Annotated in this window: 51 protein-coding genes and 1 pseudogene; 15 read left to right on the top strand and 37 right to left on the bottom strand. The window is 64.4% G+C overall.

What is annotated here, in order from left to right; all coding sequences use genetic code 11:
* Positions 1–94 precede the first annotated feature (94 nt).
* Positions 95–547 (bottom strand): c-type cytochrome, encoded by a 453-nt coding sequence (locus AB2B41_RS19320; RefSeq protein ID WP_367879464.1) that lies wholly within the window; start codon positions 545–547, stop codon positions 95–97.
* A 176-nt stretch (positions 548–723) separates the two neighbouring features.
* On the opposite strand from AB2B41_RS19320, the gene chlG reads away from it, so the two are divergent.
* The 4 genes from chlG to idi are packed head-to-tail and all read left to right on the top strand — an operon-like array spanning position 724 to position 4,617.
* A complete protein-coding gene (chlG, locus tag AB2B41_RS19315; RefSeq protein ID WP_367879463.1) occupies positions 724–1,623 on the top strand; it encodes a chlorophyll synthase ChlG in 900 nt (299 codons plus the stop codon).
* Complete coding sequence (locus tag AB2B41_RS19310) at positions 1,620–2,891, top strand: BCD family MFS transporter (protein ID WP_367879462.1); 1,272 nt, start codon at positions 1,620–1,622, stop codon at positions 2,889–2,891. The genes chlG and AB2B41_RS19310 overlap by 4 nt, the downstream gene beginning before the upstream one ends.
* Position 2,892: 1 nt before the next feature.
* Positions 2,893–4,071 carry a geranylgeranyl diphosphate reductase gene (locus AB2B41_RS19305; protein WP_367879461.1) on the top strand — a complete coding sequence of 393 codons (1,179 nt, stop codon included), beginning with the start codon at positions 2,893–2,895 and terminating at the stop codon, positions 4,069–4,071.
* A 9-nt stretch (positions 4,072–4,080) separates the two neighbouring features.
* Entirely contained in the window at positions 4,081–4,617 is a 537-nt protein-coding gene (idi, locus tag AB2B41_RS19300) for an isopentenyl-diphosphate Delta-isomerase (RefSeq protein WP_367879460.1), read from the top strand.
* Between the two features lie 93 nt (positions 4,618–4,710).
* Here idi and dxs read toward each other — a convergent pair whose 3' ends face one another.
* The 13 genes from dxs to AB2B41_RS19235 all read right to left on the bottom strand — a co-directional run bounded on the left by dxs (position 4,711) and on the right by AB2B41_RS19235 (position 16,981).
* Positions 4,711–6,630, bottom strand: a complete 1,920-nt coding sequence (gene dxs, locus AB2B41_RS19295; protein ID WP_367879459.1) for a 1-deoxy-D-xylulose-5-phosphate synthase — start codon at positions 6,628–6,630, stop codon at positions 4,711–4,713.
* 209 nt (positions 6,631–6,839) lie between these two features.
* Positions 6,840–7,076: an RC-LH1 core complex protein PufX gene (gene pufX / locus AB2B41_RS19290; protein ID WP_367879458.1), complete on the bottom strand. Its 237-nt coding sequence runs from the start codon at positions 7,074–7,076 to the stop codon at positions 6,840–6,842.
* Between the two features lie 11 nt (positions 7,077–7,087).
* Positions 7,088–8,014: a photosynthetic reaction center subunit M gene (gene pufM / locus AB2B41_RS19285; protein WP_367879457.1), complete on the bottom strand. Its 927-nt coding sequence runs from the start codon at positions 8,012–8,014 to the stop codon at positions 7,088–7,090.
* A gap of 14 nt (positions 8,015–8,028) precedes the next feature.
* Positions 8,029–8,862, bottom strand: coding sequence for a photosynthetic reaction center subunit L (pufL, locus tag AB2B41_RS19280; protein WP_367879456.1), 834 nt, complete (start codon positions 8,860–8,862; stop codon positions 8,029–8,031).
* A gap of 120 nt (positions 8,863–8,982) precedes the next feature.
* Positions 8,983–9,141 (bottom strand): light-harvesting antenna LH1, alpha subunit, encoded by a 159-nt coding sequence (gene pufA, locus AB2B41_RS19275; RefSeq protein WP_164355052.1) that lies wholly within the window; start codon positions 9,139–9,141, stop codon positions 8,983–8,985.
* Positions 9,142–9,159: 18 nt separating this feature from the next.
* Positions 9,160–9,315: a light-harvesting antenna LH1, beta subunit gene (pufB, locus tag AB2B41_RS19270; RefSeq protein ID WP_367879455.1), complete on the bottom strand. Its 156-nt coding sequence runs from the start codon at positions 9,313–9,315 to the stop codon at positions 9,160–9,162.
* Between the two features lie 141 nt (positions 9,316–9,456).
* Positions 9,457–9,690: a cytochrome PufQ gene (gene pufQ, locus AB2B41_RS19265; protein ID WP_367879454.1), complete on the bottom strand. Its 234-nt coding sequence runs from the start codon at positions 9,688–9,690 to the stop codon at positions 9,457–9,459.
* Complete coding sequence (bchZ, locus tag AB2B41_RS19260) at positions 9,687–11,150, bottom strand: chlorophyllide a reductase subunit Z (RefSeq protein ID WP_367879453.1); 1,464 nt, start codon at positions 11,148–11,150, stop codon at positions 9,687–9,689. Before bchZ ends, pufQ begins: the two co-directional genes overlap by 4 nt.
* Positions 11,151–11,241: 91 nt before the next feature.
* Positions 11,242–12,822: a chlorophyllide a reductase subunit Y gene (gene bchY, locus AB2B41_RS19255; RefSeq protein ID WP_367879452.1), complete on the bottom strand. Its 1,581-nt coding sequence runs from the start codon at positions 12,820–12,822 to the stop codon at positions 11,242–11,244.
* Between the two features lie 70 nt (positions 12,823–12,892).
* A complete protein-coding gene (locus AB2B41_RS19250) occupies positions 12,893–13,912 on the bottom strand; it encodes a chlorophyllide a reductase iron protein subunit X (RefSeq protein ID WP_367879451.1) in 1,020 nt (339 codons plus the stop codon).
* The gene (gene bchC / locus AB2B41_RS19245; RefSeq protein ID WP_367879466.1) at positions 13,909–14,850 is read right to left on the bottom strand and encodes a chlorophyll synthesis pathway protein BchC; all 942 of its coding nucleotides are present in this window, start codon (positions 14,848–14,850) and stop codon (positions 13,909–13,911) included. The genes AB2B41_RS19250 and bchC overlap by 4 nt, the downstream gene beginning before the upstream one ends.
* A 104-nt stretch (positions 14,851–14,954) precedes the next feature.
* Complete coding sequence (locus AB2B41_RS19240; RefSeq protein ID WP_367879450.1) at positions 14,955–16,097, bottom strand: methyltransferase; 1,143 nt, start codon at positions 16,095–16,097, stop codon at positions 14,955–14,957.
* Positions 16,097–16,981, bottom strand: coding sequence for a polyprenyl synthetase family protein (locus AB2B41_RS19235; RefSeq protein ID WP_367879449.1), 885 nt, complete (start codon positions 16,979–16,981; stop codon positions 16,097–16,099). Before AB2B41_RS19235 ends, AB2B41_RS19240 begins: the two co-directional genes overlap by 1 nt.
* Before the next feature lie 95 nt (positions 16,982–17,076).
* On the opposite strand from AB2B41_RS19235, the gene crtD reads away from it, so the two are divergent.
* Complete coding sequence (gene crtD / locus AB2B41_RS19230) at positions 17,077–18,651, top strand: 1-hydroxycarotenoid 3,4-desaturase CrtD (protein ID WP_367879448.1); 1,575 nt, start codon at positions 17,077–17,079, stop codon at positions 18,649–18,651.
* Positions 18,597–19,475, top strand: a complete 879-nt coding sequence (gene crtC, locus AB2B41_RS19225; RefSeq protein ID WP_367879465.1) for a carotenoid 1,2-hydratase — start codon at positions 18,597–18,599, stop codon at positions 19,473–19,475. The genes crtD and crtC overlap by 55 nt, the downstream gene beginning before the upstream one ends.
* Before the next feature lie 123 nt (positions 19,476–19,598).
* Here the strand turns inward: crtC and tspO are convergent, their stop codons facing one another.
* The 3 genes from tspO to AB2B41_RS19210 are packed head-to-tail and all read right to left on the bottom strand — an operon-like array spanning position 19,599 to position 22,661.
* Positions 19,599–20,078: a tryptophan-rich sensory protein TspO gene (gene tspO, locus AB2B41_RS19220; RefSeq protein ID WP_367879447.1), complete on the bottom strand. Its 480-nt coding sequence runs from the start codon at positions 20,076–20,078 to the stop codon at positions 19,599–19,601.
* 19 nt (positions 20,079–20,097) lie between these two features.
* Positions 20,098–21,120 (bottom strand): 15-cis-phytoene synthase, encoded by a 1,023-nt coding sequence (crtB, locus tag AB2B41_RS19215; RefSeq protein ID WP_367879446.1) that lies wholly within the window; start codon positions 21,118–21,120, stop codon positions 20,098–20,100.
* On the bottom strand, positions 21,117–22,661 hold the full coding sequence (locus AB2B41_RS19210) for a phytoene desaturase (RefSeq protein ID WP_367879445.1): 1,545 nt from the start codon (positions 22,659–22,661) through the stop codon (positions 21,117–21,119). The genes crtB and AB2B41_RS19210 overlap by 4 nt, the downstream gene beginning before the upstream one ends.
* Positions 22,662–22,789: 128 nt before the next feature.
* Between AB2B41_RS19210 and crtA the strand changes: the two genes are divergently transcribed.
* Genes crtA through bchO form a run of 4 tightly spaced genes read left to right on the top strand, consistent with a single transcriptional unit; the run spans position 22,790 to position 26,996 of the window.
* Positions 22,790–23,491 (top strand): spheroidene monooxygenase, encoded by a 702-nt coding sequence (crtA, locus tag AB2B41_RS19205; RefSeq protein WP_367879444.1) that lies wholly within the window; start codon positions 22,790–22,792, stop codon positions 23,489–23,491.
* Positions 23,488–24,492, top strand: coding sequence for a magnesium chelatase ATPase subunit I (gene bchI / locus AB2B41_RS19200; protein WP_367879443.1), 1,005 nt, complete (start codon positions 23,488–23,490; stop codon positions 24,490–24,492). The genes crtA and bchI overlap by 4 nt, the downstream gene beginning before the upstream one ends.
* Positions 24,489–26,126, top strand: coding sequence for a magnesium chelatase subunit D (locus tag AB2B41_RS19195; protein WP_367879442.1), 1,638 nt, complete (start codon positions 24,489–24,491; stop codon positions 26,124–26,126). Before bchI ends, AB2B41_RS19195 begins: the two co-directional genes overlap by 4 nt.
* The gene (gene bchO / locus AB2B41_RS19190; RefSeq protein WP_367879441.1) at positions 26,127–26,996 is read left to right on the top strand and encodes an alpha/beta fold hydrolase BchO; all 870 of its coding nucleotides are present in this window, start codon (positions 26,127–26,129) and stop codon (positions 26,994–26,996) included.
* A gap of 158 nt (positions 26,997–27,154) precedes the next feature.
* Here the strand turns inward: bchO and AB2B41_RS19185 are convergent, their stop codons facing one another.
* Positions 27,155–28,225, bottom strand: a complete 1,071-nt coding sequence (locus AB2B41_RS19185; RefSeq protein ID WP_367879440.1) for a ParB/RepB/Spo0J family partition protein — start codon at positions 28,223–28,225, stop codon at positions 27,155–27,157.
* A 22-nt stretch (positions 28,226–28,247) separates the two neighbouring features.
* Positions 28,248–29,540 carry an AAA family ATPase gene (locus AB2B41_RS19180; protein ID WP_367879439.1) on the bottom strand — a complete coding sequence of 431 codons (1,293 nt, stop codon included), beginning with the start codon at positions 29,538–29,540 and terminating at the stop codon, positions 28,248–28,250.
* A gap of 512 nt (positions 29,541–30,052) precedes the next feature.
* On the opposite strand from AB2B41_RS19180, the gene AB2B41_RS19175 reads away from it, so the two are divergent.
* Complete coding sequence (locus tag AB2B41_RS19175) at positions 30,053–30,730, top strand: hypothetical protein (protein ID WP_367879438.1); 678 nt, start codon at positions 30,053–30,055, stop codon at positions 30,728–30,730.
* A gap of 63 nt (positions 30,731–30,793) precedes the next feature.
* On the opposite strand, the gene hemE is transcribed toward AB2B41_RS19175, so the two are convergent.
* Positions 30,794–31,828, bottom strand: a complete 1,035-nt coding sequence (hemE, locus tag AB2B41_RS19170; protein WP_367879437.1) for a uroporphyrinogen decarboxylase — start codon at positions 31,826–31,828, stop codon at positions 30,794–30,796.
* A gap of 99 nt (positions 31,829–31,927) precedes the next feature.
* On the opposite strand from hemE, the gene hemC reads away from it, so the two are divergent.
* On the top strand, positions 31,928–32,872 hold the full coding sequence (gene hemC, locus AB2B41_RS19165; protein WP_367879436.1) for a hydroxymethylbilane synthase: 945 nt from the start codon (positions 31,928–31,930) through the stop codon (positions 32,870–32,872).
* Here hemC and AB2B41_RS19160 read toward each other — a convergent pair whose 3' ends face one another.
* From AB2B41_RS19160 to bchF, 17 genes are all read right to left on the bottom strand, one after another.
* Positions 32,873–33,214, bottom strand: coding sequence for a type II toxin-antitoxin system RelE/ParE family toxin (locus tag AB2B41_RS19160; RefSeq protein ID WP_367879435.1), 342 nt, complete (start codon positions 33,212–33,214; stop codon positions 32,873–32,875).
* Entirely contained in the window at positions 33,211–33,474 is a 264-nt protein-coding gene (locus AB2B41_RS19155; protein WP_367879434.1) for a type II toxin-antitoxin system ParD family antitoxin, read from the bottom strand. Before AB2B41_RS19155 ends, AB2B41_RS19160 begins: the two co-directional genes overlap by 4 nt.
* Before the next feature lie 74 nt (positions 33,475–33,548).
* Complete coding sequence (locus AB2B41_RS19150; RefSeq protein ID WP_367879433.1) at positions 33,549–34,118, bottom strand: GNAT family N-acetyltransferase; 570 nt, start codon at positions 34,116–34,118, stop codon at positions 33,549–33,551.
* Positions 34,119–34,175: 57 nt separating this feature from the next.
* Positions 34,176–35,390, bottom strand: coding sequence for a 5-aminolevulinate synthase (gene hemA, locus AB2B41_RS19145; RefSeq protein ID WP_367879432.1), 1,215 nt, complete (start codon positions 35,388–35,390; stop codon positions 34,176–34,178).
* The gene (gene puhE, locus AB2B41_RS19140) at positions 35,380–36,180 is read right to left on the bottom strand and encodes a putative photosynthetic complex assembly protein PuhE (protein ID WP_367879431.1); all 801 of its coding nucleotides are present in this window, start codon (positions 36,178–36,180) and stop codon (positions 35,380–35,382) included. The genes hemA and puhE overlap by 11 nt, the downstream gene beginning before the upstream one ends.
* A 9-nt stretch (positions 36,181–36,189) precedes the next feature.
* Positions 36,190–37,329, bottom strand: a complete 1,140-nt coding sequence (gene acsF, locus AB2B41_RS19135) for a magnesium-protoporphyrin IX monomethyl ester (oxidative) cyclase (RefSeq protein WP_367879430.1) — start codon at positions 37,327–37,329, stop codon at positions 36,190–36,192.
* Positions 37,326–37,622: a hypothetical protein gene (locus AB2B41_RS19130; protein WP_367879429.1), complete on the bottom strand. Its 297-nt coding sequence runs from the start codon at positions 37,620–37,622 to the stop codon at positions 37,326–37,328. The genes acsF and AB2B41_RS19130 overlap by 4 nt, the downstream gene beginning before the upstream one ends.
* A gap of 24 nt (positions 37,623–37,646) precedes the next feature.
* Positions 37,647–38,117, bottom strand: a complete 471-nt coding sequence (gene puhC, locus AB2B41_RS19125; RefSeq protein ID WP_367879428.1) for a photosynthetic complex assembly protein PuhC — start codon at positions 38,115–38,117, stop codon at positions 37,647–37,649.
* A gap of 5 nt (positions 38,118–38,122) precedes the next feature.
* On the bottom strand, positions 38,123–38,758 hold the full coding sequence (puhB, locus tag AB2B41_RS19120; protein WP_367879427.1) for a photosynthetic complex putative assembly protein PuhB: 636 nt from the start codon (positions 38,756–38,758) through the stop codon (positions 38,123–38,125).
* Between the two features lie 56 nt (positions 38,759–38,814).
* Positions 38,815–39,588, bottom strand: coding sequence for a photosynthetic reaction center subunit H (gene puhA, locus AB2B41_RS19115; protein WP_367879426.1), 774 nt, complete (start codon positions 39,586–39,588; stop codon positions 38,815–38,817).
* 55 nt (positions 39,589–39,643) lie between these two features.
* Positions 39,644–41,071, bottom strand: coding sequence for a PucC family protein (locus AB2B41_RS19110; protein ID WP_367879425.1), 1,428 nt, complete (start codon positions 41,069–41,071; stop codon positions 39,644–39,646).
* Positions 41,068–41,736 carry a magnesium protoporphyrin IX methyltransferase gene (bchM, locus tag AB2B41_RS19105; RefSeq protein ID WP_367879424.1) on the bottom strand — a complete coding sequence of 223 codons (669 nt, stop codon included), beginning with the start codon at positions 41,734–41,736 and terminating at the stop codon, positions 41,068–41,070. Before bchM ends, AB2B41_RS19110 begins: the two co-directional genes overlap by 4 nt.
* On the bottom strand, positions 41,737–42,633 hold the full coding sequence (gene bchL, locus AB2B41_RS19100; RefSeq protein WP_367879423.1) for a ferredoxin:protochlorophyllide reductase (ATP-dependent) iron-sulfur ATP-binding protein: 897 nt from the start codon (positions 42,631–42,633) through the stop codon (positions 41,737–41,739).
* Positions 42,634–42,684: 51 nt separating this feature from the next.
* On the bottom strand, positions 42,685–46,245 hold the full coding sequence (locus tag AB2B41_RS19095) for a magnesium chelatase subunit H (RefSeq protein WP_367879422.1): 3,561 nt from the start codon (positions 46,243–46,245) through the stop codon (positions 42,685–42,687).
* Positions 46,217–47,776: a ferredoxin:protochlorophyllide reductase (ATP-dependent) subunit B gene (bchB, locus tag AB2B41_RS19090; protein ID WP_367879421.1), complete on the bottom strand. Its 1,560-nt coding sequence runs from the start codon at positions 47,774–47,776 to the stop codon at positions 46,217–46,219. The genes AB2B41_RS19095 and bchB overlap by 29 nt, the downstream gene beginning before the upstream one ends.
* 88 nt (positions 47,777–47,864) lie before the next feature.
* Positions 47,865–49,160 (bottom strand): ferredoxin:protochlorophyllide reductase (ATP-dependent) subunit N, encoded by a 1,296-nt coding sequence (locus AB2B41_RS19085; RefSeq protein WP_367879420.1) that lies wholly within the window; start codon positions 49,158–49,160, stop codon positions 47,865–47,867.
* Positions 49,157–49,645 (bottom strand): 2-vinyl bacteriochlorophyllide hydratase, encoded by a 489-nt coding sequence (bchF, locus tag AB2B41_RS19080; protein ID WP_367879419.1) that lies wholly within the window; start codon positions 49,643–49,645, stop codon positions 49,157–49,159. The genes AB2B41_RS19085 and bchF overlap by 4 nt, the downstream gene beginning before the upstream one ends.
* A 253-nt stretch (positions 49,646–49,898) precedes the next feature.
* Here bchF and AB2B41_RS19075 point away from each other — a divergent pair, with 253 nt between their 5' ends.
* The 3 genes and pseudogenes from AB2B41_RS19075 to AB2B41_RS19065 form a co-directional block, all read left to right on the top strand.
* Entirely contained in the window at positions 49,899–50,720 is an 822-nt protein-coding gene (locus AB2B41_RS19075) for a cobalamin B12-binding domain-containing protein (protein ID WP_367879418.1), read from the top strand.
* Positions 50,717–52,138 (top strand): transcriptional regulator PpsR, encoded by a 1,422-nt coding sequence (gene ppsR / locus AB2B41_RS19070; protein ID WP_367879417.1) that lies wholly within the window; start codon positions 50,717–50,719, stop codon positions 52,136–52,138. Before AB2B41_RS19075 ends, ppsR begins: the two co-directional genes overlap by 4 nt.
* A 226-nt stretch (positions 52,139–52,364) precedes the next feature.
* Positions 52,365–52,769, top strand: a pseudogene (locus AB2B41_RS19065) (transposase); the annotation flags it as partial.
* Positions 52,770–53,051 lie beyond the last annotated feature (282 nt).

The following is a 53,051-nucleotide window of genomic DNA, read 5'->3' as shown; positions in this document are numbered from 1 at the left end:
GGAGAGATCATCAACGAAGACGCTGAAGCGGACCGGCTGGAAGCCGGTGGTTTATCTCCAATAGATGGAAAATCAATTTCAGATCCGAAAGGGATCAGTTGGTCGCCGCTTCGGGACCAACTGACACCAGGTAAGCCCAGACGTTCTTGGCGTCTGCCTCGTCGCCCAGCTTGAAGGACATCTTGGAACGCGCCTTGCGGTCATCCAGCGTTTCCTGAAGGAACTTGCGCGGGTCCGCCACGTAAGCCACGAAGGTGGCCTCATCCCAGGTCAGCCCTGCCTCGCCCGCTTCAACAAGAGAGTCGCCATACTTGTTGCCGAATTCCTCTTCCGTACCGGCCTGGCGCGTGTAGAGACCATAGAGGTTCGGACCGTTGCGACCGCCCTTAACAATCGCCTCACCCGACGCATCGACGATCGAATGGCACGCCTTGCACTTGGAAAAAACGGTTTCACCCGCTGCTGCATCACCTGTTGCGTGACCATCTGCAAACGCCGGGCCCGCGGCAAGGGCAAGACCGAACGCGGCGGTTTTCAACAGTTTCATTTTTTTGAACTCCTATTTGCTGTGTTCACAAGCCCTGTACGTAGTGCGAATTCGACCAAGGCAAATCTCGGGCGAATTTATTCCGCGCAACCGGTCCGTGCAATTCATATTCGCGCGAGTTGTCCGCACGATATTACACTTGTAGACTCACATACTGTCAGGCTAGGTTTACACTTATGAGCCTCTCCTCGGATATTGCCCCCCGGCGATTGCCCGAACCCGCAGCAATGCTGCGGCTGATCAAGCCGATTACGTGGTTTCCGCCCATGTGGGCCTTCCTCTGCGGTGTCGTCTCGTCGGGTGCGGTTCTGTCTGGTCAATGGCCGATGATCCTGCTGGGCATCCTTTTGGCCGGTCCCATTGTCTGCGGGATGAGCCAGGCGGCGAACGATTGGTGCGACCGCCACGTGGACGCCATCAACGAACCCTACCGCCCGATCCCCTCGGGCCGCATTCCGGGCCGCTGGGGGCTTTGGATCGCCCTTGCCATGTCGCTGCTTGCGCTTTTCGTCGGCTGGCAGCTGGGCCCCTGGGGCTTTGCCGCAACCGTTGTCGGCGTCCTTGCCGCCTGGGCCTATTCGGCAGAGCCGGTGCGCCTGAAGAAATCCGGCTGGTGGGGCCCCGGCCTTGTCGGCCTGTGTTACGAAGGGCTGCCCTGGTTCACCGGTGCGGCAGTTGCCGCTGCCGGTATGCCCTCATGGCCGGTCATCCTCATCGCCGCGCTCTACGCACTCGGCGCGCACGGCATCATGACCCTGAACGATTTCAAGGCGCTCGAGGGCGACACCCAAACCGGGGTCAACTCCCTGCCCGTCACCCTCGGACCCCGCCGCGCGGCACTGGTCGCCTGCTGGGGCATGGCCCTGCCGCAGGCTGGCGTCATCTCGCTGCTGCTGGCCTGGGGTAAACCGCTGCACGCAGGCGCCATCGCCCTGCTCCTGCTCGCACAGATCGCCGCCATGCGCGTCCTGCTGCGCGATCCCGAAGCCCGCGCACCCTGGTATAACGGCACCGGCGTCACCCTCTACGTCAGCGGCATGATGATCGCCGCTTTCGCACTTCGGAGCCTTTCATGACCACGCTTAGCTGGACACAGATCGCACGCATGGGGCTGGTGCAGATGGCCCTCGGAGCCATCTTGGTGCTGACCACCTCGACGCTGAACCGCCTGATGGTCGTCGAATTCGCCCTGCCCGCGATCCTCCCCGGTATGCTGGTGGGCCTCCACTACGGCATCCAGCTCTCCCGCCCCCGCTGGGGCTTCAACTCCGACACGCGCGGCAACCGCACCCGCTGGATCATCGGGGGCATGGTCACTCTTGCCCTGGGCGGCTTCCTCGCCGCCTTTGCCGTCACGCTCTTCACCGCCAGCTTCTGGGGCGCGCTCCTGCTTTCGATTCTCGCCTACACGCTGATCGGCGTGGGCGTCGGTGCCTCCGGCACGTCCCTTCTCGCGCTTCTGGCCACCGCGACCGCGCCCCAGCGCCGCGCCGCCGCCGCAACAATCACCTGGCTGATGATGATCTTCGGCATCGCCATGACCGCCGGTGTGGCGGGCAGCTTCCTCGACCCCTATACGCCAGCGCGCCTTCTCACGGTCGTCGCCGTGGTCGTCACCGCCGCGACCGCCGTCACCATCCTCGCCATCGCGGGGATCGAACACCGTGTCACCGCCACGCGCGACCCTGACGCCATGCCCTTCATGCAGGGCCTGCGCGAGGTCTGGGCGGAACGGAGCACGCGCAACTTCACCATCTTCGTCTTCCTGTCCATGAACGCCTACTTCATGCAGGAACTGATCCTCGAACCCTTCGCGGGCCTCGTCTGGGGCTTCACCCCCGGCCAGTCCACATCGCTTTCAGGCGCACAGAACGGCGGCGTTTTCGTGGGCATGCTCACTGTCGGCATCATGGCCACCGGTCTCAAGATCGGTAGCTTGCGCAGCTGGATCGTCGCGGGCTGCCTCGGCTCCGCCCTCAGCCTGATCGCCATCGCCTCCGCCGCCCTGCCGCTGGTCCCCACCGTCGTCTCCCTCGGCGTCTTCAACGGCATGTTCGCCGTCGCCGCGATCGGTTCCATGATGGCGCTGGCCGCCGAAGGACGCGCTCAGCGCGAAGGCACCCGCATGGGCCTCTGGGGTGCCGCACAGGCCATTGCCGCCGGTTTCGGCGGTCTGACCGGGGCCGCAGCTGTCGACGTGATGCGCGGCTTCCAGCCCGACGCATCTGCCTTCGGCACCGTTTTCGCGGCCGAAGCGGCACTCTTCATCGCGGCCGCCTTCATGGCGCTGCATATCATGGAAAACAGAGCGCCTGCACAGGCCAATATGGTACCGGGGGAATAACATGTACGATGTCGTCGTTATGGGCGGAGGGCCGTCCGGCTCAACCGCCGCCGAAGAACTGGTCCGCTTGGGCCACAAGGTCGCCCTGCTGGACCGCGCGGGGCGCATCAAACCCTGCGGTGGTGCCGTCCCGCCCCGCCTGATCGACGACTTCCGCATTCCCGACGACCAGATCGTCGCTCGGATCAACACCGCCCGGATGATCTCCCCCACCCAGCGGCAGGTCGATATCCCGATCGAGAACGGCTACGTCGGCATGGTCGACCGGGAGCATTTCGACGAATACCTCCGCACCCGCGCGGCCGAGGCCGGCGCGGACCGCTACACCGGCACATTCCTGCGCATCGAACGCGCGGGGGTGAAAACCCACGTCGTCTACCGCGACAAGAAAACCGGTGAGACCCGCCGGTTGCGCACCGCCCTCATCATCGGCGCGGACGGCGCACGCTCGAACGTCGCCAAGGCCGAGGTCCCCGGCGGCGACAAGATCCCTTATGTGATCGCCTATCACGAGATCATCGAGGCTCCGGAGGCCACCGGCACCTACGACCCCAAGCGCTGTGACGTCGTCTATGACGGCACCATCAGCCCCGATTTCTATGGCTGGGTCTTCCCGCACGGCAAATCGGCTTCTGTCGGGATGGGCACTGGCGTGGAAGGTGTCGATCTGAAAAAGGCAACCGCCGAGCTACGCGTGGCCTCAGGCCTGGAAGCATGCCGCACCATTCGCCGCGAGGGCGCGCCCATTCCCCTCAAACCGCTCGACCGCTGGGACAATGGCCGCGACGTGGTGCTGGCGGGCGATGCCGCAGGGGTTGTCGCCCCGTCTTCCGGCGAAGGCATCTACTACGCCATGATCGGCGGACAAGTCGCCGCCGCCGCCGCCTCTGCCTTTCTTGCAACGGGGCGCACCCGCGACTTGCAACTCGCCCGCAAGCTCTTCATGCGCGAGCACAAACAGGTCTTCCGCGCCCTCGGTGCCATGCAGAACGCCTACTACCGCTCCGACGAACGGCGCGAGCGCTTCGTCTCGCTCTGCCACGACATCGACGTGCAGCGCCTGACGTTCGAGGCCTATATGAACAAGAAACTGGTCAAGGCCCGGCCGCTCGCCCACCTCAAGATCGGCCTGAAGAACCTTGCACATCTGACCCGTCTCGTGTCAGAGACCCGCGTCTGAGGAAACCACATGGACGGCCGCATGGTCCCCACCGACATCATGATCCCGGCCTGGGTCGATGGCACCCTGACGCCGGTGGAAAAGCTCTGCGCGCACCAGCGCGGGTTGCGCCACCTTGCGATCTCGGTTTTCGTGATCCGCGATGGCGCGATCCTGATCCAGCGCCGCGCGATGGGCAAATATCACACGCCGGGCCTCTGGGCGAACACCTGCTGCACGCATCCGGCATGGGGGGAAGCGGCGCTCGACTGCGCCCACCGCCGCCTGAGCGAGGAACTGGGGATCACCGGCCTCACCCTCCGGCACCGCGGCCAGGTCGAATACCGCGCCGATGTGGGGAACGGGCTGACCGAACACGAGGTGGTCGAGGTTTTCACCGCCGCGGCTGATCACGGCATGCCCCTCGCTCCCAATCCCGACGAGGTCATGGACACCCGCTGGATCACCCCGGAGGCGCTCGCCGCCGAGATCGCCGAGAAACCTGACCAGTTCACCCCCTGGCTCCGCATCTACATCGAAAAGCACCACAAGATGATCCTGGGCTGACCCTCAGGCTTCATCTTTCCCCTACAATTCCGGGGTTTGGGGCAGAGCCCCAATCAATAGAATGAAAAGCGGGGCTTGCCCCGCTCAATCGGATCAAACCCCCGGCACCCGCGCCGAACGGTGCCCGACCGCTTGCAGGGCCGTCGCCGCGATATCCGTCGCGGTCAGACCGGCATCGGCGTACATCGCATCCGGCGCCGCCTGGTCGATGAACCGGTCGGGCAGCGTCATTGTCCGGATGGCAAGCGACCCATCCAACAGCCCCTCCCCCGCCAGATCATGCAGCACCATCGCGCCAAAGCCGCCCCGCGCGCCCTGTTCCACGGTGATCAGCGCCCGGTGCTTTCGCGCCAGACGGTGGATCAGCCCTCGGTCGAGCGGCTTGGCGAACCGCGCATCGGCCAGTGTCACCGACACGCCTTGCGCCTCCAGCTTCTCCGCCGCCTTCAGGCACTCGCCGAGATGCGCACCGAAGGACAGGATCGCCACGTCCGATCCTTCGAACAAGACGCGCCCCTTCCCGATCTCCAGCACCTCGCCCCGCTCGGGCATCGGCACCCCCTCGCCCTCCCCGCGCGGATAGCGGAAGGCAATCGGCCCGCTGTCGTGCGCGACGGCCGTTGCCACCATATGCACCAGTTCCGCCTCATCGGCGGCGGCCATCACGGTCATGTTGGGCAGCGCCGCCAGATAGCCGATATCGAAGGCCCCCGCATGGGTCGCCCCATCCGCCCCCACCAGCCCCGCGCGGTCGATGGCGAAACGTACCGGCAGATTCTGCAGCGCCACGTCATGCACCACCTGGTCGTACCCACGCTGCAGGAAGGTCGAATAGATCGCACAGAAAGGCTTCAGCCCAGAGGCCGCCATGCCGGCGGCAAAGGTCACCGCATGCTGCTCGGCGATGCCGACGTCGAACATCCGCTTGGGATGCGCCTTTCCGAAGATGTCGAGGCCCGTTCCCCCCGGCATCGCGGCGGTCACCGCAACGATATCCGGATCGCGCGCCGCTTCCTGCGCCAGGGTCTCGCCAAAGACTTTCGTATAGCTGGGCGCATTCGGCTTCTTCTTGGCTTGCGCGCCTGTCGCAACCTCGAAAGACCCCACGCCGTGGTACTTGTCCGCTGAGGTCTCGGCGGGCGCGTACCCCTTGCCCTTGACCGTACAGCAGTGGATCAGCACCGGCCCCGTCGCCCGCGCCCGCGCGGCGCGTAGGACCGTCATCAATTGCTCCATGTCATGCCCGTTGATCGGACCGACGTACTGGAACCCAAGCTCTTCGAACAGCGTGCCCTGCGCGCCCACGGCCCCGGTCACCAGCTGCCGTGCCCGGCGCGCATGATCGCGCAGGGGCCCGGGCAGGGCCGCCTCGAACCCTTCGGCCACCTGTTGCAACCCGCCAAGGGGCGAGCCGTAGAGACCGGAAAGATAAGACGACATCGCCCCCACCGGGGGCGCGATGCTCATCTCGTTGTCATTGAGGATTACGAACATGCGCCGCTTCTCGGCACCCGCGTTGTTCATCGCCTCATAGGCCATGCCCGCGCTGATCGACCCGTCGCCGATCACCGCGATGGCATCCCCCGTGGGCTTGCCCATGTCACGCCCGACAGTGAAACCCAAGGCAGCCGAAATCGAGGTCGAGCTATGCGCCGCGCCAAAGGGGTCGTATGCGCTCTCGCTGCGCTTGGTAAAGCCGCTGATGCCCCCCTCCTGGCGCAGGGTCAGCATCCGGTCACGGCGACCTGTCAGCACCTTATGCGGATAGCACTGGTGGCCCACGTCCCAGATCAGCTTGTCGCGCGGCGTGTCAAAGACCGCATGCAGCGCCACGGTCAGCTCCACCACGCCGAGGGATGACCCAAGGTGTCCGCCGGTACGCGCGACCGCCTCGATCACCTCGCCGCGCAGCTCGTCGGCAAGGCGGCTCAACTCGGGAATGCTCATCCCCTTCAGATCAGACGGTGCCGCAACACGGTCCAGCAGCGGGGTTTCGCGAATGGTATCTGTCATGGCTTTCTCCCTTGGCTACGGAGGTAGGTCCTGTTGGCCGGGATCAGAGGGGACCGCGCCGCAAGCGGTGCTGTCCCCTCTGGTTCCCGTAGCCAACAGGACATGTCGGGAAAGCCTCTTCCCGACGTTTCCAGACCGGCTAAGGGACATAACCGGGCTGGAACTCGTGGGCTGGGCCGCAAAGCAAGGGGCGGCCCGGCCAAACATCTCTAGACGACGGTCGTGTCCTCAACCGTCTCAATGTAGGAAAACGGCGTTGGATCATCTGCTTCCTTGGATTGCTCGGGCAGCAGCAGACCGATGCCGTAGATGGCCCACAGAAGGAACCCCACCGCAACACAGAAGAGCGCGGCATAGCCTGCCCCCTTCAGCATCAGCGCCAGAACATCAGCCCTGAGACGGAAGTCGCCCTCGCCCGTGCGGAGATAGTCGTTGTTGTCACTCATGGTCTCTCTCCTTAATCCACCGGCGCGTAGCCGTGCTCCTGCGCCCAGACGAACCAGTTGTCCACGACCGTGCCGGTCAGCAGGATGCCGATGCCGCCCGTGAGCGTCGTCAGTACCGCAAACCACCAGGCCCAGCGGTGGATACCCTCCATCGTGGCGTTGAACCCCATGGTCCAGCGCCAGAACAGACCCGCACGTTCCGAGGCCGTGCCTCGGTCCACGATCTGTTCGATCTCGCGCTCACCGCCGTAGCGGCTGACCGCGAGGATTGTCGCCCCGTGCATGGCGAACAGCAGGGCCGAGCCATAGAGGAACGCGATCGAAAGTGCGTGGAACGGGTTGTAGAAGAGGTTGCCGTAGGTCAGCGAGAAGAGATTCGTCCAGTCCAGATGCGGGAAGATGCCGTAGGGCACCGCCTCTGACCATGACCCCATCAGGATCGGCCGGAAGAGACCCAGCACCAGGAACAGCCAGATGGCAGAGGCGAAGGCCCAGCTCACATGCTTGCCCATCCCCAGCTCCTCGGCCCTGAGGTACGTTCTGATCCACCATGAGATCACCGAGACCAGCAGGAAGAACGAGGCAATCAGCCACCATCCCCCCTCCATCAGCGGGGCAAAACCCAGACCGTAGTCCGACGACGGCGGCTCAAGCGCGAGCCAGAACAGGTCGCGGAAGAACAGCCCCGGAGAGTAGTCCACCTGCCACCAGAAGTTCATGCCGACGATAAAGAACCAGGCAAACCCCGTGGCCAGCGACACCAGGCCGAAGGGCCCAAGGTAGATCGGCCCCAGCTGCGCGTTGCCGAACCAGCCCAGAAAGGTCGAGATACGGGCCTTGCGGGTCCGTTCGCGGCCCAGCCGACCCTCCGGGTCGACCCCCATTTCCGGGGGTCCGGCCACCTGAACCTGCGTGAAGATATTCTGATATTCAGCCATTTTTCATCCCCTCCTTACAGGTCCGCCCACCAGGGCAGGAAAGTCCACCAATCCCACCAGGCGCTCCACTGGTCGAACCAGATGGTGCCCGAGATCACGATGCAGATCGCCGACCACAGACCGGCGTTCAGCGCCAGCAGCAGGCCCAGACGGTGAATACCGAGCGGCCCGATGGAATAGCCGATCAGGTCCCGGAAGTAGGTGTCCTCGTGATCGGGAGTGACGATGCGGTTCTCCTTGCCGCCGGTGTTGACCGCCGACAGCACCAGCGAGCCATGCAGCGCAAGCGCCAGACAGGTGGTGAAGAAGAAGGTGATCGCCACCATATGCGCCGGGTTGTAGTGGAAGTTTCCGTAGGCGTAGCCGACGTTGTTCACCCAATCGAGGTGGCTGAAGATCCCGTAGGGAAACCCATGCCCCCAGGCACCCATCAGCAACGGCCGGATGATCACCAGTGTCACATAGGCCAGGATCGCCACGCCAAAGGCGACGGGCACGTGGTATCCCATGCCAAGCTTGCGGCATATCTCGACCTCGCGCAGCGCCCAGCTGACAAAAGCCAGCGTCGCGCACATGGTGATGATTTGCCAGAGCCCCCCTTCGGCCAGCGGCGCCATGCCAAGGCCCACCTCAAGCGAGGGCGGATCTATCGAGATCAGCCAGGGGTTCCAGGTGTCGCCAAGGGCGGCACCGTAAAAGATCAGTATCGTGCCGAGTGCGGCGAAAAAGAACGTCGTGACGCCGAAAAACCCGACGTAGAACGGCCCCACCCAGAAGTCGAACAGATCACCGCCAACTAAGGTCCCGCCCCGGACCCGGTATTTTCTTTCGAAGCTGAGCTGTGCCATCTTCTTTCTCCTTTTGCGCCGGCGGTCCTGTCCCTGAAGGGCCATCAAAAAGCGCGTGAATGTGTCTGGTTGCTGCGGGCGGGTGGCTGACCCGCCCGCGGCGTTGTCGTAGGCTAAAGCTTATTCACCCGCGCCGAAGGCGAGGTTGAACCAGTTCGTCTCAGGATTGCTGAGCAGGACGAGGTGAATCATCGCCGCCAGCAAGAAGAGGAACACGCCCTGCGCCACGAAAACGCGGCGCGGGTCGAAGATCAGCCAGATTTTGTAAAACTGTGCCATGTCTTGCGATCCTCTCGATTACCAGGCGAACCAGGGCAGCTTGATGTACGTCAGCACATGCGCGACCAGAGCCACGATCGTGAAGATCGTGAAGCCGCTCATGTAGACCGAGTGCAACTCCTGCGCTTGCTCGTCTGTCAGACCTGTGAAGGACAGGTCGTTCCTATCAGCCATGTTTTTTCTCCTTCGAAAAAAGTGCTGACGCCGCGCCCCCCGCGGCCGGGTTACGACGGGGGCTCATCCCCCGTCCTAATCCACCACCCCGGGGGGGAGTGGCGAATGTCGTCTCCGGGTCTGGCCCCGGAATGTCGTTGGTCACGCGGAAAAGATGCGTGGCGTGATGATGCGGGCCTGGCTCCACGCCGCCTTGATCGGCCCACGCTCGGGCAGCTCCATGCGGCGGGCGGCACTCAGCACCCATGTCAGGATGGTCAGCGGCAGCGTCGCCGCGAAGATGACCGCGAAATAGACGTAATACTCGCGCATCGGCGGCCCGTGCCGCGTGCGGCTCTGCGTCGTGGCGACGGTATCCGTTGTCATGTCAGTCATGTCTTTGCTCCTCCCGAAGCTGGTTGCAGGCCCTCGACGGTCTCCAGCACCACCCGTTCGTCACCGGCGGCAAGCGCGCGCTTTTCAGCGGCGTCGCGCAGGGTTTTGGCGGCGGAGATTCGTGTCAGGATGGGATGGCTGGCGACGATCTCGTCCAGCTTGGCCTGGGCATCCGCATCCCAGGGGAAATCCCGCTTGAGCGGTGTTGGTGTTGCCGGGGCCGCATCCATCTCGGACCCCAGTGGCAGGATGTGGAAAAGCGCATCGAAAAGCCCGTTGCACACTTCCTGCACGATATATGTCGCCCCCGCGTAACCCATGAAGGGCGTCCCCGTCGCCCGCCGGATGGCGGCACCGGGGAAGGAGGCAGGGATAAAGACCGGTGCCGGACCGAAACCCGATTTCATCTCGGCCAGGTACATCTTTTCGTTGATCGACCCCATCAGGATCAGCGGCCGCTTGTCATGCACCAGGCTGCGCACCTGATCGTTGTCCGTCTTCTTGCCGCGCGTCCGCGCAACGGCAAAGGCGCAGGGCAGCCCGAGGTCGTTCTCAAGGAAATTCCGCACGCCCCGCGCATAGGTCTCGTTCGCCACGATCCCGAAGGAGGCAGTTGCAAAGAAATCCTGCGTGACCGAGCGCCAGAGGTCCCAGACCGGCTTGATCGTCGAATGTTTCTCACGCTCGATGAACGGCTCGGGGTTCAGCCCAAGCAAATCGCCCAGCTTGCGCAGGAACAGCGTCGTGCTCTCCACGCCAATCGGCGCTTGCAGGTACGGCTTGCCCAGCACTTCGCACAGGCCCCGGCCAAACTCGCGGTACATGCAGATGTTCACATCCGCGTTTACCAGGTTCCGCATCTCGCCCACATGGCTGCCCAGCGGCATCACCATGTTGACATCGGCCCCGATCCCCTCGACCAGACGGCGGATCTCGTGCAGATCCGACGGCATGTTGAAGGTGCCATACATCGGTCCAAGGATGTTTACGCGCGGTGCCGCCCCTTCCTCGCGCTTCTTTTCGGGTGGCATCCGTCCCTTGGTCATCCCGAACTCGGTAAAGACCCAGGTCATCGCCCGGTCGGCCGCCTCCCACTGATCCTCGTCTATGGTGCGCGGCAGAAACCGCTGGATGTTGGTGCCCTGCGGCGTCACACCGCCGCCGATCATCTCGGCAATGGACCCCGTAACGACAACCGCAGGCAGCGCGGGATCAAGCGTATCCCAGGCACGCTTCATGGACTCTTCGGTCCCCGCCCCCATCTCACCCTCACCCAGACCGGTGACGACAATCGGCAACTCATGGGGCGGCAGGGCATCGGTGTAATGCAGCACGGAGGTCACCGGCAGGTTTTCACAACCCACGGGCCCGTCGATCACCACCTGCAATCCCTTGACGGCACAGAAGGCATAGACAGCCCCCCAATACCCCCCGGCGCGGTCGTGATCCTGTATCAGCATGGGGCACCTCCCAAGGTGCGCATGAATGCGCACCCCACGGGTGGGCTGTCGGGTGCGCATTCATGCGCACCGGGGATATGACCCAAACCCATCATATCATCTGCGCGGCTTTCGCCGCCCTCGCCTGTTTCTCGAGCTTCTTGAGGTTCTGTGCCCGGAACGCCGGCTGCAGGTTCGGACTGCCTTCCCAGACACCGGCGGTGTCCTCGGCACCCACGCCTTCGAAAAAGGCCCGCATCCGGCCCATTCGCTCCTTGTTGGCGATGGCCGCGTTCACGACCTGTGCCAGTGATCCGGCGCCGGCGACACCCATCAGGGGCCGCGCGGAAATCAGATTGGTGAAATAGAGCGACGGGATCCCCAGCTCCTTGCCCTTCTGCACGACCGGTGTCGTCCCGATGGCAAGGTCGGGCCGGATCGCCTCCATCGCCGCGCAATCATCTTCCAGCGATGCGCGGTACCTGATCTTCACACCCTTGGCTTCCAGCCATGCCGCATCATCCGCCGACCAAGCTGTCCGGGGACAGGCCGTGCCCACATAGGGCACCTCCGCCCCGCTCTCGATCAGCAGCCGCGCCACCAGCAATTCGGACCCTTCATATCCCGATAGGGTAATCGTGCCCCTGATTGGCGTGGAGGCCAGCGCCGCGCGTATCGGTGGGAGGGATGCGTTCTGCGCCGACGCCACCTCTTTCGCGGAGTTGCCGAAGGCATCGCCCAATGCAGCCAGCCACGCCGCCGTCCCGTCATGTCCCACGGGTGCCGATCCGATCACCGGGCGGCCCGCCGCCTGAAACTCCCGCACGGCTGAGGTGTAGAAAGGATGGATCGCCGCCGCCGCACCGCAGTCGAGCGCGGCATAAAGCTCACGCCACTCCCGGCAGGGCACTACCGGCCCGGTGGCCAGCCCCATGGGCGCGATCATCTGGCCGATCATCATCGGATCCGCCGGGAACATCTCGCCCATCAACGCAACGGTCGGACGGTCCGACCGCCCCGCTTCCGGCATCGGCACTGGCCCCGCCTCGGCCTCGGTGCGCGCGTAATTCAGCATCGCGCCCGCCAGCACATCCTTGGCCTCCGCATGGGTCGGCACGCCAAAGCCCGGCACGTCGATGCCCACCACGCGCACCCCGTCGATCTCCTTCGGCAAAAGCCGCAGCGGCACGCCGGAGGCGGTCGGCACGCAAAGGTTCGTCACCACGATGGCGTCCAGCTGCGCGGGATCGGCCAGGTCATGGACCGCCTCGCGAATATCCTCGAACAACTTCCCCGTCACCAGCGTCTCGGAATTGAACGGCACATAGCCCACGGACCGCCGCGCGCCGTAGAAATGCGACACGAAGGTCAGCCCGTAGACACAGCAGGCCGAGCCCGATAGAATCGTCGCCACCCGCTTCATCCTCAGCCCCACGCGCAACGAACCAAAGGCCGGGCACATCGACTGCGGCTTGTCATGCGGCCCCTGCGGGTAGTCCCTGGCAAACTGGTCCAGGAGTTCAGACTGCCCCGCCGCGCGCGCCGCCTCTTTCATCGTGGACCCGGAATGACAGCCCAACCCGCCCTGCGGCACGGGGGCATCGTCCCCCGCCATCGCTTCGTGGCTGGCCTCGTCGATCACCACCGACCCGGCATCGTCATAAGAGACGTGATATCCCTTTCGTTCGGTCATCTCGCGCTGTCCATCTCCTTCATCTTTCCACTACAATTCCGGGGTCCGGGGCAGCACCCCCGCGCTCTCCTCAGGCGTCGTCGTAAATCACTTCCAAACTGGCTTTCGGTTTTGCGTTCTTGCCGCGCATGTCCGCATCGGTCGCAGGTTCCAGCAACACGTCCCCGCCGGTCTCCGAGGCATCGAACAGCCCCAGCAGACCGTCCTGGTCCAGCGGCGCTGGCCGGACAGGGGGTGCCTCGGCCACGGCGGTGCCCAACCCTGCGAAGAGGTCTCCCCATGGGGAGGCCGATGAGCCGACAATCTGGTAGTTCGCTGATTTCTTGCGCAGGTCATCGTCCTGCGGAATGCTCGCCAGGATCGGGATATCGACCGCTTCGGCAAAGGCCGCCGCCTCGCCAGAGCCGTCGTCCTTGTTGATCACCAGCCCCGCAACACCCACGTTGCCGCCCAGCTTGCGGAAGTATTCGACCGCCGAGCAGACGTTGTTGGCGACATAAAGCGACTGCAAATCGTTCGACGCCACGAGGATGACCTTCTGCGCCATGTCCCGCGCAATCGGCAGGCCAAAGCCGCCGCAGACCACATCGCCAAGGAAATCCAGCAGCACATAGTCAAAGTCCCAGTCATGGAACCCCAGCTTCTCCAGCAGTTCGAACCCGTGAATGATCCCGCGCCCGCCGCAGCCGCGCCCGACCTCCGGGCCGCCCAGCTCCATTGCAAAGACACCGCCGCGCTTGAAGCAAACATCGCCAATCGCGACCTCTTCCCCGGCAAGCTTCTTCTGCGTCGAGGTCTCGATGATCGTGGGGCACGCCTTGCCCCCGAACAGCAGCGACGTCGTATCCGACTTCGGGTCGCATCCGATCAGCAGCACGCGCTTGCCCTGCTCGGCCATCATGTGACTGAGGTTCGCCAGCGTGAAGCTCTTGCCGATCCCGCCCTTGCCGTAGATCGCGATGATCTGGGTCTTGGACTTCGGTTCTTCCGCCACGATATCGGCGAGACCCTCGTTTGCCTCGTCCCGCAGCCGCTGATCGAAATCCTTGATGGTCCCGCCATCCTTGAGGTTGGGAATGTCGAGTGTCATGCGTGACCTTTCCAGTCGAGGATCATTTTCAGGCAATCGCCGTCGGAGAAGGCCGTCTCGTAAGCACCGCGCGCATCCGACGCTTTCGCACGGTGCGTGATCAGGTTGCCGAGGCTCAGCGCCCCGCATTCCACGAGGCTGCGTGTCGCGGTCAGATCGTCCCGCGTCCATTCGGCGGCGACGCGAAAGCGCGCCTCCTTCATGAAGGCCGGGGGAAAGGCGAACTGAATGGGGGCCGCGTAGAAACCGGCGAGGACAATCTCGCCGCCCTTGACGATGCGCCCGATCAGATCGCCCAGCACCTCGACAGACCCAGAGGCGTCATAGACGCTGCGGTAGTCGCGGCGGGTATCCTCCTCGGGATGCAGCACCTCGTAGCCTTCGGCAACCGATATCCTCGAGGGGTCGATTTCCCACACCACGGGGGCAGGCGCGCCAGCAGCAATCGTCAGCCGCGCCAGCAGGCGGCCCAGCACGCCGTGCCCGACGATCAGATCCGGCACCGCCTTGCCTGGCCCCGCCATCGCGTGCCGTGCCGTGGCGGCCAGCGCCAGCAGCGCGCCTTCTTCCTTCAGCCCCGGGTCAATCCGCGTCACCCGCCCGGCATCCGTGACCAGCAGGCGCGAGGCACCGCCGAACAATCCAAACGCCCCGTCAAAGCAATTCGCCCCCGGCACAAACACGCGCTCGCCGACACGAAAGCCCGTGCCGTTGCCCGCCTCGACGACTTCGCCTGCCGCCTCGTATCCGGGCACAAGCGGATAGCCCATGCCGGGAAAGGGCGGCATGTCGCCGGACCACAGCAGTTTCTCAGTACCGGTGGAAATACCGGAGTGGGTGACCTCGACCACCAGATCTTTCGCACCCGGCGACGTCACGCTCAGCCGGTCAAGGCTCAGGTCGCGTGGTCCGTTCAGGATAACGGCGGTGGTCTGCAACGGCTCCCCCTCCTGCTGACCGGGGTCAGGCATGGCCCCGAAAAAGACTCAGCAAAATGTCAGTCTTAATGTGTAAGCTAAAACTGACACTTTTATCTGTCAACCTAATTGGACATTGCCTTGCGGCCCTTCGTCGCAACCAGACAACGCGTGATGAAAGGTCTACGTGCACTGAATTCCTGCACTTTTTCAAAGCCCGCCGCCCGGCACATCGCCCCAATCTCGGCAGCGCTGCGCGCCTTTCCCGTCCCCATGGCCAGCGTATAGATCGCGAAATAGGCATCCCCCGCCCGCTCGGGCCGCCTGCCGCCGCTCATCGGCTCGGAGATGATCAGCCGGCCACCCGGCGGCAGCACCCCGAAGACCTTGGAGAGCAAGGCCGCCACGGTTTCGTCCGTGTGATCGTAAAGCACCCTGACCAGCGAAATGGCATCCGCCCCCTCCGGCAGCGGATCGCTTCGAAACGATCCGCCTGCCACGCGCGTCCGCCCGGTCAAACCGGCTTGCGCGAAACGCGCCTCGGCATGAGGTGCCACGGCAGGCAGATCGAAAAGCGTCATGCGCAGGGCCGGATACCTGTTCCCTGCCTCGGCAAGAAACGCGCCGGTACCGCCGCCGATGTCCATCAAATGCGACACGTTTTTCAGGCTCACCGCGTCCAGCGTATCGTCAGCCACCAGAAGCTGGCTTTGCGCCATGAGGTCCGAATAGGTTGCCGCCACCTGCGGATCGACTTCGCCACCAAAGACATAGGGCCAGAACCCCGCCAGCTCAGGGTCCGTCTCGCCGCGAAAGAAGGCCACCGGATCGGCAAGATCGCGATAGAGCACGTCATGGTGCCGGATCATCGCCTGCAGCCCCGGCACCCCGGCCAGCGCCGCCCCCCTCTGCGTCAGGGCAAAGCACCCGCCGCGCCGTTCCTTGAGCAAGCCAAGCGCAACGCCGGCCCGCAAGAGCACCGCCATCCGTTCCTCTGGCACACCGGTCCTTGCGGCGAGGCTTCGGCCCGCCACCGGGCCCGCCATAAGCGTTTCGGGAATGTCGAGCTGCACCAGCGCCATCAGCACCTGGCTATGGCAGAAACCCGCCAACAGATCGAAAAGCGCCTCTCCCTCGCGCCGCACCAGCCGCCGCGTCAGGGGAAACCGCGCCGCCCATCTCTGGAAACCGCGCGTCGCGACCAGTTGGTGAAAGGACGGCAACCGCGACCGCCTTGCAGGGCCCGTCGGTGCCGGAACATCCGCCATTACTCGCCCGGCGTCATCTGTTGCCCGGCGCGCCACTTGATCGGGGTCAGAACCTCGGCCTGCGCTGTCACCAGCTTAGCCAGCATCGCCTCGCCCGGACATTTCGGGATCGAGGCAATGGCACCCGTGAGGATTTCGCGCATATGGGCAATCGCCCCCTGCACGCCAAACTCCGTCACCGCATTGGGCCGCCCGTGCAGATCGTCCTGCCCCACCGGCTTGCCCAGCGTCTCTTCGTCGTAAAGCGCATCGCGCAGATCGTCCGCCACCTGGAATGCCTCACCGATGCGTGCCCCCAGTTCTTCCCAGGGTTCCGCATCCTCTCCGGCCGCGGCCGCGCCCATCTGAGTGGCCGCCATGAAAAGCGCCCCGGTTTTGGCCCGGTGGTAGGCGCGCAGGTCAACCTCCGCCTCGCTCTCCCACCCCTGCCCCGCGCAGATGCCGTTCGGCATTCCCGTCCGGTTGGCAAGGATACGGATCAGCTGCACCGCCTGTGCGGCATCGTGCACCGCCGCCCGCGCCAGCACTTCGAATGCCATCACGATCAGGCTGTCGCCGGTCAGCACCGCCAGTGGTTCACCGAAGGCCTTATGCACCGACGGCTTCCCCCGCCGCACGTCCGCGTCGTCAAAGCACGGCAGGTCGTCATGCACAAGCGAGGCACAGTGAATTAACTCCAGCGCCGCGCAGGCCGCATCGGTCAGCGCAGGCGTCCGGTCCCCGCAGGCCATCGCCACGCTCATCAGGATCGACGGCCTGATCCGCGCACCGCCCGGGGTCACCGTGTAATGAAGGGCCGAGGCTAGCTTGGCGGGCGAGGGTGCCGCCTGCCCCTGCCGAATGGCGCTGTTGATGGCAGCGTCGATGCGGGGGGCAAAATCCATGGCGACTCTCCTATGGGTGTCATCTGTAGTCTATTGATGACATGCTATGTGTCAACTAAAGTAGACATTATGGAATCCCAAAGCCGCTATTCCCCGTGACAGTCGCGCGCCCGCATATCGCCGTGATCGGCGCGGGCATCGGTGGTCTGGCCGCCGCCCTGCGCCTCTCCCATGCCAGCGCGCGGGTCACGGTTTTCGAACGTCATGCACAGCCCGGCGGCAAGATGCGCACCCTGCCCACCGCCGCAGGTCCGGTGGACGCAGGTCCCACTGTCCTGACCATGAAGCATGTCTTCGAAGCGCTCTTCGCCGAGACCGGCAGCGCGCTCGCCAACCACGTGACACTGCATCGCGAAGACATCCTCGCCCGCCACTTCTGGCCCGACGGCACGCGCCTCGACCTGATGTCGGATCCGGAGCAGAGCGCCGAGAACATCCGCACGACTCTCGGCCCAAGGGCAGCCGCCGAGTTCACCGCCTTCTCCAATCGCGCCGCAGACCTCTTCGACGCCTTTGACGCACCGATGATGCGCGCGCCTGCCCCTTCGCTGCGCTCACTCACCGCCACGGTCATCCGCCAGCCACGCCTGATCCCCAAGATGGACCCCTTGCGCACCCTCGCCCGCAGCCTCGGCGCGCAATTCTGCGAACCCAAGCTCGCGCAGCTCTTCGGCCGCTACGCAACCTACGTTGGCGGCCGCCCCGACGCCTCCCCTGCCCTGCTCGCCCTCATCTCACACGCCGAGGCGCAGGGCGTCTGGTACGTCGAAGGCGGCATGCATCGTCTCGCCCAGGCCATCGCACAACGGGCGTCAGACCTCGGCGCCACCTTCCACTTCAACACACACGTCCAACGGATCGAGATGCAGAACGGCGCGCCTCACGCCGTGATCACCGAAACAGGCCGCACGCCGACCGACGCGGTTCTCTTCAACGGCGATCCCCGCGCGCTGGCACAGGGCCATCTGGGGGAAGACCTTCGCAAGGCCGTCCCGCCTCCCGCCAGCGAACCGCGCAGCCTGTCCGCCTATGTCCACAGCTTCGCCGCCAGGGCAACCGGCCTCCCCCTCGCGGGCCACAACGTGCTTTTCTGCGCCGATCCGCATGAGGAATTCGGCGCGCTCGCAGAGGGCAGGATGCCGCGAGACGCCACCCTCTACATCTGCGCCCAGGACCGTTTCGGCGGCGCCATGCCTGATGGCCCGGAACGTTTCGAAATCATCATGAACGCCCCCCCTGCCCCCGACGGCAGCGCCCCTTCCGCACAGGAGCAAGAGAGATGTCACTCAGCGACAATGCACCGCCTCGCGGCCTTCGGCCTGCGCTTCACCCCGCAACCGGGGCCGGAAACACTCACGATGCCACAGGACTTCGCGGCCCTCTTCCCGGCCTCGAACGGGTCGCTCTACGGGCGATCCCCGCACGGAACGATGGCGGCCTTTCACCGGCCCACGGCGCGCAGCCGGATAGCGGGGCTCTACCTGGTGGGCGGGGGCGCGCACCCGGGGGCGGGCATACCAATGGCGACGCTCTCCGCCGCGCATGCGGCCGCGGCGATCACGGCGGACCTTTCTTTGACCTCCGCCCCCCGCCCGGCGGCTACGCCTGGTGGTACATCGACGGCGTCTCCGACGATGGCAGCCGCGCCGTCTCCGTCATCGCCTTCATAGGCTCTGTTTTCTCACCCTGGTACCATTGGTCGGGGCGCGGCAACCCCGCGAACCATTGCTGCATCAACGTCGCCACCTACGGCCCCGGCGGACGCTTCGCCATGACCGACCGCGGCACAACGGCCCTGCGCAGCACGCCCGAGACCTTCACCGTCGGCCCCTCGTCCCTGCACTGGGACGGCACTCACCTCACCATCGACATCGACGAGGTCTCCTCCCTCCCCCTCATCTCGCGCATGCGCGGACGCATTACCGTCACACCCGCCGCCATCACCGACGTCGAACTGCCGCTCACCGAGGACGGCGCCCATGTCTGGCGCCCCTTCGCCCCGGTCAGCGACATCACCGTCGATCTGGAAGCGAATGGCTGGCGATTCTCCGGCCACGGCTATTTCGACGCCAACTTCGGCACCCGCCCGCTGGAACATGACTTCAGCTACTGGACCTGGGGCCGCTATCCCACCCAGTCCGGCGCCACCTGTTTCTACGACGCGGCCCGCCGCGACGGCACCGCGCTCGAGGCCGCCGTGGCCTTCAATGGCGACGGACAGGCCGCCTCGATCGACGCGCCCCCGCGCACACCGTTCAGACGCACCCTCTGGGCGCTGCGCCGCGAAACCCGTGCCGATCACGGCGTCACCCCGCGCCAGACCAAGGCAATGCTGGATGCCCCCTTCTATTCCCGCGCGGTGGTCGAGACGCAAATCAACGGCGAACGCACAAGCGGTGTCCACGAGGCCCTCGATCTCGACCGCTACGCAAATCCGCTGCTCAAACCCATGCTGGCCGTCCGCGTTCCCCGCCGCGCCCGCTGGCGCTTCTGAAACCCGCCCCCTCTTTCTGGCCAAATAAAGGCCCGGGGTCTGGGGCAGAGCCCCAGTCAACGTTCCCTAAAGAGAGATACGTCAACCATACCGCCGTAAGGTGGGGTTCACCCCACCGGCCACTCAAAGATCCGCAGGCACGATCGGCTTCACCCCGGGATTGAGCCGCCAGACCGAGGCGTTCAAGGCCGCCGCCACCGTGACCCAGGCCATATAGGGCAAGAACGCCAGCCCCGCGAGGAAATCGAGCTGGAAGTTCGCCAGCGTGCACCCTGCCACCGACAGCCACAGCGGCACCATCACCAGAAGCGCCCCCTTCATCCGCCGCAGCCCGAAAAAGATCGGCGTCCAGAGGGTCGAGAAGGCCGCCTGCGACGCCCAGAAGGCCATGGCATAGGCATTGCCCTCCAGCACGGCAACTCGCGCCCCGGCAAACGAGATCAGTAGGTAGATTGTCGTCCAGGCCAGCGGGAACATCCAGTTGGGCGGCGTCCAAGGGGGCTTTTCCAGCGTCTCGTACCAGCGCCCGGGCTGGAAGACCGCACCCGTGGCCGCCGCGGCCCCGCAGGCCAGCAGGAAGATACCGAAAAGATAATAATCCATGACCGCTCCCTTTCGCGGCCTATTCCGCCGCCATCTGCGATGATCCCACGCGCCCGTCCAGTTCCGCCAGGACGTGCAGCAGCGCCGCCGCCCGGCCCTGTGTGGCACCAGTTAGCCCGGACTTGGCCGCGTCAACCAGGAAAGCCACCTCGGGCAGCGGTGCGGCGTAAATGACGGGGGAGCGCGGCATGACCACTGTCCCCGCCGCCCGCAGCCCCGCCTGCATGACCCATCCAAGCTTTTGCACCTTCGAGGTATGCGCGCGCCGCGTGACGCTGTCGAACCCGTTGCGCCGCACCTCCGTCCCGATCCCGGCATAGACCAGCCGCGCGGCGAATATCCCCGACCGCGCGCGCAACGGCAGCGCGGGCACGCCTGCCTCAGACCGGATATAGAGCCTTTGCGCCTCGGCCAGCAGCCGCTTCACCATCCGCCGCGTCTCGGGCAGTGCCTGCGGTTGCGCGATGAAGGCCTCAGGGTTCAGCCCCGCCTCCGCAATCCAGTCCAGCGGCAGGTACAGCCGCCCGGCCCGCGCGTCCTCGCCCACATCGCGGGCGATGTTGGTCAGTTGCATCGCCACCCCCAGATCGCAGGCCCGCGCCAGCGCATCCGCGTCGCGCACCCGCATCAGCACGCACATCATCGCGCCCACGGCCGAGGCCACGCGCGCGGAATAGTCCATGACGCCCGACAGGGTCTCATACCGCCGATCCACCGCGTCCCAGGCAAGCCCCTCCAACAGCGCCTCCGGCAACGCGCGCGGCATGTCGAATGCCTCGACTATGGCGGCAAAGGCCCGGTCCTCCGGCGCGTTCCGGGGCCGCCCCGCATAGACCGCATCCAGCCTGTCGCGGAGCGTCAAAACCGCCCGCGCCTTCTGATCCCCCTCATCGACCTCGTCATCGGCCAGACGGCAGAAAGCATAAAGCGCCAGCGCCGGATCGCGGACCGAGGCGGGCAGCAGCTTCGAGGCCGTGTGAAAAGACAGCGACCCGGTCCGGATCGCCTCGCGGCAATGCGACATATCGGCGGGCGAGATCATTCCGCCGCCATCCCGTGCGGGTCTTCCCGCACCGGCTGATCCGCAACGACAGGCGCATCCGGCACGAGCTTGCCCAGCACCTCCGCCGATGACACAACCCCCGGCAGCCCCGCGCCCGGATGGGTGCCTGCGCCGACAAGATACAGGCCCCGCGCCTCCTCGCTCACGTTGTGGGGACGACACCACGCCGACTGCAGTATGCGCGGCTCGATCGAGAATCCGGCCCCGTAGGGCGACAGATAGCGGTCGCGGAAGGTTTCGGGCGTGAACACCAGTTCCGTGCTCATCCGCTCCCGGAACCCCGGCATCACGCCTTCCAGCACCCTGGCAATTCGCTCGCGATAAACCGGTTCTTCATGCGTCCAGTCCACCGCGTTCTTCCAACCCAGATGCGGCACCGGCGACAGCACGTAGAACGTGTCGTCGCCTTCCGGGGCCACGGAGGGATCCGTCACCGAAGGCCGGTGCACGTAGAGGCTCATGTCGTCGGCCAGCTTTCCCCGCATGAAGATGTCGCGCAACAGTCCCTTGAACCGCGGTCCGTTCAGGATCGTGTGATGGCCCAGATCGGGCCACATGCCCTTGGTCCCCTTCGTCCCGAAATACCAGACGTAAAGACCCATGGACCACCGCCGCCGGCGCAGCTTGGCCGCCGTCCAGCGCCGCTTGCGATGATTGCGCAGCAGATGGTCATAGGTATGCCCCGCATCCGCATTGCTCACCACCAGCCCGGCGTGGAGCCGTTCGCCACCCACGAGCGTCACCCCGGTTACGGCACCATTCTCGACGTGGATCTCATCGACCTCCGCGCCCTGCCGGATCACGCCGCCCTGCGCGCGTACCGCGCGGGCCATCGCGTCGGCAATCGCCTGCACACCGCCCATGGCATAGTGCACGCCGAATTCCTTCTCCAGATGCGCGACCAATGCGTACATCGAGGTCACATGCATCGGATCGCCGCCGATAAAGAGCGGATGAAAGGAGAACGCCATCCGCAGCTTCTCATCCCGGAACCGCCGCGCGGCAAGGCGATAGATCGACTGATCCGCCCTGAGCGTGGCGAAGGTCGGCAACACCTTGATCGTATCCCAGAGCCGATGCATCGGCTCGGCCACCATCCCCTCGAACCCCACGACATAGCGCGCCCGCGAATCCTTGAGGAATTTCCGATAGCCCGCCACCTCGCCCGGCGCGATCTTCGCCACCTCGGCTTCCATCCGGACCTCATCGCCGCTGGCCTCGAACCGCGTGCCATCAGGCCAGCGCACTTCGTAGAAGGGATCGAGCGCGCGCAGATCGACGTCCTTGTGAAAATCGCGTCCGCAGGCCTCCCAGAGCTTTTCAAAGACCTGCGGCACCGTCACGATCGTCGGCCCAAGATCGAAGCGGTGCCCATCCTGCGTGATCGACGACCCGCGCCCGCCCGCCTTGTCGAGCCGGTCGAGCACCGTGACCGCATAGCCTTTGGCCCCCAGCCGCATTGCTGCCGCCAGTCCGCCAAGCCCGGCTCCGATCACAATCGCACGTGCGTCACCTGTCATTGAGTCACCCTGTCAGCTTTCTCAACCCTACATCTGTCTAGTTTAATTTACAATCATCCACGGGAGTCCCTTCCCAAACGACTGATGATATGTAAACCTTGATTGACAGCCGAAGGGACTCGGATACCGTGACACAGGTGGTCAGCCTCAGCCTCTACCGCTTTGAGGGCGCGTTCGCCCGCGCATGGGCATTGGCCATGATGGGCCTGGCCCGCCCTGCGATGGCGCGCGTCCCCGGCATCGGTTTCTGGAAACTCTGCGGCTCGGGCACCGGTGAAGGATTCACACCGGTTCCGAATTTCGGCGTTTACGCGGTCCTTTGCACCTGGCCCGACATGGCAACGGCCCGCAGGGCACTGGCCGAAACGCCCGTGTTCCACCGCTACCGGGCGAAAGCCGCCGAACACTGGACCCTTTTCATGTCCGCCGACACCGCGCGCGGCGCCTGGTCCGGCGTGAGCCCCTTTGAGCCAAGCGCGACCACCTCACAAGGCCCCCTAGCGGCCCTCACCCGCGCCACGATCAAACCCGGCATCCTCGCCCGTTTCTGGGGCCGCGTGCCGAATATCTCAACGGTCATCGGCCAGGACCCCAACGTCCTGTTCAAGATCGGCATCGGCGAGGTGCCCTGGCTGCATCAGGTTACCTTTTCCATCTGGCCCGACGCAGCCCGGATGGCAAACTTCGCACGCACCGGCCCCCACGCCGAAGCCATCCGCTCCGTACGTGACGAAGGCTGGTTCCGCGAAGAACTCTACGCCCGCTTCACGCTCTTGGGCGACGAAGGCACCTGGGGCGGCAAATCCCCTCTGAAAGAGGTTCTACGATGAAACAACCTTTCCCTTTCTCCGCCATCGTCGGCCAGGACGAGATGAAGCGCGCGATGCTGCTCACCGCCATCGACCCCTCCATCGGCGGCGTTCTGGTCTTCGGTGACAGGGGCACCGGGAAATCCACCGCCGTCCGCGCCCTTGCCGCCCTTCTGCCGCCGATCAAGGCGGTCAAGGCCTGCCCCGTGAACTCCGAAAAACTGGGTGATTGCCCGGCCTGGGCCAATGTCACCAACAAGGCGACGCACCAAATACCAACGCCCGTGGTGGACCTGCCCCTGGGTGCGTCAGAGGACCGCGTCACCGGCGCGCTCGATATCGAAAAGGCCCTGACTAAGGGGGAAAAGGCCTTTCAGCCCGGTCTGCTGGCCGCTGCGAACCGCGGATATCTCTACATCGACGAGGTCAACCTGCTGGAGGATCACATCGTTGACCTGCTGCTCGACGTCGCCCAATCAGGCGAGAACGTGATCGAACGCGAGGGGCTGTCGATCCGGCACCCCGCCCGCTTTGTCCTCGTGGGCTCCGGCAACCCCGAGGAAGGCGAGTTGCGCCCGCAACTGCTCGACCGTTTCGGCCTCTGTGTCGACGTGGCCTCCCCTACCGACATCGACGAGCGGATCGAGGTGATCAAACGACGCGACGCCTACGAGACCGACCACACCGCCTTCATGCTGCGCTGGCAGGCCGAAGATGCCGCCCTGCGCGACAGGATCCTGAAGGCCCGCAAAAGCCTCACAAAGCTGAAAACCCCTGAACAGAGCCTGCGCGACTTGGCCGAACTCTGCGTCAAGCTGGGCTCGGACGGGCTGCGCGGCGAACTCACGCTGCTCAAGGCCGCGCGCGCCTATGCCGCATACCGCGATGATACCGCGCTCACCCGCTCGCACATCCGCGACGTGGCCTCCCTGGCCCTCCGCCACCGCCTGCGCCGCGATCCGCTGGACGAGGCAGGGACCGGGACGCGTGTCGCCCGGATTGTCGAGGACGTGCTAGGATGACCCCCTGGGGCCGCGCGATAACGGCCCTGAGGCTGCTGGAGATCGACCCTGATGGCCTTGGCGGAATCGCCCTGCACGCCCGCGCCAGCCCAGTCAGAGACGCTTTCACGCGCCTCCTGCCCGCGGACGCGACCCGCCTGCACCCTGCGATGTCCCCCGATACACTAACGGGCGGCGTCGATGTCGCGGCGAGCCTTGCCGAAGGCACGCTGGTCAGGCAGCGCGGCCTGCTCTCCGCTTACGGCGAGACCTTTGTGCTGACAATGGCCGAACGCGCGCCGCCGCTGATGGCCGCGTCCCTTGCCGCGATGCTCGATCGCCGCATCGGCAACGCGCTGGTCCTTCTTGACGAACATGCGGAGGACGAGGCACCGACGCCTTTAGCGCTAACAGACAGGCTGGCCTTTCACATATCGCTCGAAGGTATCTCTCGTGCCGAGATTGCGAGCGAAAATGCAGGGGAAACCACATCCCTCGATCCACGCGATGTGACCGTGCCCGAGCAAGTTCTGAACGATCTCGTCACCCTTGCCGTGACCCTCGGCATCACCAGCCTGCGCGCGCCCGGCCTCGCGCTCAACACCGCCCGCGCCCATGCGGCCCTGCGGGGACACATGTCGGTCGAGGACGCGGACTTGATGGCCGCCGCCGAGCTGGTCCTCGCCCCCCGCGCCACGCGCCTGCCGCAAGAGCCCCCCGCGCCCGAGGAGACCCGGCAGGAGCAAACCGAACCCGCAGAAGAGAAACACCCGGGACAGCTCGATCTGCCCCAGGACCTTCTACTGGCCGCGATCCAGACCGCCCTGCCCGCTGATCTTCTGGACAAAACAGTCTCTAACATTGGCAAAAATGCATCTGGTAGCGGCGCGGGGCAAAAGCGCATCGGCAACCGCCGGGGCCGTCCCCTGCCCGCCCGCGACACCGGCGGCAGGCGGGGTGAAGCCCGCGTCGATCTGATCGCCACCCTGCGCGCCGCCGTCCCCTGGCAGACCCTGCGCCGGTCTGAACAGCCGGATCGCACAGGCCCGGTGATCCGCGCCTCCGACCTGCGCTACAGAAGCTACGAAGACCTTTCCGACCGCCTGCTGATCTTTGCTGTCGACGCCTCGGGCTCCGCCGCCCTCGCCCGCCTTGCCGAGACCAAGGGCGCCGTGGAACTCCTGCTGGCCGAGGCCTACGCGCGCCGCGACCATGTGGCGCTCATTGCCTTCCGTGGCGACAGGGCGGAAATGCTGCTGCCCCCTACCCGTTCACTGGTGCAAACCAAGCGGCGGCTGGCAGAGCTTCCCGGTGGCGGCGGCACACCGTTGGGTTCGGGTCTACAGGAAGGTTTAGAGACAGCACAGCACGCCGCCCGAAAGGGCCTCAGCCCGGTTCTGATCGTTCTGACGGACGGGCGTGCGAACGTCGCCCTCGACGGCGTTCCGGACCGGGCGAAGGCGGCGCAGGACGCAACGCGCGTCGCCCGGCAAATCGCGCAGGCAGCCATCGACACCATCGTCATCGATACTGGCCGCCGTCCCGAGCGCGCCCTGCGCGACCTCTCCGCGTCCCTGCGGGGGCGCTATGTCTCGCTTCCCCGCGCAGATGCCAAGAGCCTCTCGGAGACCGTCAGCAGCGCGCTGAGCGCCTGAATGGACTGGGAGCGGCATCAGGACAGCTGGCCCCATGCCACGCACTCCCGCTTTGTCTTCTGCAAGCCGCACCGCTGGCATGTGCAGGAGATGGGCGAAGGGCCGCTTCTTATGCTGATCCACGGCGCGGGTGGTGCAACGCAAAGCTGGCGGCACCTGATGCCGCTTCTCGCGCAACACTACCACGTGGTGGCCGTGGACCTGCCCGGACAGGGTTTCACGCGCAGCGGCGCGCAGCAGCGCATGGGGCTGGTGCCCATGGCGCAGGACCTGACCGGTCTCTGCCTTGATCAGGACTGGCAACCCGCCGTTCTGATCGGCCATTCGGCGGGGGCCGCAATCGCGCTGGAGATGGCGCAACACCGCTCCCCTGCCCCGCCTGTCGTGGGCCTGAACGCCGCACTCGGCACCTTCAAGGGGCTGGCCGGTGTGCTTTTTCCACTGATGGCCAAGGCGCTTGCCATGACGCCATGGGTCGCACGGCTCTTCACCGCCTCCACGTCCCGTCCCGGGTCCGTGACGCGGCTGATCAAGGGCACCGGCTCAGACCTGCCATCGGAAGACCTGCGCTGGTACCGCGCGCTTGTCAGTGACGAGGCGCACGTGGACGGCACGCTTGCCATGATGGCGCAGTGGGACCTTACCCCGCTCCAGCGTGCCCTGCCCTCTCATCCGTCCAGGACACTGCTGATCGTCGGCGAGAACGACCGGACGGTGCCGCCCTCGACCTCGCGGGACGTTGCGGCAAGGATACCGGATTGCAAGATGATGTCCCTGCCGGGACTTGGACATCTGGCCCACGAAGAGAACGCCGAAGCGGTCTTTGCCGCGATGGCGGACTTTTTGCGCGAAAATGCCGTAAGCGATTGATATTATTGTAATTAGTAGATCTGTCCCCGCGGGGACACTGCTTTGGCCGCCAAAAAAAAGAAAACGCCCCGGAACATGTCCGGGGCGCAAACGACTGGTTATGACGTCATCCTGCCGGACCGGGCCCCAGGCCTGATCCGGGGCTTCGACCCTTGCCCCTACTCCTCCAGCGCGCCCAGAAAGGCCTCGACCGCCGCTTCCAGCCGCTTGCGTTCAAGCCCGCTGAAATCGCGCTCCAGCCGCAATTCGATCCGCCCGTCCGACACGGTGCATTTCGCGTCCCCGTCGGGACGCTCCAGCCGGAATGTCGTCTTGGCCTTGCGCGGCCGGCCCATCTTCTTCTTTGACACGGGTGCCGACATCTGCTGCACGAAGTCGCTCATCAGCGCCTGTTCCTGTTCCGGCGTCCGCTCCTCCTTCGCGGCAAGCAGACGGTTCAGGATGCCCTTGGCCTCGGGCGTCTCATCCAGCCGCTTGACCACCTGCAGCCCAAGCGCGCGCGGGATGGAATCGACATGCACGATCCGCCCGTCGGTGTCCGCCAGCAACCGCACGAAATGCTTGATGTAGGACCGCTTCTGCCGGCCCGACGAGGCAAAGAGCAGTTCGACCGCATGGTCGTAACTTTCCACCTCTTCCGCCTGGCTTTTGTAGTTGATCGCCAGCTGCGCCATCTCGCCAAAGGACACGCCGCGACGGACAAGGTTTTCATCCACCATGCGCCGGTAGAGGCGCAGCAGGTTCTCGCCCTTGGCGTTGATCCCCGCGGGGATGCGGGCATAGGTGTCGTCGCCGGTTTCCTCGAAAAGCTCGCAGTAGGCGGTGAACCGGCGGAAGCCCTGGATCAGCTCGTAAGTGTCGCCGACCGGCTCCACCCGGATGGGGTTCGACAGGCCGATCTCGCGGATCGACTGTTTCAATTCGTCGATCTCCGGGTCGCGCCCCGGCTTGCGGTCGCGGGTGAGCTTTGTCGTGGCAATCTGGTCGAGCGGGATCAGATCCGTGATCAGCCCCGCCTTCTTCAGCCGCACCAGCTCATGCGCCAGCGCATCGTTCTCGGCCCTTATCGCCGCCTCTGCCTTTTGCCGCTCCGTCAGCGCCTCGGCGTTCTCGGTGATCGCTGCGGCCATCGGCCCGCGCCGCGCCTCTGTCCCCGCGGGGACGGTTGCGGCGGGGGTGACATTCACCTCGTCAAAGTCGATGTCGAATACGCGTTTCTTCTTGCTCATCTTCTATCCTCCCGTGCCTGCCTCAAATCGTGTCCCAAGCGTCGATCAGGTAGCCCTTGAACTCTTCGTAGGCCTGATCGAAGGACGCCCGTGCGCGCCGCCACGTCTCGCGCGTCATGTCGCGGTAGTCGGTTTCGTAGATGGAGCTGAGAAAGCGCCCCGATTGCTCCACCGCGCGGGTCATCTCGATGGGGTGCTCCGCCAGTCTGTCGCCAAATACCTTGCCGAAGGCTGACTGCATCGCGCGGTGCAATTCGTTGTTGGCCTCGAACCGGGTCAGCAGAAAGCGGACGTCGGCGAAGACCTTGGGCAGCGCCAGTGTCCCTGCGGGGACGGCGCCGCCGAAGCGTTCCAGGTCTTCCAGCGCTTCGGCCAGTTGGCCGATGAAGGACGTGGTGGAATCGTATTCCCAGTAACCGGGCCCCGAGGGGATGTAGAGAACGTCTGCCGCAAAGACCGCGTTCATCGACTGGTAGCCGATGGCGGGCGGGCAGTCGAAGATGATGATGTCGTAGGCGTCATCCGGCAGGCTGTCGAGGTAGCGGGACACGGCGGCAAAGAAGGACCATTCCGGGTTCAGGTGCCGATACTGCGCGCTGGCAAATTCCACAAAGGCCGCGTTGGCGCAGGAGGGCAGGGCGTCGATCGTGGGCCAGTTGGTGGGCTTGATGAAGTCGGTGGCGCGCAACTCGCTCAACCCCATCTCGGTGATGCTGCTTGGCAGCTTGCGCTGGGGCAGGGCGGCGCCGCTTTCCGCCCCCTGCACGGCGGCGTTCATCCGCTCCGTCTCGCGGATGAGGTCACGCGCCATGACGCCCCAGACCGTGTACTCCTCGCTCACGTCATTGAGTCCCATGGAATGGCTCAGTGTCGCCTGAGGGTCAAAGTCCACCACCAGCACCCGGTAGCCGTCGAGGGCGGCGGCATGGGCAAAGTGCAGCGCCACGGTGGATTTGCCCGCACCACCCTTGAAGTTGGCGATCGCCGCGCGGATCGCGCGCTTGCCCGCGGGGCGGGGCGGCATCAGGGACTTGCGATTGACCTTCAGACGGCGGCGCAATTCATTAATCTCTTCGAGGGAGTACCAGTGCTGCCGCCCTTCCTCTTCGGTCTGACCCTGGGGCAGGGAAGGGTCCGCCGCCAGCCGTCCCCGCAGGGTCGACTGGTTCACCTTGAAGATCAACTCCGCAACCTCCCAGCTTGAGAAGCGGCGCAGGGTCTTCTCGTTCTCGGGCGAGAAGGTCTGCTGGCGGATAAAGCCCTGCATCTTGAGGGACTGCGCCTGTAGCTTGGCCAGACTTTCGTGTGTAAACATGCTCAACCGCCTCTGTTTATTCATTTTTCTTGATGTGTCCCCGCGGGGACAGCCTGTAATCCGGTGATCTTGCGCCATAGACTGGACGCAAATTCCGGCTGCTTCCTGATTTACGCCGAATTTGCGAAAAAAGTAAATCTGAATATTATACGTTTGACCCTTTATTCCTTGGGCGTTCGGCGAATCGGGAATGGCTCTCCCGAAGTCGTCATCAGGGCTGGAATGACGGGACAGGTTTCTGGTGCACAGAGACTAATAGGGGACAAAAGAGGCCGAATAGGGGACACGCTGGATGTCCCGCAATACCTTTGATACCTTGATTTTCATTCATGAATTGGGGATGCTGCAACCGCCGAACCAGCCAAGCCTTGACAGAATCGCAACTTTGGACGCAAATCAGGACAGGCTGCGGAAAAGCGTTGAGTTTCTCTGACAGCCACGCAACCGGACCAAAGAGTTCGGACAATGAGGTAAGCGTCGGTACGCCGTCGCGGCAAGAGGCGGGCAGGGACATGCTCCAGAAAAGGCTTGCGGGGCCGGGGGCCGCCGCACGCAAATACGATTTGATCACCGCGCTCGGGGCGCATGCCTTGTCGTTGGGTAAGCACGATCAGCGGCTGGTGCTGCGGTTCATCACGTTGCTGACAGCCCGCTACAACTGGGCGCGAGACGAGCTCTCCATCGGCCAGCGCGAGATCGCGCGGCTATGGTCCTGCAATGAACGCACGGTCAAACGGGAGCTGGCCAAGCTGCGGGCGATGGGATGGCTGGTGGTCAAGCGGCAGGGTGCGCGGGGCAGGGTGGCGACCTACGGCATCGACAGCGCCGCGATGCTGGAGGCGACGCGGGCGATCTGGCCCGAGGTCGGCCCGGATTTCGCGCTCAGGCTGGAGGGCGTCCCGGCGGAGACGGTGGTGCCGTTCCCGGTAAAAGGGACCGTCAAAGCCCCCGAGATCGACGAGGCGACTGAATGGGGCTTGGCCCGTGCGGTGCTTTTTGCCGAGGATCAGGGACGATTTGGTGCCTGGATACAGGCACTGACACGCGCGGGCAGGGCAGGGGGGCGGCTGACGCTCAAGGCGCCGAGCCGGTTTCACGCGGCTTACGTACAGGCTCACCTCGAAAGCGTGCTGCTGAGGGCCTGCCGGGAGGTGGACGATGCCGTCGGGAGCATCGAGATCATCACATGATCTTCATCTTTCCCCTACAACTCCGTGGGAGTCGCGGCCCGTGCGATGGGGGCAGAGCCCCCATTACCCGCCGCGCACCGTATCGATCATCAGTTTCACATTTTCCGGATCGGCATCCGGCGTGATTCCGTGTCCGAGGTTGAAGATATGCGGGCCCTTCGAGAACGCCCTGACGATGCGCCGCGTCTCGCTGAGCAGCGCGTCGCCACCGGTCACCATGTGCGACGAGGCAAGGTTGCCCTGTACACAGCCGTCCTTTTGCACGTGTTCCGCCGCCCATTCCGCCGTGACGCCGTCGTCAATTGCGATGCATTCCGCGCCGATGGCCCGGTGCGCCCCCGCATAACGCTCGCCAGCACCGCGGGGAAAGGCGATGACCGGCACATCAGGGTGCAGCGCCTTGATCTCGGCGGTGATGCGTTGCATCGGCTTGAGGGAAAACGCATCGAAATCAGCGCCTTGCAGTGATCCGGCCCAGCTGTCAAAGATCTTGACCACCTCGGCCCCCGCCTTGATCTGTTCCGAGAGGTACGACACCGTCGCCGCGGTGATCCGGTCGATCAGCCCTTCGAACACCGCCCGGTTCTCGGCCTTGAGCGCATGGGCCGGCCCCTGGTCCGGCGTTCCGCGCCCGGCGATCATGTAGGTGGCCACGGTCCAGGGCGCGCCGGCGAAACCGATGAGCGTGGTTTCCTTGGGCAGACCCTTGGAGAGGATCTTCACTGTCTCGTAGATCGGGCTCAGCGTGTCGTGGATCGCCTCGACCGGTTTCAGCGCATCCAATTCCGCCTGTGTCGTGAGCGTCGACAGGCGCGGCCCCTCACCGGTGACGAACCACAGGTCGGCCCCCAGCGCCTGCGGTATCAGCAGGATATCGGCAAAGAGGATCGCGGCATCGAACCCGTAGCGGCGAATGGGCTGGAACGTCACCTCGGCGGCCAGTTCGGGATTGTAGCACAGCGACAGGAAATCCCCGGCCTGGGCCCGCGTCGCCTTGTACTCGGGCAGGTAGCGGCCCGCCTGGCGCATCATCCATATGGGCGGTGTGGGCAGCGTCTCGCCCGCAAGCGCGCGCAGGATGGTTTTGTCTTTGCTCATGGCAGCTCTTTCCCCGGGATAAGTGTTTCGCGCATCATGCTTTTTCGCAAGGTCAGATACAAGAGTTGTCAGCCTTGGTTTACAGCGCTACGAAGGGTCATGGCTCTCGATCTACCCACCCCGCTGACACCCCTGAACATCGGCACGCGCGGTTCTCCGCTGGCGCTGGCGCAGGCGCATGAGACACGCGAGCGTTTGGCGCGCGCCTTTGACCTGCCGTTCGAGGCCTTCACCATCGTGGTGATCAAGACCACGGGCGACAAGATCATCGACCGGCCGCTGAAGGACATCGGCGGCAAAGGCCTGTTCACGCGCGAGATCGAGGACGATCTGCTGGCCGGCAAGATCGATATCGCGGTGCACTCGATGAAGGACATGCCGACGATTCAGCCCGAAGGCCTTTTGTTAGACACCTATCTGCCGCGTGAGGATGTGCGGGACGCTTTCATCTCACCCCGGGCCAAGGGTCTGGACGACTTGCCCGCGGGCACGGTTGTCGGCACCTCAAGTCTGCGGCGACGCGCACAGCTTAAACTGCAGCGGCCGGATCTGGAGGTCGTCGAGTTTCGCGGCAACCTGCAGACCCGGCTGATGAAGCTGGAGCAGGGTGTGGCGGAGGCCACGTTTCTGGCCATGGCAGGGCTGAACCGGCTGGGGATGGACGAGGTGCCGAAGACGCCGATCGAGGCCGATACGATGCTGCCCGCCGTGGCGCAGGGCGCCATCGGGATCGAACGGCGCATGAACGACGCCCGCATCGCCGAGATGCTCGAGGCGATCCATGACAAACCCACGGGCCAGCGCCTCGCGGCCGAGCGGGCGTTTCTCGAGGCGCTGGACGGCTCCTGCGAGACGCCGATTGCCGGTCTCGCGGATCTGGAGGGGTCGGAGATGCACCTGCGCGGCGAAATCCTGCGTCCGGACGGCTCAGAGGCGCTTGAGGATGCGGTACGCTGTCCGGTGGAGGATGGGGCCCAGGCGGGGCGTGAGATGGCTCAGCGGCTCCTTGAGAGGGCAGGGGAGGGGTTTTTCGACTGGCGGTAGCTAGCGCAGGCTGAATGGCTTGTCTTTGAGCGCCCCAATCCGATTTACCAGATCGCTTGCCACGTGAAGAAACGCCAGAACAACGATCCGTTCGTCGTTCTCCTCGAAGATGATGAAGTGCCGCTCGGCGCGCGCAAAGAGCAGCCCGCTCGGCCCGGGTTTCCCTTCCAATGTTGCGCAGTCCCGGCTTGGCGTCGTTCCATCAGTCAGACCTGCACAACGGGCCAGGATCATGGCTTCGTATTTCTCCGCCTGCGCGACCCCGAAGTTCTGTATCGTCCAGACGACGATGTCGATGAGATTGGATTTCGCGAAGGGGGTGAGCTCGAAGGTCTTGCTCACAGACCGGCGCGCCTCCTGCCTTCGGCGAAGGCCTGTCGAATTGCTTCATCTCCCGACCCGTCCGCAAATTCCCCGCGCTTTGCCTGCGCGATGCTCTCGGCGAGGTGTTCGCGCAGGGCTTCCAGTGCGGTTTCCTCCTCTTCCAGCAGACGCAGTCCGGCGCGCAGGGCTTCCGACGCGTTCTGGTACCGTCCGGAAGAGATCAGCTTTTCGATGAGCGTGTCCTGATGGTCCGTCAGAACAACGTTGCGGGTGGACATAATCGGCTCCATCTCTCGTATGTTGGCAATATATGCCATTATCCCCCGTCAACCAAGCGCAATGGCGTCTTTGGTCAACCTGCTTCTCGCCAGATCGCGATCTCGGTGGACTTTTCCGGCAGTGTTTTGAGGGGCAGGGGCAAAACCCATTCCTCCTCGGTTCCCGGCACCTCGCGATAGCCGCCGAAAAGGCGCAGCAGCGCCTGCATCCCCTCGTTCTCGTGATGCAGAAGCGCGGTAAAGCGCTCCACGCCGCGCGCCTGCGCCGCCCGCGCCAGCGTGCGCAGCAGCAGGGACCCGAGGCCGAGGCGCTGGTGACTGTCGATGATGGTCATCGCGAATTCCGCGTCTTTCGCCCCCTCCGACAGGCGCACGAAGCGGGCGGTGGCGATGGGCATATCGGCCTCCACGCCGATAGAGACCGCGCCGATGGCGAAATGCTCGTCGGTGTTTTCCTCGGTGAACCTGTCAAGCTCCGCCTCGGAAAGCGCGCGGTGGGGGGCCAGAAAGCGGAAAAAGCGCGACTGGGCCGAAAGCTTCTCGAAACCGTCCCGCATGAGCGGGCGGTCCTCTGGCCCGATTTCACGGATCAGCACGGTCTCGCCGTTGCGCAGCACGGCGCAGAGGGGAAGCGTCGAGGTCATGATGGCAGCCTAACCTAATCGGCCTTCCCCCGGTTCCTCAAATTGACGCGAGGTTCTTCATGCGACCGCGTGACTGATCGCGCATTGTCTCCACAGATGCGTCAGTGCATCGACCAGATAGGCGATGTCCTTGTCCGAATGCAGGGGCGACGGCGTAAAGCGCAGCCGCTCGGTGCCCTTTGGCACGGTGGGATAGTTGATGGGTTGGACGTAGATGCCCCATTCCTCCATCAGGTAGTCGGCCAGCATCCTTGTCTTGACCGGGTCCTTGATCATAACCGGGATGATGTGGCTGTCGTTCATCATGTGCGGGATGCCCGCCTGGTCGAGGAGTCGGCGCAGTTTGGCGACCTGCTCTTTCTGACGTTCACGCTCGACGCTGCTCTCCTTGAGGTGCCGGATGGACGTGCGCGCGGCGGCGGCGATGGCCGGGGGCAGGGCAGTGGTGAAGATGAAGCCGGAGGCAAAGCTGCGGATGAAGTCGCAGAGGGCCGCGGAGCCGGTGATGTAGCCGCCGACGACGCCGAAGGCCTTGCCGAGCGTGCCTTCGATCAGGGTGATGCGGTCTGCGAGACCTTCGCGTTCGCTGACACCGCCGCCGCGCGGGCCGTACATGCCGACCGCGTGGACCTCGTCAAGGTAGGTCATGGCGCCGAACTTTTCGGCCACTTCGACGATCTCGCGCATGGGGCAGATGTCGCCGTCCATGGAGTAGACGCTTTCGAAGGCGACGATCTTCGGAACGTTGGCGGGCAGGGCGGCAAGCTTGGCCTCCAGATCTGCCACATCATTGTGTTTCCAGATCACCTTTTGCGCGCGGGAATGGCGGATGCCTTCGATCATCGAAGCATGGTTGCCGCTGTCGCTGAGAATGACGCAATTCTCCAACCGGTTGCCCAGACAGGACAAAGCGGCCGAGTTAGAGACATATCCGGAGGTGAAAAGGAGCGCCGCGTCCTTGCCGTGCAGGTCCGCCAATTCGGCTTCCAGCAGCAGGTGGTCATGGTTGGTGCCCGAGATGTTGCGTGTCCCACCCGCACCCGTTCCGGTCCGTTTCACCGCCTCGCACATCGCGTCGATCACCTTGGGGTTCTGACCCATGCCCAGGTAGTCGTTGGAGCACCAGACGGTGACGTCCCGCTTCTCTCCGTCCACGTGGTTTGCGGCACGGGGAAACTTGCCCGCCTTGCGCTCCAGCTCGGCGAAATAGCGATAGTTGCCCTCTTGCTTGAGCTGGTCGAGTTGGGCTTGAAACAGGGCATCAAAGTTCATGGGTCCGGTCCTTCGTTGCATGTGGGCTTTCTGGCAGCATCCAGCGCCAGAGCTTGGCATCGGGCAGGGGTACCACCATCAGCCAGTGTTCGAGCGTGGCGAGGGTCGCCAGCGCGGTGAGCAGGGCGAAGCCGGCAAGGGCTTCGGGCGAGGAGGCCGAGACCATGCGCTCGGCGAAACAGGCGGCGGTGATCGACAGGAAGGTCACGCCGAGGGGGAAGGCCATGGTGATCGGGCCTTGCCGGAAGTAGCTTTTCAGGTGCTGTAGCGGCTGCGGTACGAATTCCGTGTTGATGCGCGGCACGCCGAAAAAGAGGTTCAGCTTGGCCGAGATGCGCGCCACGAAGAGGATCAGGTACGCCCAGAATCCGAAGGTGTTCTCGGTACCGGTTGTGATAACGACGATGGCCAGCAGTGCAAAGAGCAGCAGCAGTTCGTGATGGCTGATGGTATGCCAAGCGCGGGCGAAACGGGCCATGCCGGTCAGGCCGGGAGGGCAGGGGCGGCGTTCCGGGCCGGTGATGACACCGGCGAGGAAGGCCAGTTCGATCCAGCCCCAGATCAGCAGGGTGCTGCCGAAAGCGATGTAGACGTTCGCCAGCGTCAGTTCGGTGGCGGAGATGACCAGCCCTGCGGCCCCCAGCGCGAATAGCGGGATCGACAGGAACACGTTGCGGCCATGGGCCACGGCATCCCCCCCGTCCGCGCGGCGCACGACCAGCAGGATCGCCCCGGTGAAGAACCACCAGGCGAATACTGCGATCAATGCTGCGGTCCAGGGGGACGCCATTTCTTCTCCTCAATAGGCCGGTTGCAGGCGCGGGCTGTCCGGCACCTGGTTGGGCTTGGATGGGATCGTGTAGAGGCTGACAAAGGCTGTTGCGGCTTTTGCCATACCGCCGATGCGGCTGATCATGCCGCCCACACCGCCGCGCTTTTTCGCAGCGTCGATCTGGCGGCTGGCCGCCTCCATCCGGTCGAGGTTCTTGCGCCAGCGCGGGTGGTCGATGTCGAGCGTCAGCGGGAAGACCTGGCGCGAGATCTCGGAGGTCTTGCGGAACACCTCCTGACCGTACCAGGTGGTGTCTACGCCCAACGCCTCGTGGAACACCGGGCGCTGGTGATCGCGGACCCACATGGTCGAATAGACGGCTGTGAGGAAGAACTTGATCCAGAGCTTGTTGGTGAAGCTTTCCGTCAATTTAGGGTCTGTTTTCATCAGCAGGGCGAAGGCCTCGCCATGGCTGAACTCGTCATTGCACCATTCGCGGAACCACTTGAAGATCGGGTGGAAGCGATGCTCCGGGTGCGCCTCAAGATGGCGGAAGATGGTGATGTAGCGGGCGTAGCCGATCTTTTCGCTGAGGTATGTCGCGTAGTAGATGAACTTGGGCCGGAAGTAGGTGTATTTCTTTTGCTGCGTCAGGAACCCGAGGTTCACGCGGATGCCCGCCTCGCGCAGGGCATCGTTGATAAAGCCCGCGTGGCGTGCCTCGTCCCGCGCCATCAGCTGGAAGAGGGTGGTGATATCCTCATTGGCACCCCGGCGCTTCATCTCCTTGTAGAGCACGCAGCCCGAGAATTCGGCGGTGCAGGACGAGATCAGGAAGTCAATGAACTCGCGCTTCAGGCGCGGTTCCATCCCGTCCCAATCGACGTCGTCCCAGTCTTCGTTTTTCTGGAAATGGCCCCTGTTAGGATCTGCTTTCATCGAATTGATCAGCACGTCCCACTCATCACGCACGGAAGAGACGTCGATCGCGTCCATCTCGTCGAAATCGGTGGTGTAAAAGCGCGGCGTCAGCAGCGTGTTCTGCATCGCGACGGCTGTGGCCTCTTCAGAGGTGGTCACACCGGCGTCGAGCGCCTCTTGCGCGGCGAGGCCTTCTTCGGCGGTCTTGGCGTAGGCGGAATGCTTGATCGGGTTCTGGGCGTTCATGACAGCACCTCTTCGGAGAAGGAAAACTCGCAGAGTTCCATGAATTCGAAATCGCCCGTCATGCGGGTCCAGAGCTGTTCCAGCTTGCTTGCCCGGGTGATGGTGGCGGTGCGTTCTTCCTCGACGATCTGGCCGTAGGGGGCCATGATCTCGGCCCCGTGGACCAGCACGCTGTCACCGGGATAGACGACGGCGCCGTTGTTGAATTTCACATGGGCCGAGAGTTCCTCGAACCTGTGGCTGATGGTGACGGTGCAGGGGGCCGTCTCTTTGCTGCGTGTGATCAATCCCATGATGTTGTCCCTTTCATGAGTGCTTCAGTCGAGCAGCCTGGCGAAAGCTGCGATGTTGTCCTTGCCGTAACCGATCAGTTCGATGGACCAGTCAGTGGCAGGGTCGATGATGGCGGTGTGTCCGTTGGCAAAGCGGACAAGGCGCAGGTCGGGGTTGCCGGTGATGCCCTGAACCTTGCGCTCGCGGCTGATGGCGACCCAGATCACGTCGATGAAACCGGCGCGGCGCATCTGTGAATGGGCGATCTCGGCTCCTGACGCATCCAGCACGCGCACGCCGGCGTTTCGGGTGCCTTCCAGCGTGATGGCGCGTTCCGCCACCACGGGGCTGTCGGCGGGCACGCCGCGCAGGGGCTGGTCGGTCAGCACCGCAAAGCTTACCAGCGCAAGCGAGGCGACCATCAGGGCGAACATGGCCATGACGAGGACTCGGGGGACCATTTCGCGGTCGCGCATCTTCATCTGGTTGGCGAGTGATGAGGTTTGATGTGCCATGTCGGTTACTCCGCCGCGATTGGGTCTGCTGTGGGGGCGATGCGGGTGATCTGCGGCTCTGCCACGCGGGCCTCGGCCGTCTCGGCAAAGATCGCCGCGACGCGCTTGGCGTCGGGGATCGAGCGCAGCGCCGGTTGAGTGTGGGCAAAGCGCCATGGCCGCGTGTGCGGCCAGGTCATCAGGTAAGAGAGGCGGGTGTCGCCCAATAGCTCAAATGCGATGGTGCCCTTGCCGGAGCGGTGCATCATCAGCTCGGCATTCCTGATCTGCACATAAGGAAGGTTCAGCGTCATCGTCAGCGCCGCACCGATGCGCATGGCCACACGCTTGTTCGTGAGCGTGTAGATCGTGCTGCGCGCCTGGACGACGGCAATGGTGTAGAGAATCCCGCAGGCCAGCAGCCCGGCGATCAGAAAGGGGATGCCATGGCCCATGGCTTCGTTCAGCGGGTAGGCGGTGGAGGAGACCCCCACGCGCCAGACCGCCAGAACGATGAAGTAGCCAAGCACCCAGTTGAGTTTCCAGGCGTCCTTTGCCAGACGGAGGCTGTCTGGCCGACCCTGCCACAGGATGTGCTCGCCCTCGGGCAAGGCTTCCGGCAGGCCGGGGACGGGTTCGAACTTGAAGTCGTCGTGGTGCATGGCATTCATCCCTGTGTCTTGGCCGGGCCCCTGGCTGGAAGGCCCGGCGTCTGTGCTCAGATCACCGGCTCTTCACGGCTTGGGTGCGCGTAGAGCGTGCCGCCGCCGAAGTAGGCCATGATCTTTTCTTCCTCGAGCAGCGTGATCTCGCCGTCGCTCTTGATCGTCGGAATGCCGTCCACGTTGTGCGCGTAGAGCGACCGGATCACGACGCGGTCGGATTTGATCCTTGCGAAGTTCATCGGGATCAGCCGGATCTTGCCCGTGCCTTCGGGGTTCACGTCCATCACCAGATAGCGGACCATCTGTTCCGGCACGTCGACCCACATGTCAGTCACGCGGCCCACGACCTCGCCATCGCCGGTGACGACGGCCAAACCGCGCGGGTCGCGCCCGGCGGAGACGTGGAAATCGTCAAGCTTGGACAGCGGCTTGATCTTGGCGTGACCATGCGCGTCAAGCTCGGGCACGTCGCGGCGCGGGGCCCAGGATGCGGGGCCCACGCCGTCCATCATCGGATCACCCGTAGGCACATAGGGGCTGCCTGCGGCCTTGGCGGTGCGCTGGAGTGCCAGAACAGGCCGGTCGGGGTGCTGACCGCTGGGCACCCTCACCTCGCCCCGTCCATGCGGAAGGATGAAGGTCTTGTCCTTGGGCACCGGGAACGGGCCCTGGTTCGGCGCGATCTGCCCGTCATCGGTTTCGAGCGGGTAACCCTCGCGCATGTTTTCGGTCTGGAGGTAAAACACCAGCCCCGCGAAGAAGATCCAGAAGAGCCATATAGCGGCGCTCGCCAGATCGAAGTTTCCGAAGAATTCTACACCAACCATTTTATTGCCTCCGTGGTTTCGTGTGCCGCACCCGGAGGTGCGCCTTGGATCGGGTTTACGTTGGGAAATCCGCGAGCCCGATGGGACGGGACGCGGTTTCGGTGAGCGGGCGCGCCCGGACCAGCGGCCCGAGCGCGATGAGCGTTGCGAAAAGCAGCGCGATTTCGAGGTGGTAGACGACCGAATAGCCGGTGGTGGCGGATTGCAGCGCCTCTCCGAGCGCGCCGTTCAGGGCGGCGGCGTTGATTACGTCGCGCAGCGCGCCGCCAAAGAAGATCGAGACACCCGCGGCGGTGGCCTGTGCGGCGCCCCAGGCGCCAAGGGCCAGCCCCTTGCCCGCCGCGCCCTCGGTATCGAGGGCCATGGCGGAGGTGAGAGTGGAGACGGCGAAGAGCCCGCCGCCGATGCCGATGCCGAAGGCCCCGGCAAAGAACAGCGGTGCGGAGTTCATCGGGGCGGCGAAAATCACGGCGCAGAAGGCGATGAGCCCCATCAGGATGCCGCGCGCGGCCATGCGGTGAGGGTTGATGGCCTGCTTGAGCCATTTCGCGGCAAGCCCGAAGCCGATGAGCGCGCCAATTGCCCAAGCGGCCGTGAGGAGCGTGGTGGCCGAGACCGACAGGCCGAGGATTTCGCCGCCGTAGGGCTCAAGCAGCACGTCCTGCATGTTGAAGGCCAACGTGCCGAGGAAGACGACGACCAGCAGGCGCGTCGCCTCGGTGTCTTTCGTCAGATCCGCCCAGGCGTCGCGGAAAAGCGGGCGGGGCGCCTCGCGTTCCGCCTTGGTCATGGGGGCGACTTTTTCCTGTTTCCACAGCGCGACGATGTTGAGCAGGATGGTGACGACGGCAGCGCCCTGTACCACCTGAACGAGGCGTAAGGCGCTGAAATCACGTAGTAATGTGCCGATGAGGACGGCAGATAGCCCCATCCCGATCAGGAACATCACGTAGAGAAGGGCCACGACCTGCGGCCGTGTCTCTTCGCTTGCCCGGTCGGCGGCAAGGGCCAGACCGGCGGTCTGGGTCATGTGCATGCCAAGCCCGGTGAGCAGGAATGCCAGCGCCGCTCCGACCTCGCCCGCCCATGAGGGGCCAACGGCCTGATCGCCCGAAAGGACCAGCAGGCCCATGGGCATGATCGCGAGGCCGCCGAATTGCCAGAGCGAGCCGAACCAGAGGTAGGGGATCCGTTTCCACCCGATGGCGGAGCGGTATATGTCCGACCGGAAACCCAGAAGCGCCCGGAAGGGGGCGACGAGCACCGGAATGGCGATCATGATTGCGACGATGGTGGCTGCGACGCCCAGCTCAACGATCATCACGCGGTTAAGCGTGCCCAGCAGCATGACCGAGGCCATACCGACGCTGATCTGGAAGAGCGAGAGCCGCAGAAGCTGTCCCAGCGGAAGCTGGTCCGACACCGCGTCGGAGAATGGGAGCATCCTGAGGCTCGCGTTCTTGACGACGCTGCGCGGGATCATGGGCGGTACTCCAGCGCTTGGGAGATGTAGAAGCCCGAGGTGACACGTTCGATGTCGCGGATCGTGCCGGTTGAGAGTGCGGCGGCTAGTTCGCGGGCGGAATGCGGGATCATGACCGGCGAGCGGTCGGATCGCGGAAACAGCTTGCCCGCGCGCCACATCAGCATCAGGAGCGGCGTGCGCGGGGCGACGGTGAAGACCATGTTCTGGGTGAGGCGCGGGGCGAGGCCGTCGAGGATGCGGTCGATGTCGGGGGCGGTGTAGTAGATCAGGCTGTCCATCGCGACGACTTGATCGAAGGTTCCGTGGGCAGGGTCGAGCATGTCTCCGGCGCGGAAGGTGATCCGGTCGTGCAGGTTGTTGGGCGTGCGTTTTATAGCTATATCAATTAGTTGCGGGGAGATGTCGACGCCCAGCACCTCTGCGCCGCGTGAAGCGAGTTCGAAGGCGAGTGTTCCGGTGCCACATCCCGCATCGAGAACCCGTGCGCCGGTTAGGTCGGCGGGCAGTGCGTTCAGGATCACTTCGCGCATCCGGTCGCGGCCCGCGCGGACGGTGGCGCGGATGCCGGAAACTGGCGCGTCGGAGGTCAGACGCTCCCAGACCTTGGTCGCGGTGCGGTCGAAATAGGTTTCGACCCGGTTTCTTGTGGCTTCGTAGCTCACTCAGTCAAATCCCAGCAGTTCAAAGATCTCGCGATCTGGCAGTGGGGCAGGGGCCAGCGGTTCCGTCCCGTTCCAGAGCGTTTCGGCAAGGCGGATGTATTCCTTCTGAACCGCGGCGATGTCGTCATCGAGGTCCATCTCGAAGAGCGTCTTTTTCTTCAGGCGACTGCGGCGGATGGCGTCGAGGTCGGGCATATGCGCGATGCGGTTGAAGCCCACGGTCTTGCAGTAGCGGTCGACCTCGTCCGTGTCCTTGGAGCGGTTGGCCACACATCCGGCGAGCCGCACCTTGTAATTGTTCGACTTGGCCTGCACGGCGGCGATGATGCGGTTCATCGCGTAGATGCTGTCGAAGTCGTTCGCCGTGACAATCAGCGCCCGGTCGGCGTGTTGCAGCGGGGCCGCGAAACCACCGCAGACCACATCGCCGAGGACGTCGAAGATCACCACATCGGTGTCTTCCAAGAGGTGATGCTGTTTCAGCAGCTTCACGGTCTGGCCCACGACATAGCCGCCACAGCCGGTGCCTGCCGGTGGCCCGCCCGCCTCGACGCATTTCACGCCGTTGAACCCTTCGAAAACGAAATCCTCGGCGCGCAGTTCCTCGGGGTGGAAATCGACTTCCTTGAGGATGTCGATCACCGTGGGGACGAGGCTGCCGGTCAGGGTGAAGGTGCTGTCGTGCTTGGGATCGCAGCCGATCTGCAGCACGCGCTTGCCCAGCTTGGAGAAGGCGGCGGAGAGGTTCGACGATGTTGTCGATTTGCCGATCCCGCCCTTGCCGTAGACCGAGAACACCTTGGCCCCCTCGATCTTCATCGAGGCCTCTTGGTGCACCTGTACGGAGCCTTCGCCGTCCTGACCGCGCAGGTTGGGGGGTGTTCTGTCAAGTGCCATGGGGGCTCCTCTTTGCGCCCTTGCCGGGGCTCATCGGGTTCATGGGATACGTCATTCGGCGGCGATCCCTTCGAGTTGGTCTTCGATAGCGTCGGCTGCGGATTGCAGGGCGGCCAGTGTCTCCGCATCGGGCTGCCAGTAGTCGCGGTCGGAAGCCTCGAGCAGGCGGTTGGCCATGCGCATCGACGCCTGCGGGTTCAGGTCGGCGAGGCGTTTGCGCATCGCGCCATCCAGCACGAAGGTTTCCGACAGCCGCTGGTAGACCCAGGGGTCGACCTTGCCGGTCGTTGCGGACCAGCCGACGGTGTTGGTGATATGCGCCTCGATCTGGCGCACACCTTCGTGGCCGTGTTTCAGAAGCGGTTCGTAGAACTTCGGGTTGAGGGAGCGCGCGCGGGTCTCAAGGGCGACCTGATCCTGCAGCGTGCGCACGGTGGCCGCGCCGCGCGTCTGGTCGCCGATGTAGACAGGGGTGGTGTCGTCGCCCTTGGCGCGTTTGACGGCGGAGGCGATGCCGCCCAGCGTATCGAAGTAGTGGTCGACGGTGGTCACACCCAGTTCGACGGATTCAAGGTTCTGGTAGGCGAGATCGACGTTCTTCAGCGTGTCCTGCAGCAGGGCTGCCTGTTGGGACGCCTCTCCGTCCGTGCCGTATGCGAAGGATTTGCGCGCCTCATAGGCGTCGGCGAGGTCCGTGTCGTCGTCGAAGGCGGAGCTGTCGACGAGCTGGTTGACGTTCGAGCCGTAAGCGCCTTCGGCATTGGAGAAGACGCGGAGGGCGGCGGTCTTCAGGTCGCAATCATGGGCCTTCATGAAGGCGAGCGCGTGCTGCCGGATCGGATTCAGCGCTTCCGGCTCATCGGCTGCGGCACATTGGTAGGCGGCGTCGGCCAGGAGTTTCGTCTGCAGCGGCAGCAGGTCGCGGAAGATGCCCGACAGGGTCATCACCACGTCGACGCGGGCGCGGCCGAGGTCATTGAGCGGGATCAGGTCTGCGCCGCAAAGACGGCCGTGGCTGTCAAAGCGCGGCTTGGCGCCCATGAGCGCCAACGCCTGCCCGATGGGACCGCCGGAGGATTTGATGTTGTCGCTGCCCCAAAGGACCAAGGCAACCGTGCGCGGCAGGGTCCGGTGCGTTTCGATCAAAGCCTGCGCCTGTGCCGCGCCATCGGCCATTGCAAAGGCCGTGGGCATGCGGAAGGGGTCGAAAGCGTGGATGTTGCGGCCCGTGGGCAGAATTTCCGGCGCGCGGATCACGTCGCCGCCGGGGACGGGGGCGATGTATTGGGCGTTCAGCGCGCGCATGAGGGCGGGGAGTTCGTTGTCTTGGGCGAGGGTCGCGGCAGTGGCGTGGCGGTCTTCCTCGCTGTCAAAGCTCATCAGGTTCAGCAGGTCCGCACGCTGGTCGCCCGTCAGCGGCTTGCCGACGATGTGAAGGCCATCCGGGATCAGCGCCGCTTCGGTTTCCAGCAGTTTCAGCCAGAGGGTATCGGGTTCCGCGCCGTCAAGGTTCACCGTCTCGGCCTGTGCGGCGATCAGATCGCGCAACTCGTTCCGCGCGGGATCGCCGGAGGGCAGGGCGCGGAAACGTTGCAGACTGTCCTTGAGGTCGGCCAATCCCCGATAAAGGCCGGCGGCCTGTAGGGGCGGCGTGAGGTGTGTCACCGTCACCGCGCCCGCGCGGCGCTTGGCCAGCGTCGCCTCCGAGGGGTTGTTCGCGGCGTAGAGATAGATATTCGGCAGGTTGCCCATCAGCCGTTCGGGCCAATCCGCGCCTGAAAGGCCGTTTTGCTTGCCCGGCATGAATTCCAGCGCGCCATGCATGCCGAAATGCAGGACGGCGTCGGCCCCGAAATCGTGCTTGAGGTACTGGTAGAAGGCGCTGAAGGCGTGGGTCGGGGCAAAGCCACGCTCGAAAAGCAGGCGCATCGGGTCGCCCTCGTAGCCAAAGCCGGGCTGGACGCCGACGAAGATGCGACCGAACTGCGCGCCGAGGATGAAAACCTCGCGGCCGTTTGACTGTACCTTCCCGGGGGCGGGGCCCCAGGTCGCCTCGATTTCCTCCAGCCATGGTGTGCGTGAGACGATCTGGTCCGCGCTGACGGTGGCGGCGATGTTGGCTTCCTGCCCGTAGGTGCGCGCGTTGCCTTCGAGGACGGCCTTGCGCAACTCATTGACGGTTGCCGGCGGCTCAAGGTCATAGCCTTCCGTCTTGAGGCGGTGCAAGGTATTGAAAAGGCTTTCGAAAACACTTAGATAGCCGGCGGTCCCGACGGCCCCGGCGTTGGGCGGGAAGCCGAAAAGAACGACGGCAAGGTTCTTCTCGGCGTTCTTCTTTCGGCGCAGCGTGGCAAGGCGGTGGGCCTTTTCCGCCAGCGCCTCGATACGTTCGGGGCAGGGGGCCATGGCCTTGACATCGCCCCGTGCCGGACAGCGCACCGCGCAGCCGTCGCATCCGTCCTGTCCATGCCGACCCGCAAAGACCGTGGGATTTGCCGCGCCGTCGATTTCTGGCAGGGCGATGAGCATGGTGGATTCAACCGGGCTCAGGCCCTGATTGCCCGTTGCCCATTGCCGCAACGTCTGGAATTCCAGCGGTTGCGCGGTGAGGTAGGGAACATCGAGTTTCTGCAGCGCGTCGACGGCGGCATCGCTGTCGTTATAGGCCGGGCCGCCGACAAGGGAGAAACCGGTGAGCGAGACAAGCGCGTCGACCTTGCCGAAATAGGCCTCCATCGCGGGCCGTCCGTCGAGCCCGCCTGCGAAGGCGGGAATAACGCGCATGCCCTGCGCCTCGAAGGTGCGGATGACATGGGCGTAATGCGCCGTGTCACCGGCGAGGATGTAGCTGCGCAGCATCAGCAGGCCCACGGTAGGGCCATCGCCGCGTGCGGGCAGGTCCGTGACGTCGGTGGTGATGCCGGTGCCGGGCAGGTCCGGGTGGTAGAGGCCGACGTCGGGGTAGTCGATGGGCAGCGCCGCGTGTGTGCCGCGCCACCGGGGCCGTGAGGCATAGCGGGAGATGAGGAAACGGATCAGGCTTTCGATATTCTCGTCCGACCCGCCCAACCAGTATTGCATGGCAAGGAACCAGGCGCGCAGGTCCTGCGACTTGCCGGGGATGAGACGCAGGAGTTTCGGCAGGCGCCGCAGCATTTTCATCTGGCCTGCGCCCGAACTGCCGTTCTTGCTGGCCGGTTTCAGCTTTTTCAGAAGCGCCATGGCGCCCGAGGCAGGGCGCGACATGTCGAGGTCGCCCATACGGGTGAGTTGCACGATCTCCTGGTCGGCGATGATGCCAACCATGGCGTCGCAGTCTGCGCGGCGAGCCTTGAGGTCCGGCAGTATCGCTTTGATGTGATCTTCAAGGAAGATGACCGAGGTCACGATAATGTCGGCGCGGGCAATGTCGTCGCGGGCGGCCAGAAGGGCGGCGGGGTCCTTCTCCCATTCCGCGGCAGCGTGAATGGCGAGATGCAGTCCGGGGAAATCCTGCGCCAGACGCGGCGCTGCGCGCGCGGCGGGGCCCGCCGCGTGGCGGTCCAGCGTCACCAGCGCGACGCGGTAGAGGATATGCGTCACGTCATCGCGCAAAATGGGCCTTTGCCTCATAAAGGGTATCGAGGGAGATTTCGTGCAGGCCCTGATCGGCCGCGAATTTCTCGGTATTGCGCCGGGCCTTGCCGCGCACGAAGAAAGGTATTTTCTTCAGCTCCTGCTCAGCCCGGTCCAGCCAGATGACCTCTCCCGGCTTCATCTTTCCATTACAATTCCGGGGGGAATCGGCCTCCGGCCGATGGGGGGCTGCCCCCCCTGCGACGCCCGCCGCAGACGCATGGACGCCGTGATGCGAGGGACCGGCCGCATCGTGGAATTCGAAATCCTCGCGGAACATGTGCAACAGATGCTCTTCCAGCCCCATGACCAGCGGGTGGATCCAGGTGTCGAAGATGACGTTCGCCCCCTCGAACCCCATCTGGGGAGAGTAGCGGGCGGGAAAGTCCTGCACGTGCACCGGGGCGGAGATCACCGCGCAGGGGATACCGAGGCGTTTGCCGATGTGGCGCTCCATCTGGGTGCCAAGGATCATCTCGGGCTGCAGCGCCTCGATGGCGCGCTCGACCTCGAGGTAGTCGTCGGTGATCAGTGGCTCGACGCCGAATTCCTTCGCCAGGGCGCGGACGGGGCGGGCGAATTCGCGGTTGTAGCAACCAAGGCCCGCCACCTCGAACCCCATCTCGTCGCGGGCGATGCGGGCGGCGGCCTGGACATGGGTGCCGTCACCGAAGATGAAAACGCGCTTGCCGGTCAGATAGGTGGAATCCACGCTGCGCGACCACCAGGTCTGGCGCAGGCCCCGGTCGTCGATCGGGGCGGTGGAGCCAGAGAGGTGGCGCACCTCCTCGATGAAATCCCGCGTGGCGTTCACGCCCAGCGGTACGGTTTTGGTGTAGGGCTGATCAAAGGTCCGTTCGCAGAAGCGGGCGGCCTGTTCCCCGGTTTCGGGGTAGAGCAGCACGTTGAAATGGGCCTGGCCCATTGTCGCGATGTCGGAGGGGGTAGCACCCATCGGAGCCGTCACGTTGACCTCGATCCCAAGCTCGTAGAGCAGGTTGGTGATCTCGGCCACGTCGTCGCGGTGGCGGAAGCCGAGGGCGGTGGGGCCGAGGATGTTGCAGGAGACGCGCGGTGTTTTTTCCATTGGCCTGGCCAGATGGCGGACGATCTGGAAGAAGGTCTCATCCGCGCCGAAGTTCTCCTTGCGCTGGTAGCTGGGGAGTTCCAGTGGGATCACGGGGATCGGCAGCCCCATGGTCTCGGCCAGTCCGCCGGGATCGTCCTGGATGAGTTCCGCCGTGCAGGAGGCGCCGACGATGATCGCTTGCGGTTTGAAGCGGTCGTAGGCGTCCTGGCAGGCTTTCTTGAAGAGTCCCGCCGTGTCGGAGCCCAGATCACGGGCCTGGAAGGTGGTGTAGGTGACCGGCGGGCGGTGATCGCGGCGTTCGATCATCGTGAACAGCAGATCGGCATAAGTGTCGCCCTGGGGGGCATGCAGGACGTAGTGCAGCCCGCGCATCCCCGTTGCGACCCGCATGGCACCGACGTGGGGCGGGCCTTCATATGTCCAGACGGTGAGCTTCATGTCCGGCCCCCGCGCCTTCGGCTGTCGTCGGACCGGGGCGCTGCCCCGGCCCCCGGAATTCTAGGGGAAAGATGAAGGTGGGACGGGGTCATTCCGCGGCGACCTCCGCGCTTCTTGTGAGGAGGGACTTGCGGTGCAGAGGGCGGGCGAAGAGGGCGGCGAGGTCGCCGGCCTGTTCGTAGAAATGGACGGGTGTGAAGACCAGTTCGATGGCCCATTTGGTGGAGAGGCCCTCGGCCTCGAGCGGGTTGGCGAGACCGAGGCCGCAGACGGTAAGGTCGGGCCGCGCGGCGCGGCAGCGGTCAAGTTGCAGGTCGACATCCTGGCCTTCGGAGATCTGGGGCCCTTGCGGCAGCAGGTCGAGGTCCGGGCCGTGCAGGGCGTCGTGGATGTAGGGCATGCCCACCTCGATCGCGCTCATCCCGCATTCGCGGATCAGGAAGCGGGCTAGGGGCACCTCGATCTGGCTGTCGGGGAAGAAGAAGATGGACTTGTCGCGCAACGGCGCGCTGGCCTGGGCGATGGCGGCGCGGGCGCGGCGGCGGGGGGCCTCGGTGACCGCGGCGAAGCGGTCGTCCGGGACGCCGAATTCGGCGGCGATAGCGGCAAGCCAGGCGGTTGTGCCTTCCTCTCCGAAGGGGAAGGGGGCGGCGATGTGGCGGGCGCCGCGGCGGATCAGGGCGGCGTGGGTGTCGCCGAGAAAGGGTTGGGTGAGGGCGAAGGCGGTGTTGGGGCCGATCCCCATCTCGGTATCGATGGACTGGGCGGGCAGGACACGCACGCGGCCGACGCCAAGATCGCCGAGCAGGGCCAGCATCTGGTCTTCGACCACGTCCGGCAGGGCACCGACCACCAGCAGCTCGCGCTCGTCGGTTTCGGGCAGCACCGGAACCATCGCGGCGAGGCAGGCATCCTCGCCTTGGGTAAACGTCGTCTCGATGCCAGAGCCGGAGTATTCGAGCACGCGGACCCTCGGCGCGAATTGCCGGGTCAGCCGTTCGGCGGCGCGGCTCAGATCAAGCTTGATGACCTCGGAAGGGCAGGAGCCCACGAGGAACAACTGGCGGATGTCGGGGCGGCGGGCGAGAAGTTGCGCGACCGTGCGGTCAAGCTCCGCATGGGCGTCGTTGAGACCCGCTAGATCCGTTTCTTCGAGAATCGCCGTCCCGAATCGCGGTTCGGCGAAGATCATCACGCCCGCGGCACTTTGCAAAAGGTGCGCGCAGGTGCGGGAGCCCACCACGAGAAAGAAGGCATCCTGGATTTTCCGGTGCAACCAGATGATGCCGGTCAGCCCGCAGAAGACCTCGCGCTGCCCGCGCTGCTTGAGCACTGGGGAAGAGCGGCAGCCGGTGGTCGGGGGCGGAGCGAATTGATCGGTCATGCGGCGGCCTCCGACTGAAGGCGCGCGGCGCGGAGTTTCCAGACGAACTGGCCTGCGTTGATCACGTAGGCGGCATAGGCCGCGAGCGCGATCACGATCAGCGTCATGGGCGACCATCCCGTCCAGAAAAGACCAACGATATAAAGGGTATGCAGCGCGATCACCGCGAAGCTGAAGACGTCCTCCCAGAAGAAGGCGGGGGCAAAGAGCCACTGGCCGAAGACCACCTTTTCCCAGGCCGCGCCGGTCACCATGATGAGGTAGAGAAAGCCCGTCTTGACCACGATCGACCAGGTGGCGATCGCATATCCCTCACCGCTGATCAGGTAGCGGCAGACAAGGGCGAGAGAGACCAGGAAAACGAGGAACTGCAAGGGAGCCAGAATGCCCTGAACCAGCGTCCATGGGGTGGCATCGCGCCGCTCTTTCTGGGCGGGCGTATAGAGCGGTTTGCGGACCGTAGCGCTGCCGCGATTGCCTTTCATGGCTCCCCCTTGGTGAAAGTGTCAGGAAGAAATCTCGCAGGAAGAGGGCAATGTGTCAACTTTCATTTACAGATTGACGAGGGCATGACATTTGAGGGCCAGGCCATAAAAAATCAATAAAGACATTTGGTTAGTCGCGTTCTTCAGCATTCTGTCAATATAATTTGACATTCAGGGGCGGCTCAGGGACGATATTGGGTGAATTGCGCCTAAAACTGCCCATCCCATCGCATCATCTGTCAGGGAGACAGGCATGCCATTTAGCCAAAGACCTGACAACGCGGGCACCCTTGAAGGGGTGAACCGGGTCGCCTGGCGGGCCCTTTCCACGGTGCTTCCGCAGGGCGGCGGATCGGACGGGTCCGCGCGCAAACCGCTCGAGACCTATCTGGACCAGATGATGGAGGCGAGCCTGCATGCGGCGCCGTTGCGGCTTGGCGAGGTGGTCAAGAACATGCGCCGTGCGCGCATCAGCGGGCTGCAGATCGCGGAAAGTTACGTGCCCATCGTTGCGCGGCGTCTCGGCGATGCCTGGCTTGCCGATACGCTCGACTTTTCCGCGGTGACAATCGGCGCGGCGCGGCTCCAGGGACTGCTGCGGCGGCTTGGCAGCGACTGGGATCATCCGCGCGGGGCCGATGTTGAAAGCCCGCCCGCCTATCTTGTGGGCGTGCCGGAGGGCGTGCAGCACACTCTCGGCGCTATGGTGCTTGCAGGGCAGTTGCGCCACCGGGGGCTTTCGGTCCATCTCGATCTCGAAATGACGCTGGAGAGCCTTGCGCGGCAGGTGCGCAACGAACGCTATTCCGGCGTGATGATATCGACTTCTTCGCTCGACAGTCTTGAATCCTGCCGAAGATTGGTGGCATGTTCCAAGAACGAAAGCCGGGGCACGCCGGTAATTATCGGCGGTATCGTTCTGCATGTAGACAAAGACATAATGTCCCACACCCGGGCGGATATTCTCACATCGGATATCTACGAGGCGCTGCATTTCTGCGACATGTGCGCGGCCACAGAGGGTGCCGGAGCGGCGGGTCCTTGCGATTACATCGACAGGAGAGCGGCCGAATGATGTCGCAGGGCGAGATGACCTGGACCAGCGGCCTGATCCCGATGATCGAGCCCGAGATCGTCTCGGAAATCATCTCGCGCATTGCGGACGTCGCCCTTGTCATATCGAGCACGGGCAAGGTGCTCGGTGTGCTCAGCAACCCCAACTCCAAGATGCAATATGCCTTCTCGCGCTGGGAGGGGCAGCCGCTGAGCGCGCATCTGACCGTTGAATCCGTCCCCAAGTTCGAGGAGCGGCTGGCGCAATTCATCAACGGTCACGACGGCCTCGTGCGTCCTGTCGAATTGAACCACACCGCGTCCAGGGACCAGGACGAGTTTCCGGTGCGCTACAGTTTCCACCGCATCGGCACCGACGGGGCGATCCTGCTGTTGGGACAGGACCTGCGGCCGGTCGCCGAGATGCAGCAGCAGCTTGTTGCGGCGCAGATCGCGCTTGAGAAGGACTACGAGGCACAGCGCGAATACGACACGCGCCTCCGGGTGCTGATGAGCGCGACGCAGGACGGCACGCTGTTTCTGTCGGCGGGATCGGGTGAGATAACTGACTGCAATCCTTCGGCCGTATCGCTCCTTGGCGTCTCTCGGGGAGAAATCCTCGGCCAGAGCTTGCCGGACCTGGTGGAGCCGGTTGAGAGCGGCAAGCTGCTCGAGGTGCTTGGCCGCGCGGCGAATGCCCAGACGGGGCAGGGCGTGCGGGTCAAGACCGGCGGCGGACGGGAGCTGAACCTGCGGGCGACGCTTTTCCGGGCCACGGGCGAGCAAATGATGCTGTGCCAGCTGCACGACGTGGAAGGCGCCTCGGTACGCTCGGACGCTCTGGAGGAGCATCTGACCGGCCTGTTCGAACGAGGTGCGGACGGTATCGTTTTCATCAACAAGTCGGGCGCCGTGCTGAGCGCCAACGACGCCTTCATGCGGCTGACGGATGTGGTGCACACCCAGGCGGTCAAGGGGCGCACCATCACCGATTTCCTCGGGCGGGGCTCCGTCGATCTGAACGTGATCTGCGAGAACGCCACCCGGACCGGGGCAATGCGGCTTTATGCGACGCGTCTGATCGGTGAGAACGGGGTCGAGATCCCGGTCGAGATCGCCACGACCCTGCTTCACGGGGGGCTGGAGCCGGTCTTTGCCATGGTGATCCGCGATGCAAGCCGCGCCGAAATGGTGCGCAAGTCCAGCCAGCAGATCACCGATGTCGACATGCGTTCTGTGATCGAACTGATCGGCAGCCAGACGCTCAAGGGCATCGTGGCCAAGACCACGGACGTGATCGAGAAGATGTGCATCGAGACGGCGGTTGAGCTGACCTCGAACAACCGTGTCGCCGCCGCCGAGATGCTGGGGCTGTCGCGCCAGTCTCTTTATGTCAAGCTGCGCAAGTACGATCTTTTGAAGAAAGAGCACGACGGGTAGCGCGCCGTCACACAGAGGCTGCCCAAAACCTTTGCGTTTTCACAGGCGTGAAGCGTATGACCTTTCGAGAGCGGCAATCTTAAGTTGCATCTCCGGTGAAAAAAGTTACCCAGACCGGAATTCCGTCTTTTTTGCATTGCGTGTCCCTTATGGTCGTTTGACACTGGGACATCGGGTGGGGGCGCTGCCGTCCCGCGCGCCCGGCATGAGGGACAAGAGTTGGGGAAAAGCCAAGGGCCATCTGCACGACATCTGGTAAGCCGAGACAAAAGCCGAGGCGAACGTCGCCTTCGATTTCTTCATCGGAACCTACGGTGTGAAATGGGACAAGGCCGTCGCCAAGCTGGTCAAGGACAGGGACGCGCTTCTGACCTTCTACGACTTCCCGGCAGAACACTGGAAGCACATCCGGACATCAAATCCGATCGAAAGCACCTTCGCCACCGTCCAGCATTGCACAAAACGCAACAAGGGGTGCCTCAGCCGCAAGACCGGACTGGCCATGGCCCACAAGCTGATGATGTCCGCCCAGAAGAAATGGCGAAAACTCGACGGCCAAAATTGCCTGCCCGAGATCATCCAAGGGGTTGAGTTCCGCGACGGTCTCCGCCACCTTCAAACCGCCGCCTGATCAAGCGTCACCAACTTCTGCGCATATCTCCATCGCGCTGCTCAATGCAACCGATCTGCGCCGTGCCATTAACCAGATAAAAAGGGGCGTGTTGTTCTGAATAGAACGCACCTTTGAGCGCAGACGTCAAAGTAAAAGGTCTACACTACAAAAGCCCACCCTGTTGACGTAAGGTAAGCTTTACGATTTCTACTTGCCACTCATGATTGATTTTCCATCTATTGGAGATAAACCACCGGCTTCCAGCCGGTCCGCTTCAGCGTCTTCGTTGATGATCTCTCC

Origin of the sequence: Sulfitobacter sediminis (genome assembly GCF_040811725.1) — a bacterium.
Classification (GTDB): Bacteria; Pseudomonadota; Alphaproteobacteria; order Rhodobacterales; family Rhodobacteraceae; genus Sulfitobacter; species Sulfitobacter sediminis.
Note: the sequence above shows the minus strand (reverse complement) of the source record. Positions and strands in the feature narration are given on the sequence as shown.

Coding starts and splice junctions, on each gene's coding strand:
- AB2B41_RS19320 (WP_367879464.1), bottom strand. CDS start 547: ATGAAACTGTTGAAAACCGCCGCGTTCGGTCTTGCCCTTGCCGCGGGC.
- chlG (WP_367879463.1), top strand. CDS start 724: ATGAGCCTCTCCTCGGATATTGCCCCCCGGCGATTGCCCGAACCCGCA.
- AB2B41_RS19310 (WP_367879462.1), top strand. CDS start 1,620: ATGACCACGCTTAGCTGGACACAGATCGCACGCATGGGGCTGGTGCAG.
- AB2B41_RS19305 (WP_367879461.1), top strand. CDS start 2,893: ATGTACGATGTCGTCGTTATGGGCGGAGGGCCGTCCGGCTCAACCGCC.
- idi (WP_367879460.1), top strand. CDS start 4,081: ATGGACGGCCGCATGGTCCCCACCGACATCATGATCCCGGCCTGGGTC.
- dxs (WP_367879459.1), bottom strand. CDS start 6,630: ATGACAGATACCATTCGCGAAACCCCGCTGCTGGACCGTGTTGCGGCA.
- pufX (WP_367879458.1), bottom strand. CDS start 7,076: ATGAGTGACAACAACGACTATCTCCGCACGGGCGAGGGCGACTTCCGT.
- pufM (WP_367879457.1), bottom strand. CDS start 8,014: ATGGCTGAATATCAGAATATCTTCACGCAGGTTCAGGTGGCCGGACCC.
- pufL (WP_367879456.1), bottom strand. CDS start 8,862: ATGGCACAGCTCAGCTTCGAAAGAAAATACCGGGTCCGGGGCGGGACC.
- pufA (WP_164355052.1), bottom strand. CDS start 9,141: ATGGCACAGTTTTACAAAATCTGGCTGATCTTCGACCCGCGCCGCGTT.
- pufB (WP_367879455.1), bottom strand. CDS start 9,315: ATGGCTGATAGGAACGACCTGTCCTTCACAGGTCTGACAGACGAGCAA.
- pufQ (WP_367879454.1), bottom strand. CDS start 9,690: ATGACTGACATGACAACGGATACCGTCGCCACGACGCAGAGCCGCACG.
- bchZ (WP_367879453.1), bottom strand. CDS start 11,150: ATGCTGATACAGGATCACGACCGCGCCGGGGGGTATTGGGGGGCTGTC.
- bchY (WP_367879452.1), bottom strand. CDS start 12,822: ATGACCGAACGAAAGGGATATCACGTCTCTTATGACGATGCCGGGTCG.
- AB2B41_RS19250 (WP_367879451.1), bottom strand. CDS start 13,912: ATGACACTCGACATTCCCAACCTCAAGGATGGCGGGACCATCAAGGAT.
- AB2B41_RS19240 (WP_367879450.1), bottom strand. CDS start 16,097: ATGGCGGATGTTCCGGCACCGACGGGCCCTGCAAGGCGGTCGCGGTTG.
- AB2B41_RS19235 (WP_367879449.1), bottom strand. CDS start 16,981: ATGGATTTTGCCCCCCGCATCGACGCTGCCATCAACAGCGCCATTCGG.
- tspO (WP_367879447.1), bottom strand. CDS start 20,078: ATGGATTATTATCTTTTCGGTATCTTCCTGCTGGCCTGCGGGGCCGCG.
- crtB (WP_367879446.1), bottom strand. CDS start 21,120: ATGATCTCGCCCGCCGATATGTCGCATTGCCGCGAGGCGATCCGGACC.
- AB2B41_RS19210 (WP_367879445.1), bottom strand. CDS start 22,661: ATGACAGGTGACGCACGTGCGATTGTGATCGGAGCCGGGCTTGGCGGA.
- bchI (WP_367879443.1), top strand. CDS start 23,488: ATGAAACAACCTTTCCCTTTCTCCGCCATCGTCGGCCAGGACGAGATG.
- AB2B41_RS19195 (WP_367879442.1), top strand. CDS start 24,489: ATGACCCCCTGGGGCCGCGCGATAACGGCCCTGAGGCTGCTGGAGATC.
- bchO (WP_367879441.1), top strand. CDS start 26,127: ATGGACTGGGAGCGGCATCAGGACAGCTGGCCCCATGCCACGCACTCC.
- AB2B41_RS19185 (WP_367879440.1), bottom strand. CDS start 28,225: ATGAGCAAGAAGAAACGCGTATTCGACATCGACTTTGACGAGGTGAAT.
- AB2B41_RS19180 (WP_367879439.1), bottom strand. CDS start 29,540: ATGTTTACACACGAAAGTCTGGCCAAGCTACAGGCGCAGTCCCTCAAG.
- AB2B41_RS19175 (WP_367879438.1), top strand. CDS start 30,053: ATGCTCCAGAAAAGGCTTGCGGGGCCGGGGGCCGCCGCACGCAAATAC.
- hemE (WP_367879437.1), bottom strand. CDS start 31,828: ATGAGCAAAGACAAAACCATCCTGCGCGCGCTTGCGGGCGAGACGCTG.
- hemC (WP_367879436.1), top strand. CDS start 31,928: ATGGCTCTCGATCTACCCACCCCGCTGACACCCCTGAACATCGGCACG.
- AB2B41_RS19155 (WP_367879434.1), bottom strand. CDS start 33,474: ATGTCCACCCGCAACGTTGTTCTGACGGACCATCAGGACACGCTCATC.
- AB2B41_RS19150 (WP_367879433.1), bottom strand. CDS start 34,118: ATGACCTCGACGCTTCCCCTCTGCGCCGTGCTGCGCAACGGCGAGACC.
- hemA (WP_367879432.1), bottom strand. CDS start 35,390: ATGAACTTTGATGCCCTGTTTCAAGCCCAACTCGACCAGCTCAAGCAA.
- puhE (WP_367879431.1), bottom strand. CDS start 36,180: ATGGCGTCCCCCTGGACCGCAGCATTGATCGCAGTATTCGCCTGGTGG.
- acsF (WP_367879430.1), bottom strand. CDS start 37,329: ATGAACGCCCAGAACCCGATCAAGCATTCCGCCTACGCCAAGACCGCC.
- AB2B41_RS19130 (WP_367879429.1), bottom strand. CDS start 37,622: ATGGGATTGATCACACGCAGCAAAGAGACGGCCCCCTGCACCGTCACC.
- puhC (WP_367879428.1), bottom strand. CDS start 38,117: ATGGCACATCAAACCTCATCACTCGCCAACCAGATGAAGATGCGCGAC.
- puhB (WP_367879427.1), bottom strand. CDS start 38,758: ATGCACCACGACGACTTCAAGTTCGAACCCGTCCCCGGCCTGCCGGAA.
- puhA (WP_367879426.1), bottom strand. CDS start 39,588: ATGGTTGGTGTAGAATTCTTCGGAAACTTCGATCTGGCGAGCGCCGCT.
- AB2B41_RS19110 (WP_367879425.1), bottom strand. CDS start 41,071: ATGATCCCGCGCAGCGTCGTCAAGAACGCGAGCCTCAGGATGCTCCCA.
- bchL (WP_367879423.1), bottom strand. CDS start 42,633: ATGGCACTTGACAGAACACCCCCCAACCTGCGCGGTCAGGACGGCGAA.
- AB2B41_RS19095 (WP_367879422.1), bottom strand. CDS start 46,245: ATGAGGCAAAGGCCCATTTTGCGCGATGACGTGACGCATATCCTCTAC.
- bchB (WP_367879421.1), bottom strand. CDS start 47,776: ATGAAGCTCACCGTCTGGACATATGAAGGCCCGCCCCACGTCGGTGCC.
- AB2B41_RS19085 (WP_367879420.1), bottom strand. CDS start 49,160: ATGACCGATCAATTCGCTCCGCCCCCGACCACCGGCTGCCGCTCTTCC.
- bchF (WP_367879419.1), bottom strand. CDS start 49,645: ATGAAAGGCAATCGCGGCAGCGCTACGGTCCGCAAACCGCTCTATACG.
- AB2B41_RS19075 (WP_367879418.1), top strand. CDS start 49,899: ATGCCATTTAGCCAAAGACCTGACAACGCGGGCACCCTTGAAGGGGTG.
- ppsR (WP_367879417.1), top strand. CDS start 50,717: ATGATGTCGCAGGGCGAGATGACCTGGACCAGCGGCCTGATCCCGATG.